The sequence below is a fragment of the Haloferax gibbonsii ATCC 33959 genome (assembly GCF_000336775.1).
Lineage (GTDB): Archaea > Halobacteriota > Halobacteria > Halobacteriales > Haloferacaceae > Haloferax > Haloferax gibbonsii.
Window position 1 is genome coordinate 1 of sequence record NZ_AOLJ01000028.1, and the last position, 57,671, is coordinate 57,671.

At 66.4% G+C, this 57,671-nt stretch carries 49 protein-coding genes (1 of these 49 running past the window's edge); 22 read left to right on the forward strand and 27 right to left on the reverse strand.

Annotation, left to right across the window (positions count from 1 at the left end):
- Positions 1-368: 368 nt before the first annotated feature.
- The 3 genes from C454_RS18165 to C454_RS18175 form a co-directional block, all read right to left on the reverse strand.
- Positions 369-1,088: a hypothetical protein gene (locus C454_RS18165; protein ID WP_004977863.1), complete on the reverse strand. Its 720-nt coding sequence runs from the start codon at positions 1,086-1,088 to the stop codon at positions 369-371.
- Positions 1,089-1,528: 440 nt separating this feature from the next.
- Complete coding sequence (locus C454_RS18170; protein WP_004977865.1) at positions 1,529-2,554, reverse strand: rhodanese-like domain-containing protein; 1,026 nt, start codon at positions 2,552-2,554, stop codon at positions 1,529-1,531.
- Between the two features lie 117 nt (positions 2,555-2,671).
- Positions 2,672-2,902 carry a helix-turn-helix transcriptional regulator gene (locus C454_RS18175; RefSeq protein ID WP_004977866.1) on the reverse strand — a complete coding sequence of 77 codons (231 nt, stop codon included), beginning with the start codon at positions 2,900-2,902 and terminating at the stop codon, positions 2,672-2,674.
- A 391-nt stretch (positions 2,903-3,293) separates the two neighbouring features.
- Here C454_RS18175 and glmM point away from each other — a divergent pair, with 391 nt between their 5' ends.
- The 3 genes from glmM (at position 3,294) to glmU (ending at position 7,560) form a co-directional block, all read left to right on the forward strand.
- Positions 3,294-4,619, forward strand: a complete 1,326-nt coding sequence (gene glmM, locus C454_RS18180) for a phosphoglucosamine mutase (RefSeq protein WP_004977867.1) — start codon at positions 3,294-3,296, stop codon at positions 4,617-4,619.
- 277 nt (positions 4,620-4,896) lie between these two features.
- Complete coding sequence (locus tag C454_RS18185; RefSeq protein ID WP_004977868.1) at positions 4,897-6,264, forward strand: succinylglutamate desuccinylase/aspartoacylase family protein; 1,368 nt, start codon at positions 4,897-4,899, stop codon at positions 6,262-6,264.
- Positions 6,265-6,378: 114 nt separating this feature from the next.
- Positions 6,379-7,560: a bifunctional sugar-1-phosphate nucleotidylyltransferase/acetyltransferase gene (gene glmU, locus C454_RS18190; RefSeq protein WP_004977869.1), complete on the forward strand. Its 1,182-nt coding sequence runs from the start codon at positions 6,379-6,381 to the stop codon at positions 7,558-7,560.
- A 169-nt stretch (positions 7,561-7,729) separates the two neighbouring features.
- On the opposite strand, the gene C454_RS18195 is transcribed toward glmU, so the two are convergent.
- Together C454_RS18195 and glmS are read right to left on the reverse strand one after the other, a co-directional pair.
- Entirely contained in the window at positions 7,730-9,439 is a 1,710-nt protein-coding gene (locus C454_RS18195; protein ID WP_004977870.1) for an asparagine synthase-related protein, read from the reverse strand.
- 24 nt (positions 9,440-9,463) lie between these two features.
- On the reverse strand, positions 9,464-11,272 hold the full coding sequence (gene glmS / locus C454_RS18200) for a glutamine--fructose-6-phosphate transaminase (isomerizing) (RefSeq protein ID WP_004977871.1): 1,809 nt from the start codon (positions 11,270-11,272) through the stop codon (positions 9,464-9,466).
- Positions 11,273-11,639: 367 nt separating this feature from the next.
- Between glmS and C454_RS18205 the strand changes: the two genes are divergently transcribed.
- Positions 11,640-12,641, forward strand: coding sequence for a DsbA family protein (locus C454_RS18205; protein ID WP_004977872.1), 1,002 nt, complete (start codon positions 11,640-11,642; stop codon positions 12,639-12,641).
- 115 nt (positions 12,642-12,756) lie between these two features.
- Here C454_RS18205 and C454_RS18210 read toward each other — a convergent pair whose 3' ends face one another.
- The 8 genes from C454_RS18210 to C454_RS21155 form a co-directional block, all read right to left on the reverse strand.
- A complete protein-coding gene (locus tag C454_RS18210) occupies positions 12,757-13,035 on the reverse strand; it encodes a hypothetical protein (protein ID WP_004977873.1) in 279 nt (92 codons plus the stop codon).
- Between the two features lie 422 nt (positions 13,036-13,457).
- Positions 13,458-15,425 carry an ArnT family glycosyltransferase gene (locus tag C454_RS18215; protein ID WP_004977874.1) on the reverse strand — a complete coding sequence of 656 codons (1,968 nt, stop codon included), beginning with the start codon at positions 15,423-15,425 and terminating at the stop codon, positions 13,458-13,460.
- 33 nt (positions 15,426-15,458) lie between these two features.
- Complete coding sequence (locus C454_RS18220; RefSeq protein ID WP_004977876.1) at positions 15,459-16,517, reverse strand: ATP-grasp domain-containing protein; 1,059 nt, start codon at positions 16,515-16,517, stop codon at positions 15,459-15,461.
- 186 nt (positions 16,518-16,703) lie between these two features.
- A complete protein-coding gene (locus C454_RS18225; protein WP_004977878.1) occupies positions 16,704-17,729 on the reverse strand; it encodes a DUF354 domain-containing protein in 1,026 nt (341 codons plus the stop codon).
- Between the two features lie 10 nt (positions 17,730-17,739).
- Positions 17,740-19,026, reverse strand: coding sequence for a nucleotide sugar dehydrogenase (locus C454_RS18230; protein WP_004977880.1), 1,287 nt, complete (start codon positions 19,024-19,026; stop codon positions 17,740-17,742).
- Positions 19,019-20,407 (reverse strand): nucleotide sugar dehydrogenase, encoded by a 1,389-nt coding sequence (locus C454_RS18235; protein WP_004977881.1) that lies wholly within the window; start codon positions 20,405-20,407, stop codon positions 19,019-19,021. Before C454_RS18235 ends, C454_RS18230 begins: the two co-directional genes overlap by 8 nt.
- The gene (locus tag C454_RS18240) at positions 20,404-20,985 is read right to left on the reverse strand and encodes an acyltransferase (RefSeq protein WP_004977883.1); all 582 of its coding nucleotides are present in this window, start codon (positions 20,983-20,985) and stop codon (positions 20,404-20,406) included. The genes C454_RS18235 and C454_RS18240 overlap by 4 nt, the downstream gene beginning before the upstream one ends.
- Entirely contained in the window at positions 20,982-21,110 is a 129-nt protein-coding gene (locus C454_RS21155; RefSeq protein ID WP_275039254.1) for a hypothetical protein, read from the reverse strand. The genes C454_RS18240 and C454_RS21155 overlap by 4 nt, the downstream gene beginning before the upstream one ends.
- A 305-nt stretch (positions 21,111-21,415) precedes the next feature.
- Here C454_RS21155 and C454_RS18245 point away from each other — a divergent pair, with 305 nt between their 5' ends.
- From C454_RS18245 to C454_RS18255, 3 genes are all read left to right on the forward strand, one after another.
- On the forward strand, positions 21,416-22,507 hold the full coding sequence (locus C454_RS18245; protein ID WP_004977885.1) for a DUF1616 domain-containing protein: 1,092 nt from the start codon (positions 21,416-21,418) through the stop codon (positions 22,505-22,507).
- A complete protein-coding gene (locus C454_RS18250; protein ID WP_004977888.1) occupies positions 22,507-23,076 on the forward strand; it encodes a metal-dependent hydrolase in 570 nt (189 codons plus the stop codon). Before C454_RS18245 ends, C454_RS18250 begins: the two co-directional genes overlap by 1 nt.
- A gap of 160 nt (positions 23,077-23,236) precedes the next feature.
- A complete protein-coding gene (locus C454_RS18255; RefSeq protein ID WP_004977890.1) occupies positions 23,237-24,754 on the forward strand; it encodes a hypothetical protein in 1,518 nt (505 codons plus the stop codon).
- A gap of 76 nt (positions 24,755-24,830) precedes the next feature.
- Here the strand turns inward: C454_RS18255 and C454_RS18260 are convergent, their stop codons facing one another.
- Positions 24,831-25,502 carry a helix-turn-helix domain-containing protein gene (locus tag C454_RS18260; protein WP_004977892.1) on the reverse strand — a complete coding sequence of 224 codons (672 nt, stop codon included), beginning with the start codon at positions 25,500-25,502 and terminating at the stop codon, positions 24,831-24,833.
- Positions 25,503-25,665: 163 nt separating this feature from the next.
- Between C454_RS18260 and C454_RS18265 the strand changes: the two genes are divergently transcribed.
- The 3 genes from C454_RS18265 to C454_RS18275 all read left to right on the forward strand — a co-directional run bounded on the left by C454_RS18265 (position 25,666) and on the right by C454_RS18275 (position 29,722).
- Positions 25,666-26,694 carry a glycosyltransferase family 2 protein gene (locus C454_RS18265; protein ID WP_004977894.1) on the forward strand — a complete coding sequence of 343 codons (1,029 nt, stop codon included), beginning with the start codon at positions 25,666-25,668 and terminating at the stop codon, positions 26,692-26,694.
- Between the two features lie 105 nt (positions 26,695-26,799).
- A complete protein-coding gene (locus tag C454_RS18270) occupies positions 26,800-28,428 on the forward strand; it encodes a right-handed parallel beta-helix repeat-containing protein (RefSeq protein WP_004977896.1) in 1,629 nt (542 codons plus the stop codon).
- A 61-nt stretch (positions 28,429-28,489) separates the two neighbouring features.
- Positions 28,490-29,722, forward strand: a complete 1,233-nt coding sequence (locus tag C454_RS18275) for a glycosyltransferase (protein ID WP_004977898.1) — start codon at positions 28,490-28,492, stop codon at positions 29,720-29,722.
- A gap of 107 nt (positions 29,723-29,829) precedes the next feature.
- Here C454_RS18275 and C454_RS18280 read toward each other — a convergent pair whose 3' ends face one another.
- Positions 29,830-32,415, reverse strand: coding sequence for an oligosaccharide flippase family protein (locus C454_RS18280; RefSeq protein ID WP_004977901.1), 2,586 nt, complete (start codon positions 32,413-32,415; stop codon positions 29,830-29,832).
- Positions 32,416-32,545: 130 nt separating this feature from the next.
- Positions 32,546-33,586 (reverse strand): hypothetical protein, encoded by a 1,041-nt coding sequence (locus tag C454_RS18285; RefSeq protein WP_004977902.1) that lies wholly within the window; start codon positions 33,584-33,586, stop codon positions 32,546-32,548.
- A 141-nt stretch (positions 33,587-33,727) separates the two neighbouring features.
- Here C454_RS18285 and C454_RS18290 point away from each other — a divergent pair, with 141 nt between their 5' ends.
- From C454_RS18290 to C454_RS18305, 4 genes are read left to right on the forward strand one after another with little or no spacing between them, the layout of a single operon-like run.
- The gene (locus tag C454_RS18290) at positions 33,728-34,555 is read left to right on the forward strand and encodes a DUF4129 domain-containing protein (RefSeq protein WP_004977903.1); all 828 of its coding nucleotides are present in this window, start codon (positions 33,728-33,730) and stop codon (positions 34,553-34,555) included.
- Entirely contained in the window at positions 34,552-35,133 is a 582-nt protein-coding gene (locus tag C454_RS18295; protein ID WP_152421562.1) for a DUF7269 family protein, read from the forward strand. The genes C454_RS18290 and C454_RS18295 overlap by 4 nt, the downstream gene beginning before the upstream one ends.
- On the forward strand, positions 35,130-36,392 hold the full coding sequence (locus tag C454_RS18300) for a DUF58 domain-containing protein (RefSeq protein ID WP_004977908.1): 1,263 nt from the start codon (positions 35,130-35,132) through the stop codon (positions 36,390-36,392). The genes C454_RS18295 and C454_RS18300 overlap by 4 nt, the downstream gene beginning before the upstream one ends.
- On the forward strand, positions 36,389-37,072 hold the full coding sequence (locus C454_RS18305) for a DUF7519 family protein (protein ID WP_004977909.1): 684 nt from the start codon (positions 36,389-36,391) through the stop codon (positions 37,070-37,072). Before C454_RS18300 ends, C454_RS18305 begins: the two co-directional genes overlap by 4 nt.
- Here the strand turns inward: C454_RS18305 and C454_RS18310 are convergent.
- The gene (locus tag C454_RS18310; protein WP_004977911.1) at positions 37,050-38,018 is read right to left on the reverse strand and encodes an AAA family ATPase; all 969 of its coding nucleotides are present in this window, start codon (positions 38,016-38,018) and stop codon (positions 37,050-37,052) included. The genes C454_RS18305 and C454_RS18310 overlap by 23 nt on opposite strands.
- A 115-nt stretch (positions 38,019-38,133) precedes the next feature.
- On the opposite strand from C454_RS18310, the gene C454_RS18315 reads away from it, so the two are divergent.
- A complete protein-coding gene (locus tag C454_RS18315) occupies positions 38,134-39,048 on the forward strand; it encodes a glycosyltransferase family 2 protein (RefSeq protein WP_004977912.1) in 915 nt (304 codons plus the stop codon).
- A gap of 55 nt (positions 39,049-39,103) precedes the next feature.
- On the opposite strand, the gene C454_RS18320 is transcribed toward C454_RS18315, so the two are convergent.
- The 4 genes from C454_RS18320 to C454_RS18335 all read right to left on the reverse strand — a co-directional run bounded on the left by C454_RS18320 (position 39,104) and on the right by C454_RS18335 (position 43,755).
- Positions 39,104-40,441 (reverse strand): helix-turn-helix transcriptional regulator, encoded by a 1,338-nt coding sequence (locus C454_RS18320; RefSeq protein ID WP_004977915.1) that lies wholly within the window; start codon positions 40,439-40,441, stop codon positions 39,104-39,106.
- 324 nt (positions 40,442-40,765) lie between these two features.
- Positions 40,766-41,368 (reverse strand): DUF7344 domain-containing protein, encoded by a 603-nt coding sequence (locus tag C454_RS18325; RefSeq protein ID WP_049905289.1) that lies wholly within the window; start codon positions 41,366-41,368, stop codon positions 40,766-40,768.
- A 262-nt stretch (positions 41,369-41,630) separates the two neighbouring features.
- The gene (locus C454_RS18330) at positions 41,631-42,620 is read right to left on the reverse strand and encodes a Gfo/Idh/MocA family protein (protein ID WP_004977919.1); all 990 of its coding nucleotides are present in this window, start codon (positions 42,618-42,620) and stop codon (positions 41,631-41,633) included.
- Complete coding sequence (locus C454_RS18335) at positions 42,613-43,755, reverse strand: DegT/DnrJ/EryC1/StrS family aminotransferase (RefSeq protein ID WP_004977921.1); 1,143 nt, start codon at positions 43,753-43,755, stop codon at positions 42,613-42,615. The genes C454_RS18330 and C454_RS18335 overlap by 8 nt, the downstream gene beginning before the upstream one ends.
- A gap of 249 nt (positions 43,756-44,004) precedes the next feature.
- Here C454_RS18335 and C454_RS18340 point away from each other — a divergent pair, with 249 nt between their 5' ends.
- On the forward strand, positions 44,005-44,613 hold the full coding sequence (locus C454_RS18340) for a hypothetical protein (protein ID WP_049905290.1): 609 nt from the start codon (positions 44,005-44,007) through the stop codon (positions 44,611-44,613).
- 286 nt (positions 44,614-44,899) lie between these two features.
- Positions 44,900-45,061, forward strand: coding sequence for a hypothetical protein (locus C454_RS20585; RefSeq protein ID WP_156224453.1), 162 nt, complete (start codon positions 44,900-44,902; stop codon positions 45,059-45,061).
- A 125-nt stretch (positions 45,062-45,186) separates the two neighbouring features.
- Here C454_RS20585 and C454_RS21080 read toward each other — a convergent pair whose 3' ends face one another.
- From C454_RS21080 to C454_RS18365, 5 genes are all read right to left on the reverse strand, one after another.
- Entirely contained in the window at positions 45,187-45,666 is a 480-nt protein-coding gene (locus tag C454_RS21080) for a helix-turn-helix transcriptional regulator (protein ID WP_231608393.1), read from the reverse strand.
- Between the two features lie 384 nt (positions 45,667-46,050).
- Positions 46,051-46,620, reverse strand: coding sequence for a helix-turn-helix domain-containing protein (locus C454_RS18350; protein WP_004977928.1), 570 nt, complete (start codon positions 46,618-46,620; stop codon positions 46,051-46,053).
- Positions 46,621-46,766: 146 nt separating this feature from the next.
- The gene (locus C454_RS18355) at positions 46,767-47,600 is read right to left on the reverse strand and encodes a phosphatase PAP2 family protein (protein WP_004977931.1); all 834 of its coding nucleotides are present in this window, start codon (positions 47,598-47,600) and stop codon (positions 46,767-46,769) included.
- Positions 47,597-49,462 carry an ABC transporter substrate-binding protein gene (locus C454_RS18360; protein ID WP_004977932.1) on the reverse strand — a complete coding sequence of 622 codons (1,866 nt, stop codon included), beginning with the start codon at positions 49,460-49,462 and terminating at the stop codon, positions 47,597-47,599. Before C454_RS18360 ends, C454_RS18355 begins: the two co-directional genes overlap by 4 nt.
- Before the next feature lie 96 nt (positions 49,463-49,558).
- Positions 49,559-51,028, reverse strand: a complete 1,470-nt coding sequence (locus C454_RS18365) for a hypothetical protein (RefSeq protein ID WP_004977935.1) — start codon at positions 51,026-51,028, stop codon at positions 49,559-49,561.
- Between the two features lie 139 nt (positions 51,029-51,167).
- Here C454_RS18365 and C454_RS18370 point away from each other — a divergent pair, with 139 nt between their 5' ends.
- The 4 genes from C454_RS18370 (at position 51,168) to C454_RS18385 (ending at position 56,356) form a co-directional block, all read left to right on the forward strand.
- Positions 51,168-52,520, forward strand: coding sequence for an arylsulfotransferase family protein (locus tag C454_RS18370; RefSeq protein ID WP_004977936.1), 1,353 nt, complete (start codon positions 51,168-51,170; stop codon positions 52,518-52,520).
- 10 nt (positions 52,521-52,530) lie between these two features.
- Positions 52,531-54,234: an ArnT family glycosyltransferase gene (locus tag C454_RS18375; protein ID WP_004977938.1), complete on the forward strand. Its 1,704-nt coding sequence runs from the start codon at positions 52,531-52,533 to the stop codon at positions 54,232-54,234.
- A gap of 28 nt (positions 54,235-54,262) precedes the next feature.
- Entirely contained in the window at positions 54,263-55,597 is a 1,335-nt protein-coding gene (locus C454_RS18380; protein WP_081605264.1) for a phosphohexomutase domain-containing protein, read from the forward strand.
- A 162-nt stretch (positions 55,598-55,759) separates the two neighbouring features.
- Positions 55,760-56,356 carry a SprT-like domain-containing protein gene (locus tag C454_RS18385; protein ID WP_004977941.1) on the forward strand — a complete coding sequence of 199 codons (597 nt, stop codon included), beginning with the start codon at positions 55,760-55,762 and terminating at the stop codon, positions 56,354-56,356.
- 32 nt (positions 56,357-56,388) lie between these two features.
- Here the strand turns inward: C454_RS18385 and C454_RS18390 are convergent, their stop codons facing one another.
- The gene (locus C454_RS18390) at positions 56,389-56,583 is read right to left on the reverse strand and encodes a hypothetical protein (protein WP_049905292.1); all 195 of its coding nucleotides are present in this window, start codon (positions 56,581-56,583) and stop codon (positions 56,389-56,391) included.
- A 403-nt stretch (positions 56,584-56,986) separates the two neighbouring features.
- Between C454_RS18390 and C454_RS18395 the strand changes: the two genes are divergently transcribed.
- On the forward strand, positions 56,987-57,671 hold the 5' portion of the coding sequence (locus C454_RS18395) for a DUF1028 domain-containing protein (RefSeq protein WP_004977943.1). Its footprint extends 5 nt past the window's final position; the window shows 685 of its 690 coding nt (coding positions 1-685); its start codon is at positions 56,987-56,989; its stop codon lies beyond the right edge, outside the window.

Consider the following 57,671-nt stretch of genomic DNA (forward strand, 5'->3'; position numbering starts at 1 on the left):
AGCCAGGAGATTCCGCCGGGCTCATAACCCGGAGATCGGTAGTTCAAATCTACCTCCCGCTATTCTCCTGAAAACTACACCCCAAGCAGCGCGTTTCATCGCGCTGCGGCGGCCCGTCTTCCGTGATAATCGCAACAGGTAGTTTGAACCAGAGAATCGAGCGAAGCGAGATTCGCGTCGTTCAAATCTACCTCCCGCCATGGTTTTGCCGACCGCAACTCCTGAGCGCCGAGTCTCGGCTCGGCGCGGCCCACGAGGTCGGCCTCATAGCCAGTCAGTCGAACTAGTGAGCAGCGCTTCAGGTTGTGAGTGAGGCCGCTTTCCCCGACGATTAAGAGAAGACCGGGTTCGGAGAGGAGACTGACAACTCAGTAATCGGCCGACTTACCGCGTTTCTCGGCGACGACCGACCCGACTGCGGACCGCAACGTCTCCCAGTCGACGCGGCCGTTGTCGAGTCGAACGTACTCCTCGCGCACGATACTCTCGAACACGCGTGCGTGAACCTCGGCGGTCGTGGGCGATTGGGACGTTTCGACGGCTTCGACGGCGCGGCCGACTCGGGCGTCGGTGACGAGGTCGTCGGCGAGTTCCGCTGGCTCGCCTCGTATCGGCTCGTGGTCGCGTCTCTCGTCGACGGCGGTGTCTTCGACGAGTGCGCGTCCACCGCGTCGGTTCTCGATGACGACACCCGCGGCGGGTCCGGCGTACCACGCTGATTCGGGGATGTCGAGTCGCTCCGGGTGGAAATCCCGAACGTTCAGTTCCTTCTGGAAGGTGTTCAGCGGCGTCAGACCCAGGCGTTCGAACACCTGCTCGGCTTTGTCGATGGGGAGCAGTCGCTCCTTGGCCCCGCTCCAGATGGTCCAGCCGAGAAATGCCGGGATTCGCTCCCAGTCGTAGTCGATACCGACATTGCACGGTGCCACGCCGAAGAAGACGTACGCTCCCGGCTCGTCGACCGCGTCGTGGAACGCGTCGCGGTCGAACCGCTCTCGAACGTGCCGAACGGCGGATTCGTACGGCGGAGGCACGTCGTCGAAGACTCGGTCTCGGTCGCCGAACAGTAGACGCCCCGACGGTTCCATCTGAAACCGCAACCGGAGACCAGCGACGTACTCACGGAGCCACAGGTGACCGCTCGACAGCAACTCGTCGGCAGCGTCTCCGAGATGAGGCGTCGGTAGATACGGTTGCATGAGTGATTCGTTCCACGACGAGAGGGATAGTCTTGGGTGTGCGCTCTGGCATCTCACTCGCCGCGTGCCGCCCTTCGAGCCGCATGGGAGCACGTCGTCGTAGACTGCCTAGAGGGTCGAGCCGCGAATGATAAATTTTGTATCGCGCTATATGGTTTATCCTCTACTCTCGGAGAATAACCGACAAATTGCTAATCCTCGTTGTCTCCTGCCGACAACGACGCAACAAATATAGACAATTTTCGGATACTTCTCGTCTCTCACTCGAAATCGGAGCTCACAGAATCAGCGAGGGGTCGGTGTTCGATGTTCTCCCGGCAGCTGACCGGTCAGATTCGCCAGTTCAGCGAGAACGAGTCGTTCGTCGCGGTATCGTTCGTGGCAGTACCGTTCGTCGTCCCGTTCGTGGAGTTCGAAGTGGCCTTCGTCTGCTCGGCCGGCGTTCCCGTGTCTGCCGTGACAGTTCCGCTCGTCAGTTCGCCCAGCGGGGCCTGAATGGCATAGCTCGGCGTCTCGACCTGAATCGTGCTCTGGGCGTCGACCTGTACGAACTTCAGTTCAAGCGTGTACGAGCCGTCGGATTCGATTTCGGTCGCTTCGACCTGGTCGGTCTGCGGGTGGAACGCCCACGCCGTCTCACCGGCGTCGAGGCGGCTCGTCTCGCCTTCGATAGTCCGAACCGTGTAATCCCGGCTCGTGTCGGACCCCGCAAGCGGGTAGTTGCGGTCGAGCCACGCCTGGTATCCCTCGTCGATGGCGTACACGTTCTCGAAGCCGGTCGCGAGCAGCATCGCCGCCCGGAGCGACGACAGGTGGTGCGGGCAGTGGCAGTAGGTCACCACGCGGTCCGCCTCGTTCCAGTCGTCCGTGGGGTCGAGCGTCCGCCCGTCCGGTGCGGGGCTGAGCACGGAGCCGAAGACGTGGGAGACCTCGTATCCGGTCTCGCTGCGGGCGTCGACGAAGCGCGCCTCCCCGCGCGCGTACCAGTAGTACGCGTCCTCGATGGGTACGAGCGGAACTTCGACGGTCACGTCGTGCACCTCTCGCGTGAGCGTATCGTAGGAGCTCGTGTCGATGGACCGCTCTTCCGGCACGGTGTCGAACTCAGGCGGGTAGCCGTCCGAAGGTTTGGGGTCTTGCGGTAGGTCGTCGCCCTCGCGGGGTCCTCGCATCCGGTCTTCGGGCGCGGCCGTCGTCGTTTGCGTCGTCGTCTGCGTCGCGTTCGCGGTGGTCGTCTGGGTCGACGTGGACGGCGTCGATTCGGGGGACCCGCTCGAACAGCCCGCGAGCCCGGCAATCGTCGCTGCACCGGTCAACTGAAGGAACCGTCTGCGGCTCGACTGTCGTTCTGTCATCACCCATCCGTACTGACCAGTAGTGGTTTATTATATACAGAGTAAGCGCTGTGCGCCCTTACTCGCGTGGAAAGGCGGGCTACGAGTGACGGGCGTATCGTGCCGCTAAACCGCCGTTCACGCGGTCTGCTTGAGATACCGCTTCTCCCAGCGGCGGCGCGTCTCGACCGCTTCGCGGCCCTCGTCGGTCAGCGAGTACTCGTTGGTCCGTCCGTTCTTGCTCCCTTTGTGGACGAGGTCTTTGTCGACGAGTTCGTTCAGGTTCGTGTACACGCGGCCCGTGAGCAGGTCGCGCCCCTGCGTCTTTTCGAGTTCGGTCTTGATGGTCTGTCCAGAGGAGTCGCTCATTCCTCGCACAACGAACAGCAAATCGCGTTGAATCGCGGTTAATTCGTGTACGCACATAGGGGATGCCACGGGCGCACCCTACATGAACTTCGGAGATAGTTGTGGTTCTAAAGAACCCCTAGAACGTGTGAAACGGTCGTTTCTCGGAGTTCGCTCTCAGCACCGACGGCGACCGCGCGAATAGACACATCATAAACGGGGGTCGCTCCGACCGCTCGAACGCGCGAAACCACGCGGACCCGGACGAACGCGCCATCGTTCCGCGACTGCCGACCAGCGGACGCCGGGCGATAGCCGACCCGCCAACTGCGCCCTCTCGGGAGCGAACGCCCCGACCCAGCGGTTCCTTACTCATCCCATAGTAAGGAACCCCGCCGCCCACGTGCGGAGTATGTTTGGAACGAGCGGCGTTCGCGGTGCCGTCGGCGAAGACGTGACGGCTGAAGTGGCGCTCTGTATCGGAAGGGCGCTCGGTAGCGAGGTCACCGGGCGCGTCGTCGTCGGTCGCGACGCGCGCGAAAGCGGAACGATGCTCGAACACGCACTCGTCGCCGGGCTTCTGGAGTGCGGAATCGACGTACTCCGACTCGGAACCCTGCCGACGCCGTCTATCGCCCGCGCCGTCGAGTGGTTCGACGCCGACGCCGGTGCCGTCATCACCGCCTCGCACAACCCGCCGACCGACAACGGGGTGAAGCTCTGGACCGCGTCCGGCCGGGCGTTCGATTCGGCCCAGCGCGCCGCCATCGAGCGCCGTATCGAAGACGAGGACTACGAACTCGCCGCGTGGGACGGCGTCGGAACCGAGCGACACCGAAGCATCGAAAACCGCCACCGCGACGCGCTCAAATCGAGCGTCGACCTCGAAAACCCCTGTTCGGTCGTCGTCGACATCGGCAACGGAACGGGGCGGCTCACGGCGGACGCGCTCTCGGACCTCGGCTGTACGGTGTCGACGCTCAACGGCCAGCGCGACGGTCGATTCCCCGCCCGCCCGAGCGAACCGACCGACGAGACGCTTCGCGGGCTCAAGTCCCACGTCGCCGCGACCGACGCGGACCTCGGTATCGCCCACGACGGGGACGCAGACCGGATGATGGCCGTCGACGGCGACGGGAACTTCGTCGACGGCGACGCGCTCCTCGCCCTGTTCGGGCGCGAGGCCGCGTCAGAAGGCGACCGAATCGCCGTTCCGGTGAACACGAGCCTCGCCGTCGACGACGCGGTCGCGACCGTCGGTGCGGACGTGGTCCGGACGCGCGTGGGCGACGTGTTCGTCGCCGAGCGGTGCGCCGAGCCGGGCGTCGTCTTCGGCGGCGAGCCCTCCGGGGCGTGGATTTGGGCCGACGAGACGCCCTGTCCCGACGGCCCGCTCGCGGCGTGCAAACTCGTCGAGTTCGTCTCGCGGCGCGGCCCGTTGGCCGACCTCGTGGACGATATCGACGCCTACCCGCTTCGCCGCGAGAGCGTCGAGACGAGCGACAAAGCGGGCGTCCTCGAACGCGTCGAAGCGGCGGTGCGCGAGGAGTACGACGACATCGACGACCGCGACGGGCTCCGCGTCGAGACCGACGACGGGTGGTTCCTCGTCCGGGCGAGCGGAACGCAACCGCTCGTGCGAGTCACCGCCGAAGGTCGGACGGAAGCGGCGACCGACCGGCTGTTCGACGAGGCGCTGGCGCTCGTCGAGTCTCGAATCGGCCCCGTCCGTACCTGAACCGGGGGGTCGACCCGGACCTCGAACGTCGGTTCCTCCGGTACGACGAACGCTACTTCGGTTACACGCTCAGGTTCACCACCGAGTGACGCGACCGGAGAGGCAACTTCGCTCCCGCGTAGAATTGGAGTATCGAAATTGGGTGGCCAGCGAATGGGTGACACGCCCACAAATCAGCCGAATTCAGTGCGGTAGTTGTCCGCATGGATATAAAAAGACTGGATATGTGAAGGCACGGTGTTTCTCCGTTTTATGACGTTCAGTAAATCGGATACAAATGAACGCGGAATTTACTCGTCGCACCTTCCTCACCGCCGCCGGCGGACTCGCGCTGCTCGGAACTGTCGGAACTCGGAACGCCGCAGCGGGGTTCTCGCCGGGCGTCGTCGGAACCGCACCGTACCTCAGTGACCGACTCTACCCGACGATGGGCACCGACGATTCGAACCCGACGCTCGTCGTCTACGTGAACTTCCTGTCGGGCTCCTCGCAGTACTTCGTTCAGCACAACCTCGAAGACGTCGTCCGCGAGTACGTCCTGACGGGCGACCTCAACCTCGAAGTCCGACTCCTCTCGTACAAGCCCGACGCCATCGACACCTACCTCGTCGGCGACGACGAGGGCGAAGCCCGCGCCGCCCGCGCCGCCCACGGCGTCTGGGACGTCGAACCGGAGAACTTCTGGCGGTTCTTCGAGTTCATGTTCTGGAACTTCACGACCAAGACGTACACCCACGCTCGGTTGGAATCCTACATGGACCTCGCGGGTGTCCGAAACATCACGAAAATCGCCAACCGCGCCTACGAAGACCGCTACGACAGCCTCGTCCGCTCGGCGACCGACGAGGCCGGCCGCTACGGCATCTCGGGCGTGCCGCGAGTTCGCCTGCTTCGAGACCACAAGGACGGAAACTACGGCGACATCCTCGGCTGGGTTCGGACCCGTCTCGACCGGGTCAACGCGGGGTCGGTACGCACCCACTCGCTCCTTCCGGGAACGAACTACGAGACGCCCGTCCACGTCATCGACTCCGGAAGGCCCGGCCCGACGGCGTTCGTCGTCGGCGGTATCCACGGCGAGGAGCCGCAGGGCTACCGCGCGGCGGACCAACTCAGGCATCTCCGCCCGACCGGCGGCAAGCTCGTCGTCGTCCCCTACGCGAACGCGCCCGCAATCAGTATCGGGGCCAGATACACTGAAGACGGCGACCTAAACCGGCAGTTCCCCACCGGAGCGGAACCCACGTCCCGGCTCGCGCGGGCGCTCTGGGACGAACTCGTCTCGCACGACCCCGACGTCGTCGTCGACCTTCACAGCTCCAGCGGCATCTACAAGCACGACGGAAAAGTCGGCCAGGCGGTCTTCCCGACTCGCGCGACCCCGATGAACGCCGCAAGCGCGTGCGACTACGTCAACGAGCAGTACATCGACCCCTCGGAGTACCCGTCGTACTACGACTTCGACTGCGGGAACTCCCTCGACGGCTCTCGTCCGCTCTTCATCCACAAGGTGTACGGCGACCTGCACCTCCCCGGCTACATCGTCGAGACGACCCGCAAGGGGACGACCCTCGAAGACGCCGTGACGTGGGAAGTCGCCGTCGCCCGCGACCTGCTCTGGCAACACGGCGTCTACCACGGGTGACCGGCTACGGCTGAACCACTACGACGCGCCTAACGCGACGAACTCGCCGAAAACCGCCGACAACGACCGCTTATCTCGCGTATAATAACGCCCGTCGTTCGACTACGGCGGGGTATGCAAGCGATTCTACTGGCGGCCGGACGCGGCACGCGAATGCGCCCGCTGTCGAACGAGGTTCCGAAACCGATGCTGACCGTGGCCGGACGGCCAATCGTCGGCCACACCGCCGCGGCGGCGGTCGAAGCCGGTGCCGACGAACTCGTCATGGTCGTCGGCTACGGCCAAGAGACGGTGCGCGAGCACTTCGGCTCGTCCTACCGCGGCGTCCCGGTCTCGTACGTCGAACAGGACGAACAGCAGGGGACCGCAGACGCGGTTCGCGCAGCCAAGGAGCACATCGACGGCGCGTTCGCCGTCCTCTACGGCGACAACCTCTACGACCCCGCCGGAATCGACGCCCTGTTCGACGCGGCACCGAGCATCGCGTCGGTCCGCGTCCCGAACCCCTCCAACTACGGCGTGTTGAACGTCAGCGACGGTGCGGTGGCGGAAATCGTCGAGAAACCCGACGCCCCGCAGAACGACCTCGTCAACGCCGGCGCGTACGTGTTTCCCGCCGAGGCCCGCGACATGCTCGACGTCCCGCTGAGCGAGCGCGGCGAGCGCGAACTCACCGACGTTCTCGACCGGGTCATCGACCGGTTCAACGTCTCGCCGGTGACGCTCGACCGCTGGATGGACGTTGGACGCCCGTGGGAGCTCCTCGAAGCCAACGAGTGGAAGCTCGGAACGTTCGACCGCCGCGTCGACGGCGACGTGAGCGACGACGCCACGGTCCAAGGCGACGTGGTCGTCGAGGAGGGGGCGACCGTCAGAGACGGCTCCGTCGTCGAGGGGCCCGCCTACATCTCGGCGGGCGCGACGGTCGGACCGAACGCGTACGTTCGCGGGTGCACGTTCGTCGGACCCGACGTCCACGTCGGCCACGCGGTCGAAATCAAAAACAGCGTCCTCCTCGCGGAGACGAGCGTCGGCCACCTCTCGTACGTCGGCGACAGCGTCGTCGGCCGCCGCGTCAACCTCGGCGCGGGGACGAACGTCGCCAACCTCCGCCACGACGGCGAGGCCGTCTCCGTGACGGTCAAAGGCGAACGTGTCTCGACCGGCCGCCGAAAGTTCGGCGCGGTCGTCGGCGACGACGCGAAGACCGGCATCAACACGGCGCTCAACGCCGGGGTGAAACTCTCCGAAGGCGCTCGTACCATGCCCGGCGAGACCGTGTCGACCGACCGATAACGCGACGGGTCGCTCTTTTTCCGCTCGTTTACTCCCGTAGGTCACGCGCTGTCGATGCCGGCACCGGCACCGACACCAACACCCGCAGGTGTCGATGTCTGGATGGGGCGACTGCGGGGCCGGCGGGCGCGTCGTCGAGACGGACTGACGGGAAGAAGAGCTGCGGAGTTCAGGAGTCGGTGAGCATCCGCACCGGCGGACACAGCACGTCGTTGGGGGTGAGGACGCTGTCGTCGTCCGCGGCGTTCATCCACGTGGTGATGTCGTTGATTCGGAGCTTGACCCTGACCGGAAGCTCGTGGATGCTCGGGTAGCCGGGGAACAGTTTGCGGTCGAGTTCGTTCCGGTCGTACTGCGCCTCCATGTCGGGCCACGGCGAACTGAACGGCTCGATACCGGGGACTTTCCGGCGGACGAACTTCTCGATTTGGTTCTTCCTGAACGAGTTGTGCGGTCTGTCCGGCGGCCGGTGGCGGAAGATATCCGGGTTGAGTTTCCGCATCGCCGCCATCATCGTGTTCGTGTTGCGCTTTTCGGGCGGGGTCTTCAGGTGCCAGTCGATGAGTTCGGCGTCGGCGGCGACGAACGACTCGATGTAGTTGTCCGATAGCTCGAAGTGGAACGGGACCGACGGCTGGTTTTGGATTCCGATGAGTTCGATACTGTCGTAGACGTTGTCGTATCGGTCCGACCACTTGTCGAGTTGCTCGTCGACGACGTCGTCGATGAACTCCATGCTCGTGTCGAACTCGTCGTAACACTCGGGGAAGACGTGGTCGCACGCCGGGTGGTAGCCGAACTTCGACGACAGCACCTCGGCGGGGTCCGGGTCGGGGTCCAGACCCTGCAACGGGAACCGATTACCGAACACTTCGACGACGTTCTGTGGGAGGAAATGTCCGCGGAGGAACGTGTCGAAGAGCAGTCCGTGAAAGACGGTGTCGGCGTCCATCGTTTCGTCGCAGCCCGCGTGGTGGACGTGGACCGACTCGCGCGTGCCGAGCGAGTACTCGATGACGTCCTCGTCGACGTTGATGTAGTCGTCGTCGGGGACGAGCGTCTCGTGGTCGGCACCGTACTGGTTCGCGATGTTCCGGGCGACTTCGACTTCGGGGTGGTCGGCCGCGCCGAGCGTGTAACAGACGTCGATGTCGGGGTGCTGGGCGACGATTGCCCGCGAGTCGTAGCCGCCGCTCAGGAGCACGCCCTGTTTGCCGGGGAAGTTCGACCGGCGGGCTATCGCCCGTTCGAGGCGCGCCGCGAGCTCGTCGACGTAGTCGAACTCGTCTGGGTCGGCGGGGTCGTAGACGAACCGGGAGAGCGTCCCCGACTCGTCGGCGGTGAAGTAGCCGTCGAACGGGATACAACTGAGTCGGCTGTAGACCGTCCGCTCGTCGACGACGACCCCCATATGGATGTATTCGAGGAGGCCGCGGGTGTCGACTTCCAGCCCGGTTGCCGCCGAGAGGACGCGCTGTGGGTTCGTGCCGAACACCCGCCCGTCGGGCGTGTCGGTGTAGAAACACTGCCACGTGCGGGCGGGGTCTGAGGCGACTACCGCGTCGCCGTCGAGTTCGACGAACACGAGGAACGACCCGTTGAGTTCACCGAACGCGTCGGCTCCGACCGCGGCGTACCGTTCGAAGGCGTACTCCGCGGTCGGGGTCGAAACGTCGTCGGGGGAGAACGCCTCGCCCCAGACGATACAGCTCCCTCGCTCGTCTCGATACGTCGATGAGCGTCCCGGGAACCCGAGTGCGGGGTCGCGGATAGCGACGGTCGCGCGCTCGCCGTCGGCGACCCAGTCGAAGCTCGACCGAGACGCGAGGTCGTCGAAGGCCCCGTCGTCGTCGAGGACGCCAAACAGTTCTTTGTTCATTGTGGGTGGCTGGTCTCAGTGAGGTTATTCGACCGTGACACTCTTCGCGAGGTTTCGCGGCTTGTCTATCTCGCGGTCCAACTCGGTCGCGCAGTAGTACGACAGGAGCTGCAGCTGGACGTTCGCGAGGAGGTTCGCACAGACGGGATGCCTGTCGGGAACGTAGAGCTGTTCGTCCGCGGTGTCCATTATCTGATGGTCCGACGGACCGAGAGCGACGATGGGCGCACCGCGGGTCTTCGCCTCCTCGGCGTTTGTCACCGTCTTGCCGCTGCCGTCAGTACAGACCGCGAAGATGGGCGTTCGGTCGGTGACGAGCGCCAGCGGGCCGTGTTTGAGCTCGCCGGACGCGAACCCCTCCGCGTGCTCGTAGGTGATCTCCTTGAACTTGAGCGCGCCCTCCTTGGCCACCGAACAGCCGAGCCCGCGGCCGATGAAGAAGTACGCGTTCATGTCGAGGTACTCGCGCGCGAGCCGCTTGGCGTCGCTCGTCTGGAGCACCTGTTCGACGGCGTCGGGGAGTTCGGCCATATCGGAGACGAGCCGGTCGAGGTTGTCGGCGGGAACGCCGGAGTCGACGATATCGGAGAGGTGCTGGCTGAGAAGCGTGAGGACCGCCGCCTGCGACGAGAACGTCTTCGTGGCGGCCACGCCGATTTCGGGGCCGGCGCGGATGTAAACCGGTTCGTCGGCCTCGCGGGCGGCGGTCGACTGCACGACGTTCGTCACCGCGAGCGTCTCGACGCCCTCCTCGTTGACCTGCCGAAGCGCGCTGAGCGTGTCCGCCGTCTCGCCGCTCTGGGTGACCGCGATGAACAGCGTGTTGTCCGTCAGCGACCCCGTCGTCAGGTCGTACTCGCTCGCGCGAATCGCGCGCGCCGGAACGTCACAGCGGTTCAGGAGGCTCGCACCGAACAGCGCGGCGTGGTACGACGTGCCACAACCGACGAGTTGGACGGAGTCGACGTCCGAGAGGTCGGTCTCGATGTCGAGGTCGATATCGCCCGCCTCCGGGTCGAGACGCCCTTCGAGCGTCTTCTGGAGCGAGGTCGGTTGCGTGTGAATCTCCTTGAGCATGAAGTGGTCGAACTGCCCCTTTCCGGTCTCGTCGGGGTTCCAGTCGACCGTCTCGACTTCGCGCCGCACCGTCTCGTCGTCCTCGTCGGTGATGTCGACGCCGTCGGCGCGGACCTCGACGGTGTCGCCGTCTTCGAGGTAGACGACGTTTCGCGTGTGGTCGAGGAAGGCGGGCACGTCGCTGGCGAGATAGTAGCTGTTCTCGTCGACGCCGAGGACGAGCGGCGACCCCTGGCGGGCGGCGTAGATGGAGTCGTTGCCGTCGACGACGACCGCGATGGCGTAGCTCCCTTCGAGCGCGTCGACCGCGCGCTCGAACGCCGCCAGCGGCTCGTTTCCGCGGTCGAGGTAGTGGCTGACGAGGTTCGGAATGACCTCGGTGTCGGTGTCGCTCGTGAACTCGAATCCCTCCGCTTCGAGGGACTCTTTGAGCGTCGCGTAGTTCTCGATGATGCCGTTGTGGACCGCGGCGACCTGATTCGTCTGGTTCGTATGCGGGTGCGCGTTCTCGTCGGTCGGCGGCCCGTGGGTGCTCCATCGCGTGTGGCCGATACCGAGGGTCGCGCTCGATTCGACCCCGTCGATGGTGTCCTTGAGGTCGGAAACTTGCCCCGAGCACTTCCACACGTCGAGTCCCGAGCCGTTTTTCACCGCGATACCGGCGGAGTCGTAGCCGCGGTACTCCAGTTTCTCGAGTCCGGTCACGAGCGGGCTGATAGCCCGCTTCTCACCGACGTGAGCGATGATTCCGCACATGTTAGCGTCCCTCCGAGGACTGCGAGACACGCGCGGTCCCGGTCGTCGTTGGCTGTGGTCGGTTCAGGGCGGACGGGGCGGAGGTGTTCGACTCCCCCCGGTGTTGTTTCTGATGTGTCATGGTTTGTGGGGTCAGCGGCTTGGGCTGTCCGTGAAACCACGATACGGAGAAGCGGCCATTACTATAGACGCGCTAAGGGACGGCGGCGACTCCACAACCGAAGCAAGCGCGTCGCTGTCGTGCGGTTTCTCGGAAACGTGGCATCGGCGGGTCGAACGACGAATTAGGCACCGAACAGGCCGCAGAGCGCGCGCCGAAACGCCTTACACGGCCGATAATAATGCCGTTCACGCCCAGGTGTGGAGTATGGTTGACCGAGAGACAGACAGACGGAGTATTCTCAAACTATCCGGCGTCGCGGCCATCGCCTCGCTGAGCGGTTGTGCGAGCTTCGCCAAGGAGGCGAACACCGGCGGGGCGGACACGCCGACGGGGCAGCCGGAACAGCAGACGACGACCGCGCAGCCCGAGACGCGGACGGCCGCGGGCAACGAGACCGACGCGAACGCGTCCGTCGAGATGCGTCCGAAGACGGTGTCCGACCCGTCGTTCGAGCTCCAGACGGGCGCGCTCCCGTCGTTGCAGACCGACGCGCGGTATCCGACCATCGGAACGGCCGACACGACGGTGACCGTTTACGGGAGCTGGAAGTGCCCGTACACCCAGGAGTTCGTGCGACGGCAGTTCGGCGGGTTGGTCGAGGACTTCGTCGCGACCGGCGACCTCTCCATCGAGTTCCGGAACGTGGCGTACATGGACGGCGAGCCGTACCTCGGGCCGGACGCGCCCCGGGCGAGCGAAGCCGGGCTCGCGGTCTGGAACATCGACCCCGAGTCGTTCTGGACGTACTTCTCCTACGTCTTCGCGAACCAGCCGCAGGAGCGTCGCGACTGGGCGACGACCGAGAATCTCGTCCGATTCGCCGAGGCGGCGGACGCGAACGGCATCGACCAGATTCGGCGGGCGATTCGGTCGCGCGCGTACGCCCAGAGCGTCCAGCTGTCCGCCGACAGCGCGGCCGAACTCGACATCACGACCGTCCCCCGAGTCGCCTCCGACGGCGGGGTGACGGCACCGACGGTCGACCCCGAAGCGACGAGGGAACAACTCGAACGGGCCGCGAACGGCGGGTCGACGTTCGGCGGAACGACGACCGAGAACAACTCCACGTTCGGCGGGAACTCGACTGAGAACGGCACCTCGTTCGGGTCGTCGGCCGGCGGAAACGAGACCGGAACGGCGAACAACAGTTCGACGACGTTCGGAACCAACGAGACGACCGAGTCGGACGACGACGACGCGTTCTAGTTCTTCCCGGCGCTGCCGCGGTCCGATTTTTCGGTGTGAGGCCGTCCGGTCGCTGTGAGACGCAGATAGCTCGTTGACGGAGATGCACGCCCGCCACCAGTGATTTCCGCGAGAATCAGTTGATTACGTAGCTGTATTCGAACTCCTCGGATTCGTTGATTGTGATTCCGCTCTGGAGGAGTCCGGCGTTGAGAGTAACGGGTCTCTCGAAGGAACTCCCGTTCATCGTGGCCGTGACGTCGTAGGTGTTCTCCTGACCGGTCAGCGTAGCCACGTGGCGCTTTGCCCCCGCATCGAGGTCGACCGTGTCGTTGTAGACTACGGTCGACTCGTTGCTGATTACGAGGTAGACGCTCTTGCTGGAGTGAGCTTCGTTCTCAAGGACGAACGGCACGCGTTCGGCTCGCGGGACAGTTGTCGGTTGTGTGGTGGCCGGGGCTGTCGTGGTTGCCGTGGTTGTCGCTGTCGCTGCCTGTGTCGTAGCTGTTGGCGATGCAGTAGTCGTTGTCTGCCCAGTCGTTGCACACCCGGCAAAGACGACGAGGCACACGACCACGAGCGTCTGGAGGGACAATCGTCGCATTCTGATAGATATGTTACTCGTTCCGCCGTATGCTTTGTGTGCTCTCGAATCGCGTGACGGCACAGAGGACAAGAACATCCACTGAAGGAGTTCAACCGACCTGTGTAGCCTTTTCAAGGCCGCTAAAACAGCTCTTCACGAAATCCCGAGACGTACCGCTTCACCGCCCGCGTCACAACGAGAACACCCGACGCGAACACCGCGACAAAAAAGAACGACGGCGAGCTGGACGGTCAGTTAGCGCCGGGGAGCGAACAGATGGTTACCTCGCCGTTCGCGTAGACGTAGTTCGTCGTCGGCGGACAGACCTCGGTCTTCGACGGGTCGAGGTTCGTAGCCACGTCCTGTTCGTTCGGGAAGTACGAGGCGCTCTGCGATTGGTACTCCCGATAGGCCGTTATCCCCTGCGGGACCGGCCTGCCCTCTTCGGCCGGTAACGGTTCGGCCGGATACGCGTTCGTCCGCTCCCAGACCGTCCCGTACGGCAGGTCGGTGTAGAGTTCGCCGCCCCGTTGCGACGAGCGGGCCGACTCGTACGTGTCGATGGCGGCGAGTTCCTGTTCGGTGTACGAGAGCCGTTCGTGCTGGTCCGGGAACGCGGGGCTGTCCATCGCGCCGTCGTTCGACATGAGCATCACGTTCGGGTAGACGAGCACGAACAGGAGCAGGATGACGCCGACCACCTTGAGCGAGGTCCGGTTCGCGAGGTGTCGGAACCCGAGGACGCCGATGATGGCGAGGAGGGCGTAGAGGTACGCGAACCAGCGACCGGGGACGAAGCTCTCGATACCGACGAGCGGCAGCCCGAGCACGACGAACAGCATCGCCACGATAGCGCCGACGAACGTGTACGTCGTCTGCGTCGCCCGCGAGCGGTTGAGCACCGTGAGACACCCGATGAGACCCGCGAAGACGAGCATGAGGAACCCGGCTTCGGTGACGTACGTCGAGAGCTGCGAGAGGAACGTCTGACCGGCCGAACCGGCCGCACCGGACGCGCCGGCAGACCCGCCGCTACCGCCCACGCCCTGGAGGAACCCGGCGTTGAACAGGTTCAACACGAGGTAGTTGATGACCGTTTCGAGGAAGGTGTCTCCCTGATACGGCGTCAGCGACCACGTGAAGACGATGAGTCCGAGGTTGAACCCGACGAGCCCCGCGAGGTTCACGGGGCTGGAGCCGCCGCCCGAGAACGAAAGCGGGTCGGGGTCCTCGGTGAAGAAGTCGAACCGGAGCAACACCTGCGCGACGAACCCCGCGAAGAGGAGCACCAACATGATGAACGACGACACCTGGTGGGTGAGGATGACGGCGGTGCTGAACAGGACGAGCAGGCCGAAGTCGCGCCACCGCTCGCTGGCGTGGGTTATCCGCACGAGGCAGTACAGACACGCGAGGAAAAACAGCAGTCCGAGGCTCGTCGGGATGAGGTGGATGCCCCAGCGGACGACCTGGTCGCCCATCGCGTACAGCGCGCCGGCGGCGAGCGCCCACCGGAGCGGGACGAGCAGTCGCGCGGTTCCGTAGACTAAAATCGGGACGAGCGGCATCGCGACGCCGACCGAGAGGTACAGCGCGTTCCGAAGCGACAGGTCGAGGAGGTGCGTCGACGCCGCCGTGAGAAGGTGGAACAGCGGCGACGCGTAGTACTTGATGTCGTTGATGGCAGACAGCGAGTCCGCCCGAAGAATCATCTGGACGAACGTCGTGTGCGACCAGATGTCGATTCCGATGTAACCCGGCGCGGTGTAGAGCGCGGCGAACCGGACGACGAACGAGTACACGAGAATCTCCGCGAGGAAGACGCTCGGCCGCAGTTCGTCGTCCGGGGCGAGCAGTATCTGCCCGAGGAGGAGCGCGCCGACGACGCCGCCGACGTCCATGAACAGGACGCTTCGTTCGCCCTGAACGACTGCGAGGACGACCATGACGGCGAGGCCGAAGAAGACGCCGGCCGAGATGAGTCGCACGAGCGACGGCGCGAGCGTCGGGAGGCCGTCCGTGGTCCCCCTCCCGCGGGCGGCCGCGAGATAGAGGAGACTGCCGACGCCGAGGAGTATCGGGAGCGTCACGATGAAAATCTGCGACGAGAGGAACCGCAGCGGGAACAACGCGAGCGCGAGCACGACCCCGAGGCCCGCCGCGAGCACGTCGAGCTCGACTCGTCGCAATCGGTCGAATATCGATGAGAGCATCGTCATGTATGAGCTGAGAGTTGTGTCGAAGGAAGTCCGTCAGATTGTGGTCGGGTCCGTATTGGGGCCGTAAAACACGTCCTGCCAGTCGCGGGTCACGTGGGTTCCCCACTCGATGTCGAGTTCGGGAAGCTCACGGTCCATCGCGTACTGCACGCTGAGCGCGGGGATGTTGGCTCCCGCACCGACCGAAGCGGTGACCGACCGGGAGATTCGCGGGTGGACGTCGACGAGTTTCGGCGTCCCGTCGGCGGTGTATTTGAACCGGAACGTGGCGTTGTACTCCAACCCGAAGAGCGAACAGAGCTCGTGCGTGTCCCGGAGGAGCTCCGGGTCCTTTTCGACGGTGCCGACGAACGAGGTGTCGTCGCAGGTCGCGGCGTGCGACCGTGAGACGAGAACCGGCGTCTCGTCGTCCCGGACGAGGGCGTCCACGGTGTACTCCTCGCCGGGGAGATGCTCCATCACGATGAGTTCGGGGAACTGGACTGTCTCCTGGAGGACGGGAAGCACGTCGTCCAGCGTCGTCACGGTGCTGTTCGGTTTCTGGTTCAACAGCGCGTTGAACCGGTCCATGTCCGGGTCGAGGACGCGAAAGCAGCGCCTGTCGTTGCTGACGGGGGGCTTGAAGCAGACGCGGCGGTCGGGGTAGCCGAGCGCGTGGACCGCGTCGAGAAACTCGTCGAACGAGGAGACGCGGTAGAACTCGGGTGCCATCGGATGGGCCTGCTTGACGAGTTCGTCGTACAGCCGCCCTTTGTCTCTGGTAATCGAGAGCGACTGGGGCGAGACGGCCATCACTTCGATACCCTCGCTCTCGAAGGCGGGCTTCGCCTCGGAGAGGGCCTCGACTTCCGCCGCGTTGAGGGGGAAAATCACGTCGGCGTTCTCGCGGCGCGCGACCGAACGCAGCTCGGAGACGAACGCGTCGGCGTCGCCGGCGGGGACCGTCTCCGCCGTGTCGACGAGGCTGAAGCCGTAGGCGTCCGGGTCCGTATCGACGCCGACGATGTGGGCGTCGAACGCGTCGGCCCGGCGAATCGCCTTGATGATACCCGAAGCGCCGAAGGTACCGGCACCGGTCACCAGCACGGTCACATCGCCGTCCCGGCTCGACGGTCGGACTGTATCCAGCAGTGTCATCGAGACGAGACAGACACCAACGGCCCCTTATTATATAGCAGATAAAAGGCGTGAACCGTCGAAAATCGACGTGTTCGTCCGGGTACGACCCGGCCGGTAAACGAGCGAGAAACGCGCGTTCGAGAGGCGATTCGACGGCCGCTACTCGACGGCCGCGAGAACCCGTTCGACGATGACGTCCGTCGCGTCCACGTTCTCTTCGAGGAGCCGCTGCCGACGGGACTCCCAGTCGGCGTCGGTCGACCGCAGGATGTCGACCGCCCGGTCCGCGGCGCGTTCGTTCCGGTGCTCGCCGTGGTAGCCGAACAGCAGGTCGAACGAGGCGAGGTCGCGCATGAGCCCGGGGTTCGCGCTGTGGACGTAGACGGTCGGCGTCCCGAGCACGGCGCTCTCGGAGGCCATCGTCCCGCTCTCGCCGACGAAGAGGTCGGCGTACGCGAGCACGTGGTGGATGAGGTGCGGGTCGATGGTGATGGCGTACCCTTCGAGTTCGGGCGGGAGCGCGTCGTCCTCTGCGGAGATGAGTACCGTCGCGCCCGCGTCTTCGAGGCGACCGACGAGGTCGGTGAGGCCGTCGAGGCCCTCGTCGCCGATATCGTGCGCCGCGCCCCAACTGACCAACCTGACGACCGCGTACGTGTCGTCGGCGTCGACCGGCAGGCCGTCGAGCGCCGCCGGGTCGGGGTCGAACCGGTCGGGGTGGAGGTACGCGAGTTCGTGGTAACTCGGGTACCGGTGGTGGTTCGAACCGGCGTCGTCGCGGTAGCACTTCGGGGTGGCGACCTCGTCGGCGAAGGGGAACGTCAGCGCGTTCGAGAGCGTCGCGTGCTCCGTGTCGGTGAAGACGACGCACTCGGCGCCAACGAGTTTCGCGACGTGGGCGGCCTCGAACCCGCCGATGGAGGCGACGACGTCCGGGTCGATATCCCGCGCGGCGCGGAAGAGTCGGTACTCGATACCGAGCGTCGAGAGCGCGACGCCGGCCAGCGAATCGCCGCGGGAGCCGACGACCTCGTAGTCGATTCCGTACTCGTCGAGGAGGTCCACGGCGACGTCCTTGTCGAGGGCGCGAACGTGGACCTCGTGGCCGCGGGCCTCGAACTCGTCGATGGCGTGCTTGAAGAAGTGAACGTGCGCGGGGTGCTGAATCGTGATGAGGATGTCCATCGGCGGTGTCTCAGAGCTGCGCGTAGTGGAAGCCGCGCTCGTCGGCCTCGTCGGCGTCGAACACGTCGGCCACGTCTATCATGACCGGGTCGGACCCGAGCGCGGCGGCCATCTCGTTGAGGTCGTAGTCGGCGAACTCCTCGTGGCCGGTCGCCACGACGACGCCGTCGTAGGCGTCGAAGTCGACCGACTCGACCACGTCGATGTCGAAGACCGCCCGCGACTCGTCGGGGTCGGCGTGGGGGTCGTAGCCGACGCAATCGACGTGGAACTCGTCGAGTTTCTCTATCATCGTGCTCACGTCGGAGCTGCGGATGTCGCCGACCCCCGGCTTGTAGGCGAGTCCGAGGACGAGCAGTCGCGTATCTTGGAGGACGCGGCCCGACTCGTTGATGGTCTTGACCGCCTTGCGGGCGGCGTGGACCGGGACGTACTCGTTGATTTCGCGCGCCTGCAACACGAGTTTCGGCGAGAAGCCCTCGCGCTTGGAGCGGTAGGTGAGGTAGAACGGGTCGACGGGGATGCAGTGGCCGCCGACGAACCCCGGCGAGTAGCCGTCGTGGAAGTTCCACTTCGTCCCCGCGGCCTCCAGTACGTCCTTGGTCGTGAGCCCCATGTGGTCGCACGCGACGGCCAGCTCGTTGACGAGCGCGATGTTCATGTCGCGCTGGACGTTCTCGATGACCTTCGACGCCTCCGCCGTCTCGATGTCGGGCGCGCGGTGGATGCCGGCGTCGACGATGCTCCCGTAGAGGTCGGCGAGGCGCTCGCGGACCGCCTCGGAGTCGGCACCGACCACCTTGACCACGTCCTTGACGCTCCGCCCGGTGTCGCCGGGCGACGCGCGCTCCGGCGAGTAGCCGACGAACACGTCCTCGCCGACGGCGAGGTCGGACTCGGATTCGAGCGCGGGCACGACGACGGACTCGGTCGCCCCCGGATAGACGGTGGATTCGAGGACGACGGTCGTCCCCGGAGAGACGTGCCGACCGATAGTCTCGGCCGCGGATTCGACGAACTTGAGGTCGGGATTCTCCATGCTGTCGACCGGGGTCGGGACCGTCACGATGACGAAGTCCGCGTCCGAGATGTGCGTCGCGTCCGTCGTGAACAGCACGTCGGAGGCCGCGACGCCCTCGTCGGTCACGTCGCCGGTGGGGTCCGTCCCCGCCGAGAGCGTCGAGACCTTGTCGGGGTCGACGTCGTAGCCGATGACCGACTTCCCGGCGCGGTCGAACTCGATGGCCAGCGGCAGGCCGACGTAGCCGAGGCCGACGACGCAGACGGTGTCAGTCATGGAGACCGATTCCCTCGTAGTCGACTCGTTCGTGGTCGCGGTACTCCGTCGCGGCCTGCCGGCCGTCGACGAAGACGACCGGGCGGTCGTCGTCGGCGAAGGCGGGAACGTCGAGGTGGTCGAACGACTCGTGGGCCGTCACGAGGACGATGGCGTCCGCGGACAGGTCGTCGCTCGTCACGCCGCGCATGACCGTCGCGCCGGCCTCCTCGAAGACGGCGGTGTCGTCGAGGATGGGGTCGGTGGCGACCACGTCCGCGCCCGCTTCGTCGAGGTGTTCGACGACGGGGAGCGCCGGCGTCTTGCGAATCTCCTCGACGCCGGCGCGGTACGTGAGACCGAGGACGAGAACGGTCGCGTCCTCGGGGGCGACGCCCTGCGCCGCCAGTCGGTCGAGCGCCGCCTGCGCGGTGACGTGCGGCATCTCGTCGTTGACGGCGCGAGCCGTCTCCATGAGCGGCGACCCCGTCTCGAACTCGTTGATGAGGAACTGCGGGTAGTACGGGATGCAGTGGCCGCCGACGCCCGCGCCGGGCGTGTGAATCTCGCAGAACGGTTGGGTGTTGGCCACGTCGATGGCCTCGGTCACGTCGATTTCGAACTCGCCCGCGTGGGTCGCGAGTTCGTTGGCGAGCGCGATGTTCACGTCGCGGTAGACGCCCTCGAACACCTTGACCGCCTCCGCGGTCGTCGTGTCCGAGACGGTGATGACCTCGTTCGAGGATATCTGGTCGTAGACGAGCGACGCGGCGCGGGCGCTCTCGTCGTCGGCGCCGCCGACGACCTTCGGGTACGCCCCGCGGATGTCCTTCAGCGCGCGCCCGGAGGCGGTCCGCTCGGGGCAGAACGCGAGGCCGAACTCGCCGAGCGAGAGGCCGCTCTCGGATTCGAGAAGCGGGAGGAGCGCGTCGCGACAGGAGCGCGGCGGGAGCGTCGATTCGAAGACGACGAGGTCGCCCTCGTCGAGACCCTTCCCGATGTCTCTGGCGACCGCCTCGATGACCGAGAGGTCCGGCCGGCCCGCCTCGTCGACGAGCGTCGGGACGATGACCACGTGAATGCTCGCCTCGGCGGCGACCTCGCGCGGTTCCGTGTTGGCGACGAGCGCGCCGTCCTCGACGAGTTCCTCGACGAGGTCGTCGAGCCCGGGTTCGCCGACGATGTGGTTCCGTCCGGCGTTTATCTCGCGGACGACGTCGGTGTCGATGTCCGCGCCGGTGACGTTGCCGGTGGTCTCGGCGTAGACGGAGGCGAGCGGCAGCCCCATCTTGCCGAGGCCGTAGACGCCGACCGGCACGTCGCCGGACGTGAGCGCGGCTATCTGTTCGTCTTCGGAGCGTTCGGAGCCGTAGATGGTCGTGACTGAAGATTGCGTGCTCATATGGTGTTCGCTCCCTGGAGTTTCGCCGGGAGTGGGCGGTGTTCGGCGGGCGTTCCGACCGCGAGCGTCTCCGGCGGAACGTCCTCGGTGACGGTCGCGCCGGCGGCGACGAACGCGTTCTCGCCGACGGTCACGCCGGGGAGGATGGTCGCGTTCCCGCCGACCGAGACGCCGTCTTCGAGCGTCGGCCCGGTCATCTCGACGTCCTGCCGGACCGGATACGGGTCGTTCGTGAGCACCGCGCCCGGCCCGACGAACACGTCGTCGCCGATGTGCGTGTGAGTCGGAACGTAAACGCGGGTCTGGAGACTCACGTTCGACCCGATGGTCGTGGTGCCGTCGATGACGGTGTCGGTGCCGACGACGACGTTGTCGCCGATTCGGGTGTCTTCGCGGACGAGCGCGTCGTGACCGGTGACGAAGCCGTCGCCGATGGTCACGTCGCTGTAGACGATGGTCCCCGAGCGGATTCGGGCGTCGTCGCCGACGATCGTCTGCTGTGAGTCGTCGCCGGCCGGGTACCCGAGGGTGACGTCGTCGTCTATCTCGCAGTTTGAGCCCGTGACGTACAGGTTCATGTCTGAGCCGGATCGGCGGTCGTCTCGTCCTCGCCGGAGGGCGACCCGTCGCCGTCCGACCGGAGGGTGGTTGCGAGCACGAACAGTGCGACGAGCGCCGCGAGGAGTTTGGTTTTGGTGCGCATGTGTTGGTCACGCCGCGGACCGTGTGGCCCGCGATTCGAAACGGAGGTCACGCGAAGCGGCCATTATTATCGGGACGATAAGCCCGCAGACGCCCCGAGACGGCGGGAAACGAGTCGTTCCGGCCGTGCGAACGCTCACCAACCGGCGTCGGAATTCCTCGATTTTTCGGAGCGTCACCCCCGGAGCGCCGCCGTCGACGCAGTCAGTCATCCGCCCTTATCAGACCGCTAAGCCGCTCTTTCGCCCGATTTCGAGCGTGAACGGTCGCGGCCATTTTTCAACACGGCCTGTCAAGGCGCGAGTGATGAAGTCGTCTACCCGTCTTTGGACACTCGACGTACTCCTCGTCGTCGCGGGGTCTATCGCCGCGCTCGCGGTGGTCATGCTCGACCTCTCCGGGTCCGTCGTCCGGAGTCTGTTCGTCGTGCCGCTCATCGTCCTCTACCCGGGATACGCGCTCCTCGCCGCGGTGTTCCCGGAACGGCGGTCGGACGTCGAGTCCGACACCTTGGGCGACGAGTCGGCGCTGACGCGACCGACGCGTCACACCGCCGGACTGCTCTACTCCGTTCGACTGGTCCTCTCGGCGGCGTTGAGCCTCGCGCTCGTCGCCGCGGTCGCGCTCGTCACCAACCTCGTCGGACAGGGATTCGACGCGAGCATCGTCGCGCTCGGCGTGTTCGGCGTGACGATGTTGTTCACCGCGGTCGCCGTCGCCCGGCGCATGCTGCTGCCCCCGGACGTGCGGGCCGGAGCCCCGCCGCTCAGTACCGTCCTCGGGAGCGTGGCGTCGACCGCCGGAGCGGTCACGTCCCCGCTTTCCTCCGAGTCGCGGAGTTCGCCCGTCTCGCTCGCCGTCAACCTCCTCGTGGTCGTGAGCGTCGTCGCGTTCCTCAGCAGCGTCGGGTTCGCGATGGTCGAGACGCAGGCACCCGAGTCGGACTTCACCGAAGCGTACCTCGTGACCCAAAACGGGTCGGACTACGAGGCCAGCGGCTACCCCCAGCAGCTCAGTCCGGGGGAGTCGGTCCCGGTGACGCTGGCGCTGGAGAACCACGAACACGAGTCGACGACGTACACGGTCGTCACGGAGCTGCAGCGGCTCGACAGGACGCCGAACGGGACGCGAGTGGTCGAAGAACGCGAACTCGACCGAACGCGAGCGTCGGTCGGGGACAACGAGACCGCCTACGTCCAACAGGACGTTCGACCGACGATGTCCGGCGAGTCGCTCCGACTCGTCTATCACGTCTACAAAGGTGACGCTCCGGACGATGCGAACCGCGAGAACTCGTATCGGACCGTCCAACTGGTCGTTTCGGTCAGTGACGGTGGCGGCGGTGACAACACCGCGCAACTCGGTCGGCCGGATTCGATTGGGGGGGCCTCGGCCTGATGTGGCCGTGGGAGCATCTCGTCTTCGGCTACGTGCTGTACTCCCTCGCGAACCGCGCCGCGTGGGGCCCGCCAATGGGTGACGCGGCCGGCGTCACCCTCGCGCTGATGACGCAGGTTCCCGACCTCGTGGACAAGCCGCTGTCGTGGACGCTCGGCGTCGTCGCGACGGGGTACGGCCCGGCGCACTCGCTCCTCGTCGGCGCACCGCTCGTCGGACTCCTCGCGGGGGCGCTCTGGACGCGGAACAGGGCGAAGCTCGCGGTCGCCGCGGTCGCCGGGTACGGGTCGCACCTCGTCGGCGACGTGCTCGCGCTCCGGGCGAACGGGCCCAACGTCGGGCGGGTGCTCTGGCCGGTCGCGCCGCGGGAGCCGTACTCGAACGACCTCGGCTTCGTCCAGCGGTTCGCAGAGTACTTCCAGACGTTCCTCTATCAGATGCTGAGCCCCGAGAACACGGGGCTCGTCGTCGGTTACGCGGCCGTCTTCGGGGCGGTCGTCCTGCTGTGGGTGCTCGACGGAACGCCGGGGCTTCGGTGGGCCCGCCGCGCCGCCGACCTGCGCCGCTGATTCGCGGTCCGTCTTGTAACGGATGACGAGAATATAATTTGACAAAAGCGACCCTGAGCAACAGTTGCATCCCTAATCAACGCCGTAAAGGGACATTCTGTTTGAATAATACGATAAACGCTAAAAATACTCATTACACAGAGGCAGAGACGTTCTCTCGATGCGGAATCAGCGCGCAGAAGAGCGCAGGAGGACAGTCTCTCGGAGACAGCTACTGAAGGGCATCGGCGGGGCGGCCGCGGCCGTTTCGTTCGCCGGGACGGCATCGGCCGACGGCGACGACGACTGGTACAACGTCGTCGACGAGGGGGCCGACCCGACCGGCGGGGAGTCTATCAGCCCGGTCTTAGACGACATTCAGTGCGACGACGGCACGGTTCTGTATTTCCCGGAAGGCGAGTATCTCATGGACGACGCGTTCCGTCACGTCGATTTTCGGGGGTTCGAACTGCGGGGGGATAACGCGACTATCGTCCCGGCCGCCGACTACGACGGCAGGTGGTTGTTCAAGTTAGGAACGTTCGAGCAACCGGGGGAAGACCTGGTCGTCGAGGGCTTCGAGTTCGACTTTACCGCCGACGACACGGGGCTTCGCGTCGTCCAAGCGCAGGTCAGAGACGACCTCCTCGCGAGGGACCTCTCCGTCGTCGGCCAGCACGACAGCGGGAAGTACGGCCCGTTCGCGTTCGACGTCACCGACGCGTCGGGTATCGGCACCGTCCAGAACATCAGGATTCCCGACGGCGGCGAGTTCTCGGACAACACGCCGGGCGACATCGACGTGGGGCCCACGGGAATCATCGTGTCGCCGTACCACGACGGCAAGCTCTGGGTGCGCGACTGCGAGGTCGGCGCCTGGCCCGACAACGGCCTCTACTGTTCGACCGAGGGCGGTCGCGTCGTCGTCGACGGGGGCGTGTTCAAGAACAGCAACATCTCCAACATCCGGCTCTCGGGCGATTACAGCTCGATTCACGGCGCGACCGTCATCGTGGACGACCGCCGCACCGACGACACGAACCAGCGGGGCATCCGACTCGACGGCGGCGCGTACAACTGGATAGACGACACCGTCGTCCGAATCGACGAGCCGAACGGGCGCGCCATCAGCGTCCAGAACGACGTCGAGTGGGCGCGGATTCAGAACTCGAGCGTCATCGTCAACGGAGACGTGCCGACGAAAGCGGTCACCGTCTCGCCGGGGGCCGGGAGAATCGATATCATCAACACCGATATCGAGTTCAACACCAGCGGTCACGCGCTCGTCGTGGGCGGACCGAGCAGCGCCGACGCGGACCCGGTCTACGTTCTCAAGTCGAGCGTCGGCGGCTCCGGCGACGGGTCGAGCGGTCGGCACGCGGTCCGACTCGAACGGGGGAACTGCACGCTCGACCGCTTCGACGTCGAGCAGACCGGCGGCGACTACCGGCGCGCGGTCAAGGTACTCGGCGACGGCAGCACGTTCGTCTGGGGTGACTACGACACGAGCCACATTCCGCTGGTCAACGACGCCGACGGGACGACGTTCCGCGGCATCACCTCCGAATCGCACGACGACTACGAGGGAATGAAAGTCATCGACGGCTCGACCGGCGTCGACGTCGCCGAGTCGGTGATTCACAACGGCGTCTGGGAGTACGGCGACGTCGACGTCGCGTACGACGGAAACTGGTTCTGAGCCGCGACGGTCGGTCCCGAGTCGACTCCGCGTCGCGGCGGGCGCGGCTACCTTCTCACCGCTCGCCCGGACGGAGTCACGGCGACAGGGTCGCCTCGATGAGTCGCGAGATGGCCCGACGAATCCGCTGTGAGACCCCCGACTTGGAGATGCCGAGGATGGCTGCGAGTTCGCCCTGCGAGGACCGCCGCGGAACCTCGAAATAGCCGTGTTCGTGGGCGACGAGAAGCGCCTCGCGCTGTCCCGGGAGGAGCGCCGTCTCGGAGCCCACGTCGGTGTCGCGGGCGACGTGGAGGCGCTTTACCCGGAAGGAGATGTCGTTGTCGTGGTAGTGTTCTTGGACGCGGTGCAGCGTCGAGTGAGCGGGGAGGTGCATCTGGATGGACCACCTGCCGTCCTCGTGTCGAACGGAGATGACTCGAACGCCCATCTCGGTCGAGGACGGGGGAATCAGGCGGACGCCGCTCCCGAAGAGGACGCGAAACCGGCGGTCGGAGCCGACGGAGCCGAGGAAATCCGCCTCTATCACGGTCGGGTCGACGACGAGGGACGCCCCGACTGAATCGACGGGACCCTGTTCGACGACGACGAACGCGCAGTCCCAGCCGAAGCCCTCGGTCGGTTGAAATTCGAGTTCGACCGGCCCCCGGTGTCCCGTGACGAACGACGAGAGAATCAGCCTCGGGTCCTCGAGCGTTATCTCCAAGTATATCGGTCGAGCGTCGTCGCCCCTGCGGTCCTCGTGCATCGCCTGTTGTTCGATAATCGGAACGGGTTATTATGCGGATGATAAGCGTCTGTGGCCGCGTCTCAGCGGATTCGCTCCCGTACCTGTCGGCGGGTTGTGAGCAACTACGATGCCCATAATAACGACACCGAAACGTCCACAGTTCGGTAGGACTCCGACTACAATGTACAAAGACAACTCAATCGCCGTCGTCGTGCCGGCCTACAACGAAGCGGGCTACGTCGGGGACGTCATCGACACCCTCCCCTCGTTCGTCGACCTGGCCTACGTCGTCGACGACGGGTCGACAGACGGGACGTGGGACGAAATCGTGACGCACGCCGACGCGTTCAACGAGGACCACACCCCCGAAGCGACGGCGTACGACGACGTGGTCGTCCCGATTCAACACGAGGAGAACCGCGGGGTCGGCGGCGCGCTCAAGACGGGCTACCTCCACGCGCTGGAAGACGAAGTCGACATCACGGCCGTCCTCGGCGGCGACGGGCAGATGAACCCCGACGAGCTGGCGAAGTACCTCGACCCCATCGCGGAGGGCGACGCCGACTACGCGAAGGGCAACCGGTTCATGGAGCAGTCGGACCTCGACGCCATGCCGGGCTATCGACTCGTCGGCAACTCCATCCTCTCGTACCTGACGAAGTTCGCCAGCGGCTACTGGAAGACGATGGACCCGCAGAACGGCTACACCGCGATTTCCCACGAGGCGCTGCGGCAGGCCGACATCGAGAACATGTACGAGTACTACGGCTACTGCAACGACCTGCTCGTCAAACTCAACGCCGAGAACCTCCGCGTCGCGGACATCGCCTGCTCCGCGGAGTACCTCTACGACGACGACTGGAAGAGCCACATCAACTACGGCGAGTACGTCCCCCGCGTCTCGGGCATGCTGCTCCGGAACTACTTCTGGCGGCTGAAAAACAAGTACATGCTCCGCGACTTCCACCCGCTCGCGGCGTTCTACTACCTCGGAACCGTCATCGCGGGCGTCGCGGCCATCGGCCTCATCGGCTCGGGGCTGACGGGTGGCGGTGACGGCGACTCACGCGGCCTCGGCAGCTGGGCGATCGGTCTCCTCTTCGGAATCACGTTCCTGCTTTTCGGCACGGTCCTCGACCACGACGACAACGAAGCGCTCGAGATTCGGGTCGACGACGACACCTACGAGACCGAGGTTCCGAGCGAGTAACCCGGATGGAATCGGGGGCCGAAGGCCGCCGAAATCCGCGGGCACACTTAAAGGCTGAACATGTGAAGCCGGGAACGTTCGTGAGTATACGACGTTCTTGGTTGTATGAGATTCACGCAATCTGACGATACCGACGCGAATGACTCCCGCGGCCCGAAGTTCACGCGGCGCTCGTATCTCCTCGGAGCCGTCGGCACCCTCGCGGTCGGAAGCTACCTGTCGCACCCCGTCAACAGCGTCGAGGCGAACGCGATGAGCGTCGACGTTCCGCAGGCGTACCTCGACCGGTTCTCGAACGTCGTCAACGTCGTCGATGCGGGGGCCGACCCGAAGGGCATCGAACCCATCGACGACGTGCTCTCGCGGCACGTCGCGGACGACACGCTCCTCGTCTTCCCGGAGGGTCGATACCTGATGCACAGGCAACTCCGAAAGACCGGGTTCGAGAACCTCGGGTTCTACGGGCCGAACGCGACGCTCACGCACGGCCGAATCGACGCCATCGACAGCAACGTCGTCACCGAAGGCGAGTTTACCGGTGCGGCCCGGTTCTTCCGGCTCGGCGTCATCTACGCCCCCGGCAAGGACCTCCTCTTCGAGGGGTTCACGTTCGATTTCAGCGCCCCGCAGACCGGGATTCGGGCCGTCGAGGCCTACGTCACGGACGGGCTCGAAGTCCGCGACATCACCATCGCGGGCGAACACGACACCGGAACTCTCGGCCCGGCGCTGTTCAGCGTGACCACCGCCGGCGGGACCGGCACCGTCGAGCGGTTCAGCGCGCCCGACGGCGCGGCGTTCACGAAAGACACCATCGGCGACATCACCCTCGGCCCCACCGGGATACTCATCGACCCGAACAGCGCGGGGACGCTCCGCTTCGTCGACTGCGAACTCGGTCGGTTCCCGGACAACGGGCTGTACGTCTCCGGGTCGAAGGGCGTCGTCCACGTGGAGGGCGGGACGTACAAGAACAGCACCGTCTCGTCGATTCGACTCAAAGGGTACGGCAGCAGTATCCGCGGCGCGACGGTCGTCATCGACGAACTCGTCCCCGGCATCAGCCAGCGCGGCATCCGCCTCGACGACGGGGCCGACCTCCGCATCGAAGACACCACCATCGAGGTCACGGGCTCCGCGGAGAACGCCATTCGCATCCTCGACGACGCACAGACATCGGTCATCGAGAACTGCAGCATCGTCCTCAACGACGACGAGGGCTGTGCGCGCGGCATTCAGGTGACTCCCGGCGCGGGTCGCCTCGAAGTCCTCGACACGACCATCGACATCCACGGGTCGAACTTCGCCATCTACCTCCAGGGCGACAACGCCCCGGAGGACCCGATGGTGCTCGTCAAGAACGTCACCATCACCGGCTCGGCACCCGGCGACGGCCAGCGCGAGGCGATTCGCGTCGAGCGCGCGAACGCCCGGTTCGAGAACCTGACCGTCCACCAACCCGGCGAGAGCTACCGACGCTGCGCCGAGATTCTCGCGGACGACGCCCTGTTCGTCGGCGGGACCTACGAGGCGACGCACCACCCTTTCATCAACAAGGGCAACCGGACGCGCTTCGACGGCATCACCGCGCGGTCCCTCAGCGGGCGACAAGCCATGAAACTGTACTCGCAGGGGACCGACGTGGTCGTCATGGACTCGGTGCTCTACGGCGGCTACATCGACGGCGGCGCGGAGGGGTTCGTCGTCGACAACACCGAACTGCCACCCGTCTGAGACGAACGAGAGCTTACCGACCCGATAATCATGGGGGTCGGTACGCAACTGCGGGTAACGCATGGACCACGACCGACTGGCCGACAAGGACCTCCTCGTCGTCTCACACGGCTACAAACACTTCGTCAAGTCGCAGGTCGACGTGCTCGCGGAGTACTTCGATTCCGTCACCGTCTGCGTCAGGTACAACTGGTTCGCCGACGTGGCGTCTCGCCTCCCCGTGAGCGGCGGCGAGGGGTTCGGAAAGGACGCCAAAATCGCCACGACGAACGTGCCGGACAACGTGCACGTCATCGAGACGCCGCTTTTGTACCTCCCGGTCGACGCGCAGCGCGAGCACCTCCTCGGACAGCAACACGCCCGGAAAGTCCGCAAGAAACTGGCGGACCACCCCGTCTCGTTCGACTTGATTCACTGCCACATGACGTGGACCTCGGGGTACGTGGGCGCGCGCCTGAAGGAGGAACTCGGTATCCCGTACGTCCTCACCGTCCACGCCAACCGCGACTGGTTCGAAACGCAGCTCGCCTCCGACAACGCCCGGCTGAAGCGGGCGTGGACCGACGCCGACCGACTCGTTCGCGTCAACCGACGCGACCGCTCGAAACTGGACCCCTACAACGGCGACGTGGTCCACGTTCCGAACGGCTACGACACCGACGCGTTCGAGCGCGTCTCCACCGTCGCGGCCCGCGAGCGACTCGGCGTCGACGACGACGCGCCCGTCGTGTTCGCGCTCGGGACGCTGAAACCGCGGAAGGGCTTCCAACACCTGCTGCGAGCGATGACGCGGGTTCACGAGTCCGAACCGGAGGCGCGGCTCGTCATCGGCGGGCAGGGCGGCATGCGCGACGAACTCGAATCGCTCGCGGGCGAACTCGGCATCGACGACCGGACCGACCTGCTCGGCTACGTCGACTCGGAGACGCTCAACGACTGGATGAACGCGGCCGACGTGTTCGTCCTCCCGAGCTACAGCGAGAGCTTCGGCGTCGTCCAACTGGAGGCGATGGCCTGCGGGACGCCCGTCGTCGCGACCAAAAACGGCGGAAGCGAAGAGGTCGTCACGAGCGACGACTACGGCACCCTCGTCGAGGGACCGGAGTCGCACGACGAACTCGCCGACGCCGTCGTCGATGCCCTCCGCGGGCCGTGGGACGCGGACGCCATTCAGGCGTACGCGAACGAGTTCACGTGGGAGAACGTCTGCGAGGAGATTGCCGACCTCTACGTCGAAGTCCTCGGCGAGGCCGAATCCGAGGCCGAGCGACAGACCGTTACCGCCGCGCAGTAAGGCGACGAAACGAGAGCCGGGTCCCGCTATCTGTTTCTATTCGGTTGACGACCCGCGTAGCACTCGGGACCCGACAGTCGGCGTCGAAAGAAAATCGAAACGGTCCGTTAGCGCGCGCTTCGACCGGCGAGCGCAACGATTCCGACGAACAGAACCGAGTGGAACCACGGCGACCCGCCGAGCGGAGACGACTGCAAATCGAGCCACTCGGCCGCCGAAAGCGGTTGCGCCATCAGGAGCGTCGACCCGCTGTCGGTCGTGTTCGACGTCGTCGTGGTCTCGGTCGTGTCGGTCGTCGTCGCGGTATCGGTCGTGGTCGTGTCAGTCGTCGTTGTCGTGTCGGCCGTGGTCTCGGTGTCCGTGGAAGTTGTCGTGGTGTTCGTGGTCGTAGTTGTCGTCGTGTCTGTGGTCGTCTCCGTCGTGGTTGTCGTCGTGTCTGTGGTCGTCTCCGTCGTGGTTGTCGTCGCGGTATCGGTCGTCTCTGTCGTTGTCGTGGCCGTGTCGGTCGTCGTAGTCGTCGCGTCTGTGGTCGTCGTTTCCGTGTCAGTCGTTGTCGTTGTCTCGGTCGTCGTGGTGGTGTCCGTCGTCGTCGGTGACGAAGTCGTCGTCGTCGTTGTCGTCGTGTTGTTCGACGGTGTCTCCGTCGCCGTCGACGTCGAGGTGGTCGTTGTCGTCGTGTTGTTCGTCGGCGTCTCGGTCGTCGTCGGTGACGAGGTGGTCGTCGTGTTGTTCGTCGGCGTCTCGGTCGCCGTCGGCGACGCGGTCGTCGTCTGGTCGTCGCTGTCATCGCCGTCGTCGTCATCGTCGTCGTCACCGCCCCAGAGCCAGCCGCCGCCGTCGTCCGACTCGGTCGTCGTCGTGTTCGACGGCGGACTGGTCGTGTTCGTCGTCGTCGCCGTCTCGGTCGTCTGCGTGGCAGTCTCGGTCGCCGTCGTCGTCGCCGGCGTGTCGGTCGTCGGCATCGGCGTGTCGGTGACGGGGGTGGTGTTGTTCACCTGCGGCACCGGCGAGTCGCCGTCGACCGAGGGAGCGATGCCGACGCTCGGGACGCCGACGGCGAGCGCGACGCCGGAGAGCGAAAGCAGGATACCGGCGACGAGAAGGACGCGTTGCAGCGTGTTTTTGTGCCGGTCGGTCCAGGACTCGTCGCCCCACGCGGGACTCCCGGCGTCGCCGCTGGCACCGCCGCGACGGGCGCGTATCGCGGTGGCGCGGGAACCGACCGGGTCGGGAAGCGAACTCAGCAGGTCCAACGCCTCGTCGGCGTCCACGGCCCCGACCACGAACGCCACCGTCACGAAGACGAGGAAGCCGACGGCCGGGACGACGACCAGCGCGAGGAGACTGCTCTCGATGGTCATCGAGAGCAGGAAGATTGGCACCCCGGAGATGAACCCCGTCGCGAGCACTCGCACGAGTCGCGCGTCGGAAAACGGCTTGAACCCGAGGTAGCGCGCGCTGGCGAGATTGAACACCGGGAGCGAGGAGTACCCGATGGTCGTCGCCACGGCGGCCCCGAGAATGCCGTGACGCGGGATGAGAACCACGTTCAAGATGATGTTCAGAACCGCCGCGGCGCCGGTCGCTGCGATGAGCGGCTTCATGTCGGCCTTCGCGTGGCTGATTGCGAGGATGGGCCGAACGACCGCGAAGCCGATAGTCCCCGGGAGCAGGATGAGAAGCGGCGTGACGACGGGCATCGACCCCGAACCGAGGTACAGCGGGACGAAGTCCTTCGCGAGCGCTGCCAGCCCGAGCGACAGGAGGACGATGACGAGCATCCCGTAGCGGGTGACGCGGGAGGCGATTTCGTTTATCTGGTCGATTCGTTCGTCCGCCCACAGGTCCGAGACGGACTGGACGAGCATCGACTGAATCGACCGGGGGATGACCCAGAGGAACTGGCTGATGACCAGCGCGGACTTGTAGTAACCGACGCGCGTCTCCGTGACGTGGGACGCCAGCATCAGCACGTCGACGTGGTACATCGACGTGAGAAACAGCATGTAGACCACCGAGAGGTGGTTGAAACTGAACAGCTCCTTCGTCGGGAATTCCCGCGGCGTCGTGCTGAAGATGCCGCGAAGCGAGACGTTCTTGCGGACCCACCACAGCGCGAGGAGCGCGACGAGGCTGTTGACGACGATGAGGCCGACCATCAGCCCCCCGATTTCGTACCCGAGGTAGGCGATGCCGATGAGCGCGAGCCGGGTTCCGACCTTGTTGAACACCCGAAGCGGCTCCGAGAGGTGCTCCTGTTTGAGCCCCATCAGGGACCGACGGGCGTACTCGCGGAACTGCGTCGCGATGGTGAGCCCGGCGAGACCGTAGAAGCCGACGACGTACTCCGGGCCGAGGAATCGGGTGACCACGCCGAACCGCGCGGCGGCGGCGAAGGCGAGCGCGGTCAGCACCGCGAGGACCGTCCCGAGACGGAAGTAGTAGCCGAACACGTGCGTCTGCCAGTCCGAAATCGAGCGGTCTTCGGCGAGGAACTTCCGGGCACCGCTGTTGATGCCGGAACTCATCAAGATAGTCGAGATGCCGAAGACCGCGGTGAGCGTGCCGTAGCGACCGTACAGTTCGAACCCGAGCGTCGTGATGAGAAGCGGCGTGAGCACCACCGAGGACAGCACGATGAAGATGCGCCCCCCGAAGATGGAGAGGAACGCGGTGACCATGTTCCGCTTCATTCACACCACCCGTCGGCGTCGCTCTCGCCGGGCTTCCTCGCCGGCGCGACGCGCGGGGACCAACGTCGTATCGGCCGCGGACCACCTGCTGTTCGGTGATTCGTGTACATAGATAAACGAACGCGGGAGATTAGTCGGAAGACGCTATCTCGATAGAGACCGAGTCGCCGTTCTTGAGGTAGTAGTCGGTCGGGTCGACGGACTCGCCGTTGACGGTGACGTTCGCAGTCGCGTTGTCACCGTCACCGTCGTACGCGTAGGTCGTTCCGTTGTAGGTGACGCCCTCGTCGGTCATGTTGATGCCGTCGAGCGTCGACATGCCGTAGGCGAGCGTGACGTGCGCCGAGTGCGCGTGCCACGGGTTCGCGTGACCGCCTTCGAAGTGGAAGTGGTCGTTGTGACCCGCCTGCTGGTACTTGTCGCGGCTGAAGTCGAGCCGTTCACCGTCGACGGTGAAGTCGATAGTTCCGTGGACGTGGAACTGTTCCGGCGGGATGTACTCGCCGGGAGTGGTGACGTTCGAGTCGTCGGTCACGACGAGCACCCACACCTTGTCGTCCGATTCGAGCGTGTACTCCTCGGGGTCGACCTCGTGGCTGTCGACGCGGTAGATGAGTTTCGTCCCGTTTTCGGACTCCTCGAAGGTCTCGCCGTCGTAGGACAGCGTCGACTCGGTGGCGTCGACGTCGGCCGCGTCGAGCGCCGCCGCGAGCGTCGTGCTCTCGTTGGTGTGCCACGAGTCGACGTCGCTCATGTGGACCGGCGCGTCCTCGTCGAGGTCCTCCGTGAGACTCACGCGCTCGCCGGCGACCACGACGGCCATCTGCCCGGCGTACGCCGCGTCGACCGACGACTCGTCACTGGTGTTCGCAGCCGAGTCGTGGCTGTGTGAGTCGTGGTCGGTGTCGGACTCGGAGTCGGAATCCGACGACTCGTTCGTCGCGTCCGCGGCCGTCGTCTCCGCGGCCGTCGCGTCGTCCGAAGACGCCGTGTCGTTCGCGGTTCCCTCGACGTCTGAATCCGTCATCTCCGTCGTTTCGGCGGTTTCGTTCGCCGCGGTCGTGTCTCCCGCGTCGCCGCCCGCGAATGACGAACAACCCGCTGTCGTCATCAAGAGCGCGACGAGGAGGGCGATACTCGCACGTTTCAGTGTCTTGGATGGGATATCCATCTCGAACTCGAACGAGACATCACGGCCACCCACCGTTATTATCGACCACGTAGTGGCGGCTTACCGGGCGGATAATTAGTATGAGCGGGGGCGGGTCTACACCCATCGTGATACGCCTCGACACCCGCGGAGGTCGGTCGGATGGACAGTGACGCGCTCGTCACGCTCGGACTGGCTCTCGTGTGTCTGTTCGCCGTCGGGTCGGCGGCCGGGTCCCTCGAATCGGCGGTCGACTCCTCGCCGAGCGAGGCGATCGACCTCGATTACTCCTCGCTCCCGCTCGACAAGGGCGACGCCAACGACATCAAGCGCGAATACCAGACGCTGACGGACAACCCGAGCCAGCAGGAACACGGCGGCGAGCAGTCGTCGCAGTCGGGACAGTCTAGCGCGAGCGGCCCTGACGACGGTGACGACGACTCCACGTCCGACAGTTCGACAGACAGTTCGGACGCCCAGCGCGACCAATCTTCGGGGTCGAACGAGACGCCGGGCGAGCGGGACGGGCTAGAGGCGCTCATCGATGCCCTGCTCGCGCTTCTCTCGCGTCTCGTCGAACTGGTCGTCGGAGTCGTCGCGGTGGTCGCCCTCGCGCTCGTCGCTCGGTATCGAGACCGCATCGCGGCGCGACTGTCGCCGATAGTCGCTCGCTTCCGCGGGGGCGAGTCTCCGGCGGAAGAGCGCGCCGGAGGCGGGTTCGATGCGCCGCCCGAACCGCAGAACGAGGTCACCGAAGCGTGGTACGAGATGGTCGAGCGCCTCCGGCTCGACGACCGTCAGTTGCTCACGCCGCGAGAGCGGGCGGCAATCGCCCGCGAGAACGGGGCCGACGCGAACTCGGTGTGGTCGCTCACGGAGCTGTTCGAAGAGGTCAGGTACGGCGGCGCGCCGGTGACCGAAGACCGACGCCGCCGCGCGAGGGAGTGTCTCGAACGGCTCGGCCCGTCCGGGGGGCGAGACCAGTCGTGAACCGCCGAAAGATGCTGTTCGGACTCCTCGGACTCGGCTGCCTCGCCGTCGGGACGGTCGCACGCGGGACGGTCCTCCCGATGGCATCGCTCGTCTCCGAGGCGGGCGGCGACTACGTCCTCGTGGCCGCGCTCTCGGGAGTCGCGCTGCTCGCGTCGCTGCCGGTCATCGCCTCCGGCCGGGAGAGCGAACTGCGGCAGGCCGACACGCCGGACCCGGAAGTTCCCGCTCGGGTCCCGCCCGCGGGGCGCGAGTTCGACGAGACGGTTCGGGGATGGGACTATCGGACGCCCGTTCTCGGCGACAGCGCCCGGCAGCGAGTGAAAACGCGGCTCCGAACGGCGGCCGTCGAGGCGGTGATGCGCGAGCGGAACTGCGGTCGAAGCCGCGCGCGTCAGCTCGTTCGACGCGGCGAGTGGACCGACGACGCCGAGGCGGCGTCGTTCCTCGGGGGTCCGAAACGGTCGACGCTCGCCACCGCGGTCGCCGCGCTTCGGCGACGACAGACGCCCGCCGAGTTCCGCGCCCGGCGGACCGCCGAGGCCGTCTACGCGGTCGATGGAGGGACGGACCGGTGACGACGCCACAACAGACGAACCGCTGGCGCGGCGTCGTCGCCGTCGCGCTCGTCGTCGCGGCCGCCGGGCTACTGGCGAAGCGACAGGAACTCCTCTTGCTCTCGACGGTCGGCGTCGTCTTCGCGGCGTACCACCGGACCGTCCCGATGCCGACGCCGAATCTCACCCTCGACCGCCGGGTCGACACCGCCGCACCGGCGAGCGGCGACGAGGTCGAAATCGAAGTCGCGGTGACGAACGAGGGCGACGAGACGCTGTACGACTGCCGGGTCGTCGACGGCGTTCCCCCGGCGCTCTCCGTCACGGACGGCCCGGCGAGGTGCGGGATGGTGCTTCGCCCCGGCGAGACGCGGACGTTCTCGTACGCCGTCGAAGCCGAGCGCGGGCGGCACGCGTTCGACGACGCGACCGCCATCGTCCGCGACCCCAGCGGCGACAGGGAGGTCGAACTCGACGTGCGCGCCGCGGACGAGACGGAACTCGACTGCACGACCGAGATTACGAAGCCGCCGCGTCGGTCACAGACGCTCGACACCGTCGGCAGCGTCGCCGCGAACGGGACGGGCTCGGGCATCGAGTTCCAACAGACGCGGTCGTACCGCCGCGGCGACCCGGTCAGCCAAATCGACTGGAAGCGGTACGCCGCTTCGGGTGAGTTGACGACCGTCGACTTCAGGGAAGAGCAAGCGGCGTCAATCCTCGTCCTCGTCGACGCGCGGGCGGTCGCCTACAGTGGCCCGCCCGGGGAGACGCACGCCGTCGACGCCGGGGCGTCCGCCGCGGCTCAGTTGACGACTGCCCTGCTGAACGGCCGGAACCACGTCGGCCTCGCCGCGCTCTCGGCCGAAGACTGCTTCCGAGCGCCGGGCGCGGGGCGGGAACACCGACTCCGGTTGCGGAAACTGCTTTCGAGGCACTCGGCGTTCGCCGCGAGTCCGACGGACACGGACGACCCAGTCGACGAACAGGTCGAATCGTACCTCGGTCGGCTCGGCGAACAGACGCAGATTCTCTTCGTCTCGCCGCTCTGCGACGACACCGCCGTCGAAGTTGCGCGCCGGTTCGACGGGCACGGCCACGCGGTCACGGTCGTCTCCCCGGACGCGACGGCGAACGAGACGCCCGGCGAGCGCTTGGCGGCCGCAGAGCGCCGGAATCGGTTGCGGGCGCTCCGGCAGGTCGGTATCCCCGTCATCGATTGGTCGCTCGACGACCCGCTCGCGCTCGCAATCGACGCACAGCGGGGGGTTCGGCTGTGAACGGGGAGATAACCAGACGGCCGGCGCGGCTCAGCGCGGCGCTGTCGTTGTTCGCCGCCGCGCTGTCCGTCTCGCTCGTGAACACCGGCGCGTCGACCGGGACGTTCGTCGCCGTGGTCGGCCTCGTCGTCGCGATGGAGGGCGCACACCGGTTCCGAACGGGGCAGCGACTGCTCGGGACTGCCGGACTGCTCGTCGGCGTCCTCGTCGCGACGGGCGGTGCGGGCCTCGCCGTATCGAGCGCCACCGGCCAGTCACAGCTCATCGAGGCCGGACTCGGACTCTTCGGCGTGTTCTGCCTCGGACTCGGCGTGCTTCCCCTTCGCGGAGCCGGGTCGCGCGGACTGAGTAAACTCGGCTGCGCGTCGGTCCTCTTGGCTGTCGTCGCCGGCGGGCTGTTCCAGACGGCCGACGCCGTGGCCCTGCTCGTCGCGTGCGCGGCGCTCGTCGTCTCGTGGGACGCCGCGGAGAACTCGGTGACGGTGGGCGAGCAACTCGGCCGGGAGGCGAAGACGTGGACCGTCGAGGCGGCCCATTTCGGCGGGACGGCGCTCGTCGGGGGCGTCGCGGTCGGTGCCGGGCTCGTGGTTCGCGACCTCGGGACGCCCGGTCTGCCGCTTCACGCGGTCGCGTTCGTGCTCGTCGCCTTGGTCTTTCTCACGCTCGCTCTCCACGACTGACCGTCGGGACGGAGACTTCGGCGAGCACGTCGTCGACGAGTTGGCTCCGCTCGACGTTGTCGACCGTCGCCTCGGCGGTCGGAACGATTCGGTGGGCGACCGTCGCGTGGACGACGGCTTTCACGTCGTCCGGAATGACGAAGCTCCGGCCGTGGACCGCGGCCGTCGCGCGGACGACCTCGAACAGCCGCTGACAGCCGCGCGGCGAGACGCCGACCGCGACGCGGGGGTTCTCCCGGGTCGCGCGAACGATGTCGACGATGTACTGTTTTATCTCGCCGTCGACGCGGACCGTCTCCGGGACGCGCTGCATCTCGCGGACGCGGTCCGTCGAGAGGACCGAAGAGACCGTCGGCGTGGGCTCATCGCGCGCGTCGCGGCGGTCGAGCAGTTCCAGTTCGCCCTCCTCGTCCGGGTAGCCGAGGCTGTCTTTGACGAGAAATCGGTCTTTCTGCGCTTCGGGCAGGGGGAACGTTCCCTCCCCCTGTTCGACCGGGTTCTGCGTGGCGATGACGAAAAACGGGTCCGGGAGCGGGTGCGTCTCGCCGTCGACGGTCACCTGCCCCTCGGCCATCGCTTCGAGGAGCGCGGCCTGCGTCTTCGGCGAGGCGCGGTTGATCTCGTCGGCGAGGACGACGTTCGCGAACAGCGGGCCCTCGCTGAACTCGAACGACCGGTCTCGCTCGTCGAACACGTACGTCCCGGTCACGTCGGCGGGGAGGAGGTCCGGCGTGAACTGGATTCGGCTAAACGAGAGGCCGAGCGCCGTGGCGAAGCTCTGTGCGGTCAGCGTCTTTCCCGTGCCGGGAACGTCTTCGAGGAGGACGTGTCCCTGCGAGAGCGCTCCGGTGAGGATGCGCCGAAGGACGGCTCGGTCCACGACGACTGACCGAGCTATCTCGTCGAGAACGCGCGTGCTGTGGTCGTGGAGTTCGCGGACGTCCATACTCCGGAGTCAGCCCAGCCGGCCATTATTATGCGATAGGTAAGCGCGCCACCGACCCGCGCGTTACCTGCTCGATAATAATGCGCCCCCGACGGAGAGTAAGAGGCGATACCCGATGCCGACAGTGAGCGTCATCATCCCCACGTACAACCGCGCGGACGACATCCCGCGCGCCATCGACAGCGCGCTCGACCAGACGCTGTCGGACGTTGAGGTCATCGTCGTCGACGACGCCTCCACGGACGACACAGCGTCGGTCGTCACCGCCTACGACGACCCGAGAGTGAACTACCTCGTCCACGAGACGAATCAGGGTGGAAGCGCCGCCCGGAACACCGGAATCGAGGTCGCGACCGGCGACTACATCGCGCTCCTCGATTCCGACGACGAGTGGGCAGAGACGAAGCTCGAACGGCAGGTCGAGACGCTCGAACGACGGTCCGACGAGTGGGTCGCCGCGTACTGCGGGACGATGATTCTCGACGACGCGGACGCCAACCCGCTCGTGGAGCGCGTCAAGTCCGTCCTCGGAACACACGACTCCCGAGAAGGGGCGGAAGGCGGCGAGGAACTCATCAAGGAGATTCTCATGGAGAACCTCCACACCAGCGCGGGCTCGACGCTCGTCGTCGAGTCCGAGGTGGTCGAGCGAATCGGCGGGTTCGACGAGTCGTTCGACCGCTACCAGGACACGGAGTTCCTCATCCGCGTCCTGAAGGAGGGAAAACTCGCCTACGTCGACGAACCCCTGTTGCGGCGGTACCCCTCCGGCGGACCGAGCGCGGACGCCGTCCGGCGGGCCAACGCGCACTTCCTCAAGACGTTCGCCGAGGAGGTCGTCGAGTTAGAGACCCGCGGCTACGACGTCACCGGCACCCACCAGTACGCGCTCGCCGCGCAGTACCTCCGCGAGGGACGGTTCGACGCGGGACTGGCGTACCTGCGCGCGGGCTCGACACCCGGGCCGGCGCAGCTCCCCGGTCTCGTCTACAGCGTCGTCAGAGGCGTTCAGAACAGAGTGAGCGCGTAACGCGGGGTGGAAGCCGGGGAAAACCGAGTCGAAACGACGAGACGACCGCGAGGGGTCACTCGTCGAACGGCGACCCCGCACCCTCGGGCATCGACCCCTCTTCGGCGACGATGTTCTGTCGGCCGACAGAGATCTTCTCCACCGTTCCGAACTCGTCCATGCTCGAAAGCAGTCGGCTGACCTTCGATTTCGACCAGCCCGTCTGCTCGACGATTTTACTCTGGTAGACCCAGCCGCCGTTGTCGCGGAGCAGTTGAATGACTTTGTCCTCGTCGGTCAAGACGGGCTGTGACGACTGCTGGAGTTCGTCTCGGTCGAACTCCGGCGGCGTCGATGGCGAGTCCGATTCGTCGTCTCCGTCGTCCGTTTCGGCCCCGGCCGGCTCGAACAGTTGCGGCGCGGACACCGGTGCTTCGAGCTGGTACTTCGACGAGGCGAGGAACCAGCGGCCGCCGACGGCGACGACTCCGAGCAGCGTCCCGCCGGTGAACACGAGCATCGGAGTCGTGCTGCCGTCGGTGGGCTCCGTTCCGAGCTTCCGCTCTAGCCCGTCGTTCAGCCCGTCGCCGTCCGTGTCGGGGTCGACGGGGTCGGTCCCGTGTTCGTACTCGTACCCGTCGTCCAGTCCGTCGCCGTCCGTGTCGGCGGTGCTGTCGTTCGGCGGCGTCCCGAGTCGCATCTCGACGCCGTCGGGGATGCCATCACCGTCCGTGTCGGGGTCCGTCGGGTCCAGCGAGTTCGACAGTTCGGCCGCGTCGTTCAGTCCGTCGCCGTCCGTGTCCGGGTCCGTCGGGGACGTCCCGTAATTTTTCACCTCGGCCCCGTCTTGGAGGCTGTCCTTATCCGTGTCCATAAGGAACATCGAGGTGTTGTTGGACAGTTCGTTCGCGTTGCTGAGTTTGTCGCCGTCGACGTCGCCATCTTTCTGGAGTATCGTGATATTGACCGTGTCGCTGGCAATCTGCTCTGACTGCCCCGGGAAACTGTTCCAGAGGACGACGGAGACGTTGCTCGAGCCCTCGAACTCCGAGAGGGATTCGTACGAGAACTCGACGGTCTGCGTGCCGGACGAGATGCCCTTATCGGTGCAGTCGACCCGGTAGCCGCTCTCGTTTCTCACACACACCTCGTAGATGTTCGACTCGTTCGGGGCGTCGAACTCGACCGATAGCGTGTTGCTTTCGGACGCCCAGAGGAACGTCGACTCCCGCGACCGGTCGACCGGAACCGTGTTCGTGAACGCCCCTTCGATGGACGTTTCGTTGGTCGTCTCTTCGTCCATTGCCATCACCGGTGCGGTCGTCTCTTCGTCCATCGCCATCACCGGTGCGGGAAGGACCGCGCCCGTGAGAACGAGCGCGACCAGAACGAACACCACGCGGGCATACGACATGGTTATCGGAGAGTCACCTCGATTCGGGCGCGTCGGCTCGGGGGCGACGTGACGTTCGCTCGGCTCGCGGGAGACCATTGGGAGACTCCACCGAGTGCTCGCGAACGAAGAGGGCGCACGTCTGAAATCATTGGGGCCAATTTTGCGCTGTATCGATGATTCTAGTTCAACAATATGAATCTCACGGCCTGTTATGACAGCTGGGCAGTAGCTACCTATCTGGATAGTTCGAGTCGAGAGACGGATAAATCACCCTCGATATAGCGGGTACTTAGGTCGGAACCAGACGAACGGCGTACGTTGCGCGATAGAACTCGAAGAGCGTTATTCCTCGTCGCCCGTCTCAAAATTGTCGAGAACCTGCCAGAACGTGAGCGCCGTGTAGACGCTCATGACCGCGAGCGCGACGAGGAGGTGAGGGATGGAGCCGAACCCGAAGAGTCCGAGTCCGGATGCGCCGATAAAGAGCGTACTCAGCCCCGAGACGGAGAGATAGTACGCCCCCCACGGTCGCTCGGACTCGACGTCCGTCTCGTCGTCGTCATCGTCGGGGAGTTCGAGGTGCGCCGCGAGCTCGTTTGCGAGGGGCGTCTTCTCGACGATACCCCTGCTCTGATTGTAGTCGATGACGCCCTCTTCGTCGAGTTTCGGGAGGTGCGCTTGGTAGAGGGCGATATAGACGCGCTGGCGCTGGTCGGACATCAACGCCTGAACGGTCGTATCGTGCTCCCACGCGGCGACCTGCTCCGCGATGTCCCGCATCTGAACCGGTCCTTCGCGGTCGCGCAGGTATTCGAGAACCTTCCGACGGCGCTCGTTCTGGAGCAGGTGGTATATCTCGTCTTTCCCAAGTTCCGTGTTCTGCTCGGCCGCATTCGTATGCTGGTCGATGAGCGCGCTTTCGGTACCGTTCACTTGAGTGGTCATGCTCGCTCCAACCGTTACTGTGGCCCCAAATAAAGCGTCAACACCGTCCCGGATTTTCCGAACTGTTGTGAAAACCCGACCGGAATCAAGGCATATTGCAGCAGTTTAGTGACTGTTTCAGACCGTTTCACCGGCGTATAATCGCAAGACATCGGCTTTGTTGCCTATTTGACAACAGTCGAGAAGCGCCCGATAGCAATTCAGCGAAAACCCGATTGTTGATCCAGCAAAGGCACGTGATAAGCCCGATAAAGCTCGTGTTTCAGTCGACCGTGGAGGTCAGTCGGGCCCCGCCGTCGAGGGTTTCTCGTGCAGCCTCGTCGAGGTCCTTCGTCAGCTTCAACACCCGAAGCCCCTGCTCGCCGTCCACGACGGGCTCCGTACCGGTCGAGGCGGCGTTCGCGAACGACCGCAGTTCGCTCTGTAGGGGCTCGACCTGTTCGACCGCGAGCGTCTCCACGAAGTTCTCGTGGCGGTGGCGGACGAGCGACTCGTCGTCGATGTACGAGGGGACCGACGAGCGGTGAATCTCGATGTTCTGTTCGATGTAGTCGATCTTCACGCGGCAGTCGGCCGCCGAGATGGTGAGGCCGCGGACTTTCTCTTGGGTGACGCGGCTCGTCGTGAGCGACGCCGTCACTCCGGAGTCGAACGCGAGGTTCGCGTTCGCGTGGCTGCAGTCCGGCGTTCCCACGGCGTCGTACGAGTCGACCGCGCCGTCGACGATGTCGAGGACGATGTCGAGGTCGTGAATCATCAGGTCCATCACGACCGTGTCGTCGATGGCGCGGTCGACGGGCGGCCCGAGTCGCTCGGTCGAGACCGCGTGGATGTCGAGGTCGTCGACGAGGTCGCGGAGGGCGCGAACCGCCGGGTTGAACCGCTCGATGTGACCGACCTGCAACACGAGGTCCCGCTCGTCGGCGATGTCGACGAGTTCCTGTCCGTTCTCGGGGTCTTCGACGAACGGTTTCTCGACGAGGACGTGAACGTCCGATTCGAGGGCGCGCTTCGCGTTCTCGTAGTGGAACTGCGTCGGCACGACGACGGAGACGATGTCCGCCGCGTCGAGGAGGTCGTCCATCGACCGCGCGGTCGTCCCGTAGTCGTTCGCGACGGACTCGGCCCGGTCGCCGTCGACGTCGAAGACGCCGACGAGCGCCGTGTCGCCCAGTTCGTCGTACACCCGGGCGTGGTTCTGTCCCATGCTCCCGACGCCGATGACGCCGGCCGCGACGGTGTCGTCAGTCATCGGACGCCTCCGCGGTGGACGCGCGAGTGCCGGCCGGAGGGACGATGGTGACCTCGTCTCGGAGGACGGTCCCGACTCGCTCGACCTCCGCTTCGGTGAGGCTTGGGTGTACCGGGATGGAGAGAGCCTGCTCTGCGACCCGTTCGGCGACGGGCGCACGGGCGTCGAGGAAGTCGTAGGCGGGCTGGTCGTGGATGCACCGCGGATAGTAAATCCCGCACCCGATGCCGCGTTCGTCCAGCTGTTCGACGACCGAGTCGCGGTTGCCGACCCGAATCGTGTACTGGTGGTACGAGTGGTCGAACCCGTCGGGGACCGTCGGCGTCGCCGCGTCCGTGTCGGCCAACAGCTCGTCGAGTCGCGCCGCGTTCGAGCGACGGTTCTCGATGAAGCCGGGCAGGCGTTCGAGTTGGGCGCGACCCATCGCGGCCGCGACGCTCGTCATCCGGAAGTTGTGACCGAGCGAGACGTGACGGTACCCGTCGGTCTCCCGGCCGTGGTTGACGAAGCTCGCGGCGTTCTGTGCGACGGTCTCGTCGTCGGTGACGACCATCCCGCCTTCGCCGGTGGTCATGTTCTTCGTCGGATAAAACGAGAAGCTCGCGGCGTCGCCGAGCGACCCGACCGGCGTGTCGAAGTACTCGGCACCGTGGGCCTGCGCCGCGTCTTCGACGAGAGCCACGTCGTAGTCGTCGGCGATGTCGCGGAGTTCGCCCATCGGCGCGGGGAGGCCGTAGAGGTGGACGACGACCATCGCCTGCACGTCCGAGTCGAGCGATTCGAGGGTCGCTTCGACCCGCTCGGGGTCGAGGTTGAACGTCTCGGGGTCGATGTCCGCGAACACCGGCTCGGCACCGGCGAACCGAATCGCGTTCGCCGTCGCGACGAACGAGAAGGGCGTCGTCAAGACGCGGTCGCCGGGGCCGACGCCGACCGCTTCGAGCGCCGTGTGCAGCGCGGTGGTCCCGTTCGACGTGGCGACGCCGTGGTCGGCGTCGCAGTAGTCCGCGAACTCGGACTCGAACGTCCGTACCTCGGGGCCGTCCGCGATCATGCCCGACTCGACGACGGACTCGATGCGGTCGAGTTCTTCGTCACCGAGAACCGGGGAGGCGATACTGATGTCTCCAGTCATCGGCGTCGTCCTCCGCGCGTCGGAGCAGCCGCGCCGTGAAGCGCCGAACAGTCGCGTCGATAGTCGCTTGGGTGTGTGCGTCTCATAGCATGTCCTGCGGTCCTGCGACCGCTGTCGAGTGCCAGACACCAGGAACCCATTATTATGGTTTAGATAAGCCCACAGCGCCACTGAAGCGTCGATTCCAGCGATTCAGTGGGGCGGGACACCGTAGTTTTATTTTTATAGATTACATAGTCGAGCACGTCAATGGCACCATCGTGGGCACCGGGCGGCCCCGACGACACCGGAGAGCAACCTGGACCATCACTCGACGACAGACCCGGTCTCGGCGGTGTCACCGAATCTCGACGACGGGACACCATCGTTTCGCTCGTGAACGAGCGTTCCGAGACGCCGTACACCGTCGGCGAGCTGACCGTCGCGCTCTCGGAGTGGTTCCAAGACGAGACGGACGGGATGGTCCCGACGGACGAGGAGATACACAGCGTGCTCTTCGACTTCGACCTGCCGCGACTCGACGCCGACGGTCGTCTCGTCTTCCACCGCGAGACCGGGCGCGTCTTTTCGCCGACCCACGACGGTGCCCACGCGACTCGCGCGTCGAGCGAGCTGAACGCGGGTTCGACCGTCGATAACGCGGGAGACACGAACCGCGGTTCGGTCGCGCCCGAGCCGACTGACGACCGAGTGACGGTCTCGCGAAAGCGGTTAGTGAACGTCGCCGTCATCCTGGTTGGCGTCGCCGGCGTCGCCGTCACCGCATCGAGCGTGAGTCCACTGGACACGTCTTTCGCCCTCGTCCCCGCCGCGCTCGTCGTCCTCTTTTTCGGCTATCGCGCGCTCACCGAGGAGTGACGCCAGCGAATCCCTGAGCAGTCGAACGGTTCGTCTCGCGGCACTATTTCGCTCGGCTTACCGAGGCTGTAACGCCGGCCGACGCCGAGCCGACCGCAGAGAGTTCGGTGAAGTGACAACAGGATATTATGAATGCGCCGTCTGTTCCGTTTCAGTTACAGCCTGAATAAGGATATGCCGATGCGCACAATCCACGACCATGCCTCGTGGACACGTAACAAGCGGGACAGAGACGCCGAGCGGGACAGAGACGCCAATCGCTGCCCCTGAGGAGGTTCGGTAGGCGATGCTCACGGGAGAATTCGCCGCGGTGAGCGCACTGTTCGTCGGCCTCGCGGTCGTCACGTCGGGGTTGGGCCACGTGAACCGCGTCGGACCGTCGTACGTCCGAGCGCGCCAGCTCGTGTTCCTGTTCATGCTGTTCGGGACGGTCACGCTCGCGCTGTGAATCGCGACAGTGGGACTTCGCCCGGTCCGCAATCGAGTCTCACGTCGGCGTCCTCGTCGCGTCTGTGCGCGGGGGCGCGCCCTCACGGCACGCTCCACGGCGAGTCGACCGAGCGGTCGAATCGGCTACTCGTCGTCCTGCGGGAGGACGACGCACTTCCCCGACCCGAGTTGGAAGCGCTCGATTCGCCCCTGCGTCTCCATCCGACACAGCGTTCGGCTGATCGTGGAGTCGGACCACCGCGTCCGCTCGACCAACTGCGACTGCGGCAGTCGGCCGCCCTCGACGATGAGCAGTTGAAGGATTCGGCGCTCGGAGTTGAGCAGTTCGGGGTCGACGCCGAGAAGCCCGTGATTCGCGTCGGGGGCGGACGACACGTATCTCTCTGAATACGGGGACGCGTCCACCGAATCAGTGGTCGGTTGCCCACCGTTTCTGCGGCCGGAGCGGTTCGAGAGGGACACAACGAGGCGGATGAACGCGTGCCAGTAGGCCGCGAAACGCGAGGCGATGGCTCGTCGATACCCGAGCGCACCACCTCCCGCTCCGGTGGTGCCCGCCGCGGTCCCGGCCAAGTGGGTGTCGTCGTTACTGCGGTCCGCCATAGCTCACTATCTGTTCCTCATCTTTTTGTACGTGTTACCAACGTGGTTAGGGATGCGTTCTGTGTCATAGATTGCGGTAACGGTACTCGGCTGGTTCGGTCGCCGGATAGCCGGCGGCTCGTCGATGTCGATGTCGATATCGAGGGCGGGAACGAGTGCCCGTCGCGCCGAGCGTTCGACGGCGGTGGAAGCGCCGGGACGTGGGACGCAACCGATGGGACGCGCAGGTCCCGGAGCCGACAGAACAGAGCGCGCAGTCGGTCGTGGGACCGACTGCTCGGCGAGGGGTCACAGCGTACGACTCTGTCGTTCACACCGAGTACTCATTCCAACAGTTGTTACCTCGACTAGACCCCTCGTCTTATCGGTTGCAAGTGCAAGCAACTAATAGGGGAGACTCGGAGGTGGCCGCTCGACGAGCGCCCTCCGAATCAGCCGCTCGTGACCGCGTCGGAGTCGCTGCGAGGTCGCCTGGTGGGTGACACCGAACGCGTTCGAGAGCTCCCTGATACCCGAATCGCGGGGAACGCTGTAGTACCCCTGTCGGAACGCGGTGACGAGGGTGCGGTACTGCCGGTCGGTCAGCCCGAACCGCGTCGGGTCCTCGAGGTTCTCGGGCGACCGAAGCCGTTCGACGTCGAACTCCGTTCCGGTGCGTCGCCATCCGTCGCCGAGCGACCCGATCGAGTCGCGGTCGTGGGCGAAGACGCGGACCACCCACTCACCGTCTCGGCCGTGGGCGTCGAGAACGCTGAGGCCGCCGTCGACGAACAGTTGCATGAACTCGTCGGCGAGCGGTCTGAGGCTCAGGCGGTAGACGCCGCCGTGGGACGACGGGGCGAACGGTGCGACCGACCCGACGCTCGGGTCGTCACGAAGCGACGACGCAATCTGCGCTGGGTCGTCACTCCGGACCCACAGCAGCGGCGAGAGCGTGGGCCCATCGAGTTGCACGGAGCGAACCAGACGCGCCTCGGTGATGGAACTGCGTGAGAGGACATCATCGAGAACGAACGCGGACGCCGGGATTCGAAGTGTAATGATGGCGCTCACGACCGACCACAGGAACCGCCCGGACCTTATTATCCGGGCGGTAAGGGTTACGCGTCGGCGGACCGGCGGCCGACGAGCCAATCGCCGAACGCGACGCTGCCGACTCCGAGGACGACGCCGGCGACGACGTCGGTCCCCCAGTGAATCCCGAGGTACATCGTCGAGAAGGCGACCGCGGCGGCGAGCACCGACGCGACGACGGCCCACGCGGGGTACGTCTCCCGCGTCCGAATCGCAATCGCCGCCGCCGAGACCGAAAGCGACGTGTGAAGCGACGGGAACACGTTCGTGTTCACGTTCACCTCGCCGGTGAGTATCTGCGTCTGCGGGTAGGTGCTGTACAGAAGCGACTCGACCTGTCCCGGCAGGAGGTTACGGGGACCGTAGGAGATAAACAGGACGTAGCAGGTCAGGCCGATGGCGTAGTTCGCCGCGTACGTGACCGCGGTGAGTTTCAGCGGTCGCTCGTCGGCCGCCGCGAAGTACGCGACGAACGGGAACGTGAGCAGGAAGACGTACCCCGAGAGGTACACGGTCGAGAGGACGGCGGTGAGCGCCGGCGTCGCGAGCGACTGAACGTGCTGGACGAAGTTCCCCTCGATAGCGTAGATGACGCCGGTGGCGTTCCAGCCCAGCGCCCACGACACTTCCGGGCCGACGCCGCGGGCGACCTTGTTCACGAGGAGAACGACCGCCAGCAGACCGAGGTACGGCGCGGCCTCGCGCAAGCGGTCGCTCCCCGACCCGCACGCCGCCGCGAGACGCGACGGGCCGACGATAGCGAGCGTTGCGAGCGCCAACGCGACAGCCGCGCCGCCGAGCACGCGGGCGAGAACCGCGACGAGCGGTGAGAAGCCTATCGAGGACTGAGCGGAAATCATTCTTGAATGAGGAGGTCGCCGTCGCCCGAGTAGGCGTATCCCGCGTCTTCGAACACCGACCGCGCTCGCTCCGCGTCGAGCGTGCCGGTCCCCGAGTCGCCGACGAACTCGAGTTCGGACACGGCCTCGTCCCACGCATCACCCGCTGGGACGTACGTCGTCGCGACCAGCGGTGACGACGCCGGTTCGGTCTCGCCGTCGAACACCGAATCCACGAGGAACTCGCGGTCGACGAGCCGGGCGACCGCCCGTCGGAACCGGGGGTTCATGAACGGCGGCCGTCGGTGGTTGTAGCCGACGTGATAGCACCACTCGGGCCGGCTGGTGCGAACGGAGATTCCGGGTTCGTCCGCCGCGGCCGCCCTCGAATCGGCCGACAGCGAGTTCGCCGTCGCGTCGACGGCGTCGGTCGCGAGCAGTTCGACGGCGGCGCCGTCGGAGGGAACGACGTCGAACCGCAGCGAGTCGAACGAGAAGCCGCCGTCGAACCGGGACAGTCGGCCGTCGAGCGCGTCGTCGGCGAGGAAGTGGTCCTCGAACGGTTCCATCGAAACCGACTCTCTGGCCGTCGTTCCCGTCACGCGGAGCGGTCCGCTTCCGACCGGGTCGAGGTTGTTCCGGACGAGCGCCTCGGTGACGTGGCCGCCGTCGAGCCACGAGGCGCTCGTCGGGCGGGCGAACGGCTCCCAGACGTGTTCGGGGAGCACCGGAATCGTCAGCGCGCGCGCCGCGACCGGTTCGCTCACGTCGCCGAACCGAATCGTCACCTCGCGGTCGGACGCGGCGTCGACCGACTCGACGAGCGAGGCGCGGCCGCGGTATCGCGGCGACGGGACCGGCTGGTCGAGCGAGCCGAGTGCCGTGTCGGAGATGAACCGGAAGGTGAACGCCACGTCCGCCGCCGTTATCGGCTCGCCGTCGTGCCACGCGAGGTCGTCGCGGAGCCGGACCGAAAGCGTCGTATCGTCCCCGTCGGCCCACTCCCACGACGCGGCCATCCACGGCCGCATCCGGTCGTAGACCGGACGACCCAACGAGTCGTAGACGAGGTCGAGGAGCGTCCCGTCCGACCGAAACGGCGTCGAAAGCGGGTTGAGGTTCTCCGTCGGACGCGAGTCGCCTATCGTCATTCGGAGTTCGTTTTCGGGGGTCGGTTCGTCGGTCGTCGTCGCGGGCGTCGAGGTCGGGGCGGGCGTCGAGGTCGTCGCTGACGTCGACTGCTCGGTCGGGGCGGGCGTCGCCGACGGCGTGACCGTCGACTCGGTCCGCGAGGCGGTCGCCGTGGTGGTGACAGCCCTCGCACCGAGGTATCCCGTGAGGCTGTGGATTCCAACGCCGTCGGGCCAGTCGACCCGCACCGGCCGCGTCGCCTGAGCCGGGGCGGGGGCCGCGACGGGCGTGAACGGTTGGGCCTCCACGACGCGCCGTTGAATCTCCGCGAGCGTCGCGGCGCGGACGGAACCGGTCTCGGTCCGCTGTCGCTCCAGAAGCGAGTCCAACGACAGGTCGCCGTATCCGAACGGGTTTTGCCAGCCGCGGCCCGGACCGTAGCGAGAGTGGAGCAGGGGACGGAGGAAGTCCGGGTCGCGCCGGAGCAGCAGCCGGGAGACGTAGATATCGAAGTCGTGGTTCGAGAGCACGTCGCGGAGGAGTTCCTCCCGGCTCATCGGGACCACGGTCGCCGCGACGCCGACCGTCTGGAGGCGGGTGGCGAGGTAGCGGGCGAGCCTCGTCGCCGTCGCGTCGGTGTCCGCGGGAACGGTCTTGATAGAGAGCGAAAGCGGCGTCCGCTCGTCGCGCGAGACCGTCGATTCGAGCTGCCGGACGCACCCGCTGGTCAGGCCCGCGCCTGCGAGCGCCAAAACCGACCGTCTAGAGAGCCGTGTTGATGACATGTACGGGAGGGCAGGTAACTGTCTTCGAGCGCGGTGTCGTTATTATCCGGGGGCTAAGAGCGCCTAGATACCCAAGAAAAGCGGCCACGCGAACAGGAGCAGCCACAGGCAGACGGCCGCCGAAAGCGCCGCTCGGCGGGGTTCCGACGACTCGAAGTGACGGCGGCCGGCGACGGCGAGAACCCCGAGGGCAACGAGCACGGCGAACCGGTGGAGGACGACTTCGACCGGGACGACGGCGACTCCTATCATCGCGAAGTCGGCGACGAGACCCGTCCCGTAGCCGACGAACGCGGTGCCGAACCACAGTTCCGACGAGTACCCCCGCGGCAGGCGAGCGGCGAGGACGGCCGGCGCGAGCGCGAACACCGGAAAGAGCAGTCCGGCGACGACCTTCGGGTGGTTCGGAACGACGCGTTCGAGCCCGAGTGCGGCCGAGCGGACCAAAACCGGGAGCGCGACGAGTGCGACCGCGAGCGCGACGACGCGCTGGAATCGGTCGTCGGCGAGCCGCGACCAGCGGAGGCGCTCGACGAGCGCGCCGAGTTCGTCTCGGCGAGTGGCGAGCGCGGCGAGTCCACCGACGGCGACGAAGCCGACGGCGAGCATGGACAGGACGGTTCCGACGCCCGCCGGCCCCGTCTGCGGCGTATCGAGTACCGAGGGGGTGTCGTCGCGTTCGGAGCCGGCGCGCTCTGCGGCCTCGTCTCTGCCTGTCGCCGACCCGACGCTCGCGGGGCGACGCGCGTCGTCTCTCGGGAGCGTCGAGAGTTGCGGCGGCCCGAGTTCGACGACCGACACCCAGCCGTCGGCGTCGATGATGCCGCCGTTGGCGAACCGCTCGCGACGAACGTCGACGACGGTCGGGCGGCGCATCAGGTCGCGTTCGACGGCGTGTTGCGGGCCGGCGAGGCTCGTCACCGTGTGGCGAAGCCGGAACCAGTCCCAGTAGTCTCGGTGGGCCTGAATCGCCGTCCACGAGTCGTCCGGCGTCCCGCCGCCGTACAGTCGGAGGTGAGTTCGGCTCCCGAAGTACGTCCCGTCGTGGAGCTGCATCGACTCCGCAATCCACAGCCCGCCCGAGTCCGCGGTGTCGACGAAGGTAAACCGGTCCGCGCCCGTGGCCGACCCCCACGGGGAGGCCGGCTCGTCGGTGGGGGCCTGTTCGGTGGACGCCTGTTGCCACGACTCGTTCGTCTCGTCCCACGTCGCGTCGCGCGAGTACAGGAGCAGCGAGCGGACCCGCGCGGGGTTCCCCTCGACGACGACGTTCACCGGGAGCGTCAGCGCGTCAAACGACCGGTCTCGGCTGGTGAACGGCCAGAGCCGGTCCCCCCGGTCGCCGACCGGGACCAGCCGAACGTCGTCGGCAGATTTCGGACCGTTCGGTGCCGACTCGGCCGTCGCGGCCGTCGAAGCGCCCCCGTTCGCGCCGAAATCGACGACGCTCGCGGTCGGCACCGCTGTCGTCGCCAACAGGAGGACGACACCGAGGACGACGAGGCTCTCGGCCGCCCCGAGACGAGACGCCATTGTGTCGTCTACCCGCCCTCGGGACCCTAATTATTCCGTGCGTAAGGTCCGAGTGGACGGATTCCGCGTCGGTGGCCACGAGCCCACCCGCGGTTTAGCACCCGGATAGTAAGACCGTCAACCCACGGACGACTACGCAATGGTCGAGCGGACGCATCTGCGAGTCGCCGCGGCAGTCGCCCTCCTCGTCTGCGCGGGTATCGTCGGGGCCGCGTACCTGAGCCGACCGACCTCGGCGGTGACGGACGCGACCGGCGAGAGCGCACGGGTCGCGCCCGCGAACGGGACGACGGTCATCGCGACCGACTCGAACACGTGGCTCGGACGAGAGAGCGACGGCCCGCGAGCGAACGCCGAACTCGTCGCGTTCGGTGCCGACGGAGAGCGGCAATACTACGACGATACCCACACCCGCTACTGGGACGTCGACCCCGTCGAGGGGACGAACGCGACGGTCGAGTACCTCTACGCGGACCACCTGACACCCGAAGAGTGCGGCGGCGAGAGCGCGTGCACGCGAAACGGCATCGAGCGCGTGAACCTCACCACCGGGAGCGTCGAGGGGATTTACAGTCGCGTGACCGCCGGGAAGCACTCGACGCGGTGGCACGACGGCGACAGACTGAGCGATTCGACGTACGTCGTCGCCGACATCGCCGCTGACCGCGTGTTCGTCGTGAACACGACGACGGACATCGTCGAGTGGTCGTGGGACGCGCAGGCGGCGTTCGACCCCGCGACGACCGGCGGGCCGTACCCGTCCGATTGGACCCACCTCAACGACGTCGAGGTGCTCGAAAGCGGGCTCATTCAGGTCAGCCTCCGCAACCACGACAGAGTGGTGTACCTCGACCGCGAGACCGGCCTCGTCGAGAACCGGACGCTCGGAAACGGGTCTCACGGCGTCCTCTACGAGCAACACAACCCCGATTACATCGAGAACCCGGACGGCGACGACGCCGTCCTCGTCGCCGATTCGGAGAACAACCGCCTCGTCGAATACCGCGACACCGGTGGCGAGTGGGTTCGCTCGTGGGTCTGGCAGGACAAGCGACTCCAGTGGGCGCGAGACGCCGACAGACTCCCGAACGGCCACACGCTCGTGACGGACTCGAACGGCAACCGCGTGTTCGAACTGGACGAGACCGGCGAGGTCGTCTGGAGCGTCCCCGTCGCGTTCCCCTACGAGGCCGAGCGCCTCGGGACCGGCGACGAGAGCGCTGGCGGTCCGCCGGCACACGAACTCGGCCTCCGGAATCGGACGGCCGGCGGCTCGACGGTCGGAGACGGCGGCCCGTCTCAGTCGTCGGTACTCCCCGGACCGGTCGTGAACGCCGTCTACTACGTCCTCCCGCGGTGGATGGGCGTCACAGAGCTGCTGGTGTCCTGTCTCGGGCTCGCCGTCGGAGCCCTGTGGGCCATCGCCGAACTGCGGTGGCTCCCGTACCGCGTCTCGCTCACGAACCCCGTCTCGCTTCGAAAGCGGAGGTGAGAGCTACTCCATGAACTCAACGACCGACGACACGGCGAACGGCCTCGACCCCGCGGCACCGGGCCGCGCGAACGCGTTCACCGACGGCGTTCCCGGCCTCGGCCGCGAGAGCCACGCGTGGTTCGCCCTCGCCCTCGTCGCCGGACTCGTCGTCTCGGTGACGTACGTGGCGACCCACGACTACCCGGCCTACGGGTCCGGGCTGTACCTCGAAATCGCCGAGCAGATTCGGACCGGCGGCTACGCGCTCCCGACTTCGATTCCGTACTACGACGGCGGGATTCCGTTCGCGTACCCGCCCCTTCAGTTCTACGCGGTCGCGCTCCTGACCGACCTCGGCGTCTCGGGAACGACGCTCAGCCTCGTCCTCCCGGCCGTGGTGACGGTACTCTACCTCGTTCCGTACTACGGAATCGCGCTCGAACTCCTCCCCACGCGGCGGCAGGCGGGGGTCGCGACGGCGATTCTCGCGGTCGCTCCACCGGTCCTGCAGTGGCACCTCTCGGCCGGCGGCATCGTCCGCGCGTCCGCGTTCTTTCTGTCTCTCTGCGGGGTTTACGTCGGGGCGAGGCTGTTCCGCCGCGGCACCCGGCGGCCGCTGTGGGTCGGCTCCGGCGTCATCTGCTTCGGACTGACCGTCCTCTCGCACCCGACGTACACCGTGTTTTTCGGAGTCAGTTGGCTCGTCCTCTACGCGATGCTCGACCGAACGCTGCCCGGGCTCCTCAGCGGTGCCGCGGTGGCTCTCGGGGGACTCGTCCTCGCCGCGCCGTGGTGGGCCAACGTCGTCACCACTCACGGCGTCGGGGCCTTCGTGGGTGCGGCGGGCAGTCACAGCGGTATCGCCGGCGGCGTCGGTCGGCTCCTCGACCAGTTCGTCTACCCGCTGGACCCGACCGTCGTCACGGTGTTCTTCCTCGCGAGCTTCGCCGCCGCGGGCGTGCTCGTCTCTCGGAGGACGTTCACGCTGCCGCTTTGGCTCTTCGTCTGCGCGTACGTCATCGGGAAGGAGCGCTTCCAGTTCGTCGCCGGCGCGATGATGATTTCGACGGTGCTTTTCGGCGTCGTCGTGCCGCGGCTGACCGACGGCGTTCGCGGGTCGCTCGACAACCGGCAGTTGATGGCCTCGTCGCTGGTCGTGGTCCTCGTCGTCGGGACGAGCCTCGGCGGGTTCTACGCCGCGAGCGGCCTCGGCGCGGCACACCACGGCAGTCCGAGTCTCCCCTCGTTCATGGACGACGACGACCGAGAGGCCATGGAGTGGGCGAGAAACGACACCGACGCGAACGCGTCGTTCGTCGTGCTCTCGGACGCGGCCGAGTGGTTCCCGCACCACGCGAAGCGGACGATGCTCGTGGGCCCGTGGGGGGTCGAATGGAAGAGCCCCGACAGGTACTACGACCAGATTTCGGCGTTCAAAACGGCGAGCACCTGCGAGAACGCGACCTGCGTGACCGCGTCGATGGAGTCCGTCGACGCCTCGCCCGACTACCTGTACGTCCCCCGCGGGACGTACACCGTCCGGGGGCTCGAAGAAGACGGGACCGAGCGACTTCGCACCTCGCTCGCGGACAGTTCCCGGTATCGACGAGTCTACGGAAACGACGGGGTCGTGGTGTACGAGGTCGTGTCGGGCGATACCGACGCCTCGACGACCGAACCCGCCGTTTTGTCGGACGCTAAGCGACGCCGACCGGGATTATCCGGCCGATAGTAAACACCCCTCGGGCGGACAGTGGGGTATGTTCGCACCATCACGAATCCGCGGTTCGTACGGGACGCAGGTGACCGCGAAACTCGCCCTCAAAGCCGGTCGCGCCCTCGCCGGAACGGGCGACGAAATCGTCGTGGGCCACGACCCGAGCGACAGCGCTCGCCTCCTCGCTGACGCGGTCGCGACCGGGGTCTGCGAGTGCGGCGGCACCGTCCACCGACTCGGGCCGGTGGCGAGCCCGACCGTCTCTCACGGGGTGCGGCGACTCGGCGGCGACGCCGGCGTGGCGGTGACGACCGTCAGCGACCCCGCCGAGGACACCGGGCTGAAACTGTTCGACGACGACGGCTCGCGCCTCTCGTGGGAGCGACAGAGCAGGGTCGTCCGCCGGGTCAACGGCTCGTCGGCCGAGGTCGCCCCGTGGGACGAAATCGGCGAGGAACGTCGCTGGGACGACGCCGCGGCACATCACCTCGACCACCTCTGCGAGGGGCGAACTTCGGTCTCCGACACGCGCGTCGTGGTCGACGTCGGCGAGCGGGACGACGACATCATGGCCGACGCGCTCGACCGACTCGGCTGCGACGTCGAGCGCCTCGACGGAACCGCGGACGACTCGTTTCCGCGCCGTCGGGTCGCCTCGGGCGACGACGCGTGCGGGACGCTCCGCCGAGCGGTCGCGGCCTCGGACGCCGATATCGGTCTGGCTCACGACGCCGACGCGGACCGCCTCGTGGCCGTCGACGAGACCGGCGAGGTCGTCGGCGGAGACGCGCTCCTCGCGCTGTTCGCGCGAGAGACGGTCCGCGATGCGGACGGGGACGCCCGCGTCGCCGTGCCGCTGGAGGCGAGCCGTCGCATCGGAGAGGTCGTCTCCGACGCGGGGGGAAGCATCGTCCGGGTCGAGATGGACGGGATTCCGGGGTCCGGACCGGCGGCGGACGCGGACGTCGTCTTCGGCGGCGAGCCGAGCGGCGTCTACCAGTGGCCGGCCGAGTCGCCCTGTCCGGACGCGACGCTCTCGGCGATTCGCCTCGCGCGGCTCGTCGACGAGGGGGCGGCGCTCTCCGAACAGGCGGGCGACGTGGCGGCGTACCCGCTGTTTTTCGACTCGTTCGCGGTCGACAACTGCGCCCGCGAGATGACGCGGCTCGCGACGGAGTGTCAGGCGCGCTTCGACGACGTTCGGACCGACGACGGCATCTTCGTCGACCGCGGCGACGCGTGGTTCGTCGTCAGGGCGAGCCGAACCGAGCGCGTCCTTCGCGTGACCGTCGAAGGGACGTCCCGGAACAGCGCGAAGCGGCTGTTCGACGCGGTTCGGGAGCTCGTGTCCGACGAGAAAGCGACGCTCACAGCCTGACCGAACCCGCACCCATACCCGTACCCCACCTGCACCCACACCCGTACCCCACCCGCACCCACACCCGTACCCCACCCGCACCCGAACCAACACCGCTCGTCGGCGACCGCGCGGGTGGGCACAACACACATATCGGCTCGCTCCGAACCACGGCCCGAAACCGTGGGACACGAAGACGGGAGCCTCGGCGGGTACGACGCTATCGAGACCGGCGACGAGCTGGTGAGCTGGTCGCGGACGTACTGCCGCCGCGCGGCGAGCCACTACGACTTCACCGTGGACTTACACCGCGTCCGATGGGAAGTGTCTACTCGCGCGAAACGGCGGGCTGCGGCCGTGAAGACACCGAGCGTCGACGACGCGAGGGTCGGGGAGCCGAGGCGGTGGACCGGCACGTCGTCGCAATCGGCCGAACTCGACGCCGCGCCCACGTGTACCATGTCGCTGTCGTGGCGGGCGTTCGAGTCGTTCGACCGCGAGGAATGGACGGCGACGCTCCGGCACGAACTCGTCCACGTCGAGCAGTTTCAGGCGTTCGGCGCGACCGACCACGGCCCGGCGTTCAAGCGCCGCGCCGAGGCGGTCGACGCGCCGGTCCGCGTCCGCCGGTTCGCGGAGCCGAAGTACACCCTCACCTGCGAGGCCTGCGGCGCGGACGTCGCCTACCGCTACCGCGAGTGCAAACTGGTCCGCGAGTCGGCCGCCTATCGCTCCGCCTGCTGCGAAGCGCCGCTCGACTGCAGAGAGCGCGAAGAGTAGCGGGCGAAAACCACGTTCCGAGCGGCGAACGACTACCGACTCGGCGGGTGCGCCCGGGCCTCCCGAATCGCCACGAACGCGACGACGAGGACGAACACGAGCGCCAGGAAGAACTCGACGCCGGGAACGGTTCCGGCGACGGCCCAAACGTACACGTCCTCCGCACCGAGGATGACGAACAGTCCGAGGAGAATCACCACGCCGGTTCGACCGATGCCGAGTCTCATACGTTCGTCTTGCCACCGCGACAACATAAGCCTTGGATTCGACTGCCGGCCCGCGAGACGGTCGGTATTGCCCACCAATACAAATACTGCACCGCAGCAGAGCGTCTCCCGAATTAGCTTTTCCGCTCAATCAGAAGCTGGGGTGACAATGCAATCATTCACGACCGATTCAAAAACATCCGAATAGGAAAGTCCGATAAATAAGAAATAGCGTTCAGCAATAATTTATATTGTTTGCAATACTATCTCGGCAGTTGCGAACGGGAAGAGCGCCGAATCCGGTGCGAGACTCGACAGAGTCCTAACTGTTACGCCGCACTCGGACACCACCCGCGTCTCCGTTCCGCCCCGCGAGAGGGAGAGTATTTACCGCGCGAGCGTGACCGAAACGCAGTACCGAACCATGCGACACGTCCCAGGAACCTTCTCGATAGCGGCGCGCGACCCGGACGCGAACGTCTTCGGCGCGGCGGTGACGACCGGCACGGTCGCCGTCGGCGCGACCTGTCCCTACGTGAGCGCCGGCGGCGCGGCGGTCACGCAGTCGTACACGAAGACCGAACACGGCCGCGACGCGGTCGCCCGCGCGGAAGCCGGCGAGCGCATCGACGACGCCTTCGAATCCCTCCTCGACGCCGACGACCACGCCGCCTATCGGCAGGTCCACGGCGTCGGCGCGGCCGGCGAGTTCGCCTTCACCGGCGGCGAGTGCGTCTCGTGGGCCGGCCACCGCGTCGGCGACGACTACACCGTCGCGGGCAACATGCTCGCCGGCGAGGCGGTCGTCGAGGCGACCGCCGAAGCGTACGAGTCCGCCGACGGCGACATGGCCGACCGACTCGTCTCGGCGCTCGAAGCCGGCGAGGCGGCCGGCGGCGACGACCGCGGCGAGATGAGCGCCGCGGTGCTCGTCCACGCGCCGACGCCGGAGTTCTACCACAACCTCCGGGTCGACCTCTCCGACGAACCGGTGTCCGACCTCCGCGACCTGCTCGCGGAGGCGCGGCGCGCGAAAGACCAGATTCGCCGCGAGACGGACGCGCAGTTCGGCGACTACCCCGACGAGATTCTCGACTTCGGCGTCAAGT

What these genes read in the sequence shown, in the direction of transcription:
- glmS (WP_004977871.1), bottom strand. Translation starts at nt 11,272, where the DNA reads ATGTGCGGAATCATCGCTCACGTCGGTGAGAAGCGGGCTATCAGCCCG.
- glmU (WP_004977869.1), top strand. Translation starts at nt 6,379, where the DNA reads ATGCAAGCGATTCTACTGGCGGCCGGACGCGGCACGCGAATGCGCCCG.
- C454_RS18390 (WP_049905292.1), bottom strand. Translation starts at nt 56,583, where the DNA reads ATGAGACTCGGCATCGGTCGAACCGGCGTGGTGATTCTCCTCGGACTG.
- C454_RS18290 (WP_004977903.1), top strand. Translation starts at nt 33,728, where the DNA reads ATGGACAGTGACGCGCTCGTCACGCTCGGACTGGCTCTCGTGTGTCTG.
- C454_RS18175 (WP_004977866.1), bottom strand. Translation starts at nt 2,902, where the DNA reads ATGAGCGACTCCTCTGGACAGACCATCAAGACCGAACTCGAAAAGACG.
- C454_RS18225 (WP_004977878.1), bottom strand. Translation starts at nt 17,729, where the DNA reads ATGGACATCCTCATCACGATTCAGCACCCCGCGCACGTTCACTTCTTC.
- C454_RS18355 (WP_004977931.1), bottom strand. Translation starts at nt 47,600, where the DNA reads ATGATTTCCGCTCAGTCCTCGATAGGCTTCTCACCGCTCGTCGCGGTT.
- C454_RS18310 (WP_004977911.1), bottom strand. Translation starts at nt 38,018, where the DNA reads ATGGACGTCCGCGAACTCCACGACCACAGCACGCGCGTTCTCGACGAG.
- C454_RS18195 (WP_004977870.1), bottom strand. Translation starts at nt 9,439, where the DNA reads ATGAACAAAGAACTGTTTGGCGTCCTCGACGACGACGGGGCCTTCGAC.
- C454_RS18285 (WP_004977902.1), bottom strand. Translation starts at nt 33,586, where the DNA reads ATGGATATCCCATCCAAGACACTGAAACGTGCGAGTATCGCCCTCCTC.
- C454_RS21155 (WP_275039254.1), bottom strand. Translation starts at nt 21,110, where the DNA reads ATGCGCACCAAAACCAAACTCCTCGCGGCGCTCGTCGCACTGTTCGTG.
- C454_RS18380 (WP_081605264.1), top strand. Translation starts at nt 54,263, where the DNA reads ATGTTCGCACCATCACGAATCCGCGGTTCGTACGGGACGCAGGTGACC.
- C454_RS18230 (WP_004977880.1), bottom strand. Translation starts at nt 19,026, where the DNA reads ATGACTGACACCGTCTGCGTCGTCGGCCTCGGCTACGTCGGCCTGCCG.
- C454_RS18260 (WP_004977892.1), bottom strand. Translation starts at nt 25,502, where the DNA reads ATGCACGAGGACCGCAGGGGCGACGACGCTCGACCGATATACTTGGAG.
- C454_RS18275 (WP_004977898.1), top strand. Translation starts at nt 28,490, where the DNA reads ATGGACCACGACCGACTGGCCGACAAGGACCTCCTCGTCGTCTCACAC.
- C454_RS18205 (WP_004977872.1), top strand. Translation starts at nt 11,640, where the DNA reads ATGGTTGACCGAGAGACAGACAGACGGAGTATTCTCAAACTATCCGGC.
- C454_RS18185 (WP_004977868.1), top strand. Translation starts at nt 4,897, where the DNA reads ATGAACGCGGAATTTACTCGTCGCACCTTCCTCACCGCCGCCGGCGGA.
- C454_RS18330 (WP_004977919.1), bottom strand. Translation starts at nt 42,620, where the DNA reads ATGACTGACGACACCGTCGCGGCCGGCGTCATCGGCGTCGGGAGCATG.
- C454_RS18325 (WP_049905289.1), bottom strand. Translation starts at nt 41,368, where the DNA reads ATGACCACTCAAGTGAACGGTACCGAAAGCGCGCTCATCGACCAGCAT.
- C454_RS18235 (WP_004977881.1), bottom strand. Translation starts at nt 20,407, where the DNA reads ATGAGCACGCAATCTTCAGTCACGACCATCTACGGCTCCGAACGCTCC.
- C454_RS18245 (WP_004977885.1), top strand. Translation starts at nt 21,416, where the DNA reads ATGAAGTCGTCTACCCGTCTTTGGACACTCGACGTACTCCTCGTCGTC.
- C454_RS20585 (WP_156224453.1), top strand. Translation starts at nt 44,900, where the DNA reads ATGCTCACGGGAGAATTCGCCGCGGTGAGCGCACTGTTCGTCGGCCTC.
- C454_RS18375 (WP_004977938.1), top strand. Translation starts at nt 52,531, where the DNA reads ATGAACTCAACGACCGACGACACGGCGAACGGCCTCGACCCCGCGGCA.
- C454_RS18365 (WP_004977935.1), bottom strand. Translation starts at nt 51,028, where the DNA reads ATGGCGTCTCGTCTCGGGGCGGCCGAGAGCCTCGTCGTCCTCGGTGTC.
- C454_RS21080 (WP_231608393.1), bottom strand. Translation starts at nt 45,666, where the DNA reads ATGGCGGACCGCAGTAACGACGACACCCACTTGGCCGGGACCGCGGCG.
- C454_RS18280 (WP_004977901.1), bottom strand. Translation starts at nt 32,415, where the DNA reads ATGAAGCGGAACATGGTCACCGCGTTCCTCTCCATCTTCGGGGGGCGC.
- C454_RS18340 (WP_049905290.1), top strand. Translation starts at nt 44,005, where the DNA reads ATGGCACCATCGTGGGCACCGGGCGGCCCCGACGACACCGGAGAGCAA.
- C454_RS18215 (WP_004977874.1), bottom strand. Translation starts at nt 15,425, where the DNA reads ATGACGATGCTCTCATCGATATTCGACCGATTGCGACGAGTCGAGCTC.
- C454_RS18370 (WP_004977936.1), top strand. Translation starts at nt 51,168, where the DNA reads ATGGTCGAGCGGACGCATCTGCGAGTCGCCGCGGCAGTCGCCCTCCTC.
- glmM (WP_004977867.1), top strand. Translation starts at nt 3,294, where the DNA reads ATGTTTGGAACGAGCGGCGTTCGCGGTGCCGTCGGCGAAGACGTGACG.
- C454_RS18240 (WP_004977883.1), bottom strand. Translation starts at nt 20,985, where the DNA reads ATGAACCTGTACGTCACGGGCTCAAACTGCGAGATAGACGACGACGTC.
- C454_RS18170 (WP_004977865.1), bottom strand. Translation starts at nt 2,554, where the DNA reads ATGACAGAACGACAGTCGAGCCGCAGACGGTTCCTTCAGTTGACCGGT.
- C454_RS18270 (WP_004977896.1), top strand. Translation starts at nt 26,800, where the DNA reads ATGAGATTCACGCAATCTGACGATACCGACGCGAATGACTCCCGCGGC.
- C454_RS18320 (WP_004977915.1), bottom strand. Translation starts at nt 40,441, where the DNA reads ATGTCGTATGCCCGCGTGGTGTTCGTTCTGGTCGCGCTCGTTCTCACG.
- C454_RS18165 (WP_004977863.1), bottom strand. Translation starts at nt 1,088, where the DNA reads ATGGAACCGTCGGGGCGTCTACTGTTCGGCGACCGAGACCGAGTCTTC.
- C454_RS18255 (WP_004977890.1), top strand. Translation starts at nt 23,237, where the DNA reads ATGCGGAATCAGCGCGCAGAAGAGCGCAGGAGGACAGTCTCTCGGAGA.
- C454_RS18250 (WP_004977888.1), top strand. Translation starts at nt 22,507, where the DNA reads ATGTGGCCGTGGGAGCATCTCGTCTTCGGCTACGTGCTGTACTCCCTC.
- C454_RS18335 (WP_004977921.1), bottom strand. Translation starts at nt 43,755, where the DNA reads ATGACTGGAGACATCAGTATCGCCTCCCCGGTTCTCGGTGACGAAGAA.
- C454_RS18315 (WP_004977912.1), top strand. Translation starts at nt 38,134, where the DNA reads ATGCCGACAGTGAGCGTCATCATCCCCACGTACAACCGCGCGGACGAC.
- C454_RS18265 (WP_004977894.1), top strand. Translation starts at nt 25,666, where the DNA reads ATGTACAAAGACAACTCAATCGCCGTCGTCGTGCCGGCCTACAACGAA.